The 57,671-nt window shown below is 34.7% G+C and carries 49 protein-coding genes (1 of these 49 running past the window's edge); 35 read left to right on the forward strand and 14 right to left on the reverse strand.

The features are described 5' to 3' along the window. Window positions 1–360: 360 nt before the first annotated feature. Entirely contained in the window at window positions 361–1,281 is a 921-nt protein-coding gene (locus CF599_RS11910; RefSeq protein WP_121966245.1) for a hypothetical protein, read from the forward strand. Between the two features lie 211 nt (window positions 1,282–1,492). On the opposite strand, the gene CF599_RS11915 is transcribed toward CF599_RS11910, so the two are convergent. Then, window positions 1,493–2,005, reverse strand: a complete 513-nt coding sequence (locus CF599_RS11915) for a hypothetical protein (RefSeq protein ID WP_121966246.1) — start codon at window positions 2,003–2,005, stop codon at window positions 1,493–1,495. Window positions 2,006–2,298: 293 nt separating this feature from the next. On the opposite strand from CF599_RS11915, the gene CF599_RS11920 reads away from it, so the two are divergent. The 4 genes from CF599_RS11920 to CF599_RS11935 all read left to right on the forward strand — a co-directional run bounded on the left by CF599_RS11920 (window position 2,299) and on the right by CF599_RS11935 (window position 5,017). Then, window positions 2,299–3,231, forward strand: a complete 933-nt coding sequence (locus CF599_RS11920; protein WP_121966247.1) for a hypothetical protein — start codon at window positions 2,299–2,301, stop codon at window positions 3,229–3,231. 11 nt (window positions 3,232–3,242) lie between these two features. Next, a complete protein-coding gene (locus CF599_RS11925; RefSeq protein WP_158221784.1) occupies window positions 3,243–3,575 on the forward strand; it encodes a hypothetical protein in 333 nt (110 codons plus the stop codon). Then, window positions 3,572–4,171 carry an ankyrin repeat domain-containing protein gene (locus CF599_RS11930; protein ID WP_121966249.1) on the forward strand — a complete coding sequence of 200 codons (600 nt, stop codon included), beginning with the start codon at window positions 3,572–3,574 and terminating at the stop codon, window positions 4,169–4,171. The genes CF599_RS11925 and CF599_RS11930 overlap by 4 nt, the downstream gene beginning before the upstream one ends. 369 nt (window positions 4,172–4,540) lie before the next feature. Next, on the forward strand, window positions 4,541–5,017 hold the full coding sequence (locus CF599_RS11935) for a hypothetical protein (protein WP_143824821.1): 477 nt from the start codon (window positions 4,541–4,543) through the stop codon (window positions 5,015–5,017). Window positions 5,018–5,136: 119 nt separating this feature from the next. On the opposite strand, the gene CF599_RS11940 is transcribed toward CF599_RS11935, so the two are convergent. Next, window positions 5,137–6,468 (reverse strand): amidohydrolase family protein, encoded by a 1,332-nt coding sequence (locus tag CF599_RS11940; protein WP_121966251.1) that lies wholly within the window; start codon window positions 6,466–6,468, stop codon window positions 5,137–5,139. A 246-nt stretch (window positions 6,469–6,714) separates the two neighbouring features. On the opposite strand from CF599_RS11940, the gene dtd reads away from it, so the two are divergent. The 9 genes from dtd (at window position 6,715) to CF599_RS11990 (ending at window position 16,739) form a co-directional block, all read left to right on the forward strand. Beyond that, window positions 6,715–7,167, forward strand: a complete 453-nt coding sequence (gene dtd / locus CF599_RS11945; RefSeq protein WP_121966252.1) for a D-aminoacyl-tRNA deacylase — start codon at window positions 6,715–6,717, stop codon at window positions 7,165–7,167. Further along, window positions 7,167–7,370, forward strand: coding sequence for a hypothetical protein (locus CF599_RS11950; protein WP_121966253.1), 204 nt, complete (start codon window positions 7,167–7,169; stop codon window positions 7,368–7,370). Before dtd ends, CF599_RS11950 begins: the two co-directional genes overlap by 1 nt. Before the next feature lie 4 nt (window positions 7,371–7,374). Further along, window positions 7,375–7,701 (forward strand): nucleotide pyrophosphohydrolase, encoded by a 327-nt coding sequence (locus tag CF599_RS11955; protein ID WP_121966299.1) that lies wholly within the window; start codon window positions 7,375–7,377, stop codon window positions 7,699–7,701. A 6-nt stretch (window positions 7,702–7,707) separates the two neighbouring features. Further along, entirely contained in the window at window positions 7,708–8,934 is a 1,227-nt protein-coding gene (locus CF599_RS11960; protein ID WP_121966254.1) for a 3-phosphoshikimate 1-carboxyvinyltransferase, read from the forward strand. 136 nt (window positions 8,935–9,070) lie between these two features. After that, complete coding sequence (queA, locus tag CF599_RS11965) at window positions 9,071–10,120, forward strand: tRNA preQ1(34) S-adenosylmethionine ribosyltransferase-isomerase QueA (RefSeq protein WP_121966255.1); 1,050 nt, start codon at window positions 9,071–9,073, stop codon at window positions 10,118–10,120. A 320-nt stretch (window positions 10,121–10,440) separates the two neighbouring features. Beyond that, window positions 10,441–11,718 carry a kynureninase gene (gene kynU, locus CF599_RS11970; protein WP_121966256.1) on the forward strand — a complete coding sequence of 426 codons (1,278 nt, stop codon included), beginning with the start codon at window positions 10,441–10,443 and terminating at the stop codon, window positions 11,716–11,718. 191 nt (window positions 11,719–11,909) lie between these two features. Then, complete coding sequence (locus CF599_RS11975; RefSeq protein ID WP_121966257.1) at window positions 11,910–12,995, forward strand: agmatinase family protein; 1,086 nt, start codon at window positions 11,910–11,912, stop codon at window positions 12,993–12,995. A 305-nt stretch (window positions 12,996–13,300) separates the two neighbouring features. Beyond that, window positions 13,301–14,635, forward strand: coding sequence for an NAD(P)/FAD-dependent oxidoreductase (locus CF599_RS11985; protein ID WP_121966259.1), 1,335 nt, complete (start codon window positions 13,301–13,303; stop codon window positions 14,633–14,635). Between the two features lie 988 nt (window positions 14,636–15,623). After that, the gene (locus tag CF599_RS11990) at window positions 15,624–16,739 is read left to right on the forward strand and encodes a DUF6266 family protein (RefSeq protein ID WP_121966260.1); all 1,116 of its coding nucleotides are present in this window, start codon (window positions 15,624–15,626) and stop codon (window positions 16,737–16,739) included. A 129-nt stretch (window positions 16,740–16,868) separates the two neighbouring features. On the opposite strand, the gene CF599_RS11995 is transcribed toward CF599_RS11990, so the two are convergent. Further along, entirely contained in the window at window positions 16,869–18,419 is a 1,551-nt protein-coding gene (locus tag CF599_RS11995) for a helicase HerA-like domain-containing protein (protein WP_121966300.1), read from the reverse strand. Window positions 18,420–18,754: 335 nt separating this feature from the next. Between CF599_RS11995 and CF599_RS12000 the strand changes: the two genes are divergently transcribed. From CF599_RS12000 to CF599_RS12040, 8 genes are all read left to right on the forward strand, one after another. Beyond that, complete coding sequence (locus CF599_RS12000) at window positions 18,755–19,591, forward strand: MotA/TolQ/ExbB proton channel family protein (RefSeq protein WP_121966261.1); 837 nt, start codon at window positions 18,755–18,757, stop codon at window positions 19,589–19,591. A gap of 85 nt (window positions 19,592–19,676) precedes the next feature. Continuing rightward, window positions 19,677–20,306: a biopolymer transporter ExbD gene (locus CF599_RS12005; protein ID WP_121966262.1), complete on the forward strand. Its 630-nt coding sequence runs from the start codon at window positions 19,677–19,679 to the stop codon at window positions 20,304–20,306. A gap of 18 nt (window positions 20,307–20,324) precedes the next feature. Next, entirely contained in the window at window positions 20,325–20,867 is a 543-nt protein-coding gene (locus CF599_RS12010; RefSeq protein ID WP_121966263.1) for a biopolymer transporter ExbD, read from the forward strand. A gap of 23 nt (window positions 20,868–20,890) precedes the next feature. Further along, window positions 20,891–21,745 carry an energy transducer TonB gene (locus tag CF599_RS12015; protein ID WP_121966264.1) on the forward strand — a complete coding sequence of 285 codons (855 nt, stop codon included), beginning with the start codon at window positions 20,891–20,893 and terminating at the stop codon, window positions 21,743–21,745. Window positions 21,746–22,080: 335 nt separating this feature from the next. Next, window positions 22,081–23,034, forward strand: a complete 954-nt coding sequence (locus tag CF599_RS12025) for a PstS family phosphate ABC transporter substrate-binding protein (protein ID WP_121966266.1) — start codon at window positions 22,081–22,083, stop codon at window positions 23,032–23,034. Between the two features lie 29 nt (window positions 23,035–23,063). Beyond that, window positions 23,064–24,722, forward strand: a complete 1,659-nt coding sequence (locus CF599_RS12030; protein WP_121966267.1) for a lipopolysaccharide assembly protein LapB — start codon at window positions 23,064–23,066, stop codon at window positions 24,720–24,722. A gap of 267 nt (window positions 24,723–24,989) precedes the next feature. Further along, window positions 24,990–25,622: a 7-carboxy-7-deazaguanine synthase QueE gene (locus CF599_RS12035; RefSeq protein WP_121966268.1), complete on the forward strand. Its 633-nt coding sequence runs from the start codon at window positions 24,990–24,992 to the stop codon at window positions 25,620–25,622. Between the two features lie 40 nt (window positions 25,623–25,662). Then, complete coding sequence (locus CF599_RS12040) at window positions 25,663–26,067, forward strand: DUF2059 domain-containing protein (protein WP_121966269.1); 405 nt, start codon at window positions 25,663–25,665, stop codon at window positions 26,065–26,067. 60 nt (window positions 26,068–26,127) lie between these two features. Here CF599_RS12040 and CF599_RS12045 read toward each other — a convergent pair whose 3' ends face one another. Next, the gene (locus CF599_RS12045) at window positions 26,128–26,838 is read right to left on the reverse strand and encodes a bifunctional 2-polyprenyl-6-hydroxyphenol methylase/3-demethylubiquinol 3-O-methyltransferase UbiG (protein ID WP_121966301.1); all 711 of its coding nucleotides are present in this window, start codon (window positions 26,836–26,838) and stop codon (window positions 26,128–26,130) included. Window positions 26,839–26,901: 63 nt separating this feature from the next. On the opposite strand from CF599_RS12045, the gene CF599_RS12050 reads away from it, so the two are divergent. Beyond that, window positions 26,902–27,399: a YkgJ family cysteine cluster protein gene (locus tag CF599_RS12050; protein WP_121966302.1), complete on the forward strand. Its 498-nt coding sequence runs from the start codon at window positions 26,902–26,904 to the stop codon at window positions 27,397–27,399. 52 nt (window positions 27,400–27,451) lie between these two features. Here CF599_RS12050 and CF599_RS12055 read toward each other — a convergent pair whose 3' ends face one another. From CF599_RS12055 to CF599_RS12085, 7 genes are all read right to left on the reverse strand, one after another. After that, entirely contained in the window at window positions 27,452–27,658 is a 207-nt protein-coding gene (locus tag CF599_RS12055; RefSeq protein ID WP_121966270.1) for a hypothetical protein, read from the reverse strand. A gap of 79 nt (window positions 27,659–27,737) precedes the next feature. Next, window positions 27,738–28,499, reverse strand: coding sequence for a LytTR family DNA-binding domain-containing protein (locus CF599_RS12060; protein WP_121966271.1), 762 nt, complete (start codon window positions 28,497–28,499; stop codon window positions 27,738–27,740). Window positions 28,500–28,650: 151 nt separating this feature from the next. Continuing rightward, complete coding sequence (locus tag CF599_RS12065) at window positions 28,651–29,982, reverse strand: RagB/SusD family nutrient uptake outer membrane protein (RefSeq protein ID WP_121966272.1); 1,332 nt, start codon at window positions 29,980–29,982, stop codon at window positions 28,651–28,653. Window positions 29,983–29,994: 12 nt separating this feature from the next. Then, the gene (locus CF599_RS12070; RefSeq protein WP_121966273.1) at window positions 29,995–33,357 is read right to left on the reverse strand and encodes a SusC/RagA family TonB-linked outer membrane protein; all 3,363 of its coding nucleotides are present in this window, start codon (window positions 33,355–33,357) and stop codon (window positions 29,995–29,997) included. A 33-nt stretch (window positions 33,358–33,390) separates the two neighbouring features. Beyond that, on the reverse strand, window positions 33,391–35,982 hold the full coding sequence (locus CF599_RS12075; RefSeq protein ID WP_121966274.1) for a zinc-dependent metalloprotease: 2,592 nt from the start codon (window positions 35,980–35,982) through the stop codon (window positions 33,391–33,393). A gap of 105 nt (window positions 35,983–36,087) precedes the next feature. Continuing rightward, a complete protein-coding gene (locus tag CF599_RS12080; protein WP_121966303.1) occupies window positions 36,088–37,599 on the reverse strand; it encodes a histidine kinase in 1,512 nt (503 codons plus the stop codon). A gap of 58 nt (window positions 37,600–37,657) precedes the next feature. Continuing rightward, window positions 37,658–38,875 (reverse strand): exo-beta-N-acetylmuramidase NamZ domain-containing protein, encoded by a 1,218-nt coding sequence (locus tag CF599_RS12085; protein WP_121966304.1) that lies wholly within the window; start codon window positions 38,873–38,875, stop codon window positions 37,658–37,660. Between the two features lie 7 nt (window positions 38,876–38,882). Between CF599_RS12085 and CF599_RS12090 the strand changes: the two genes are divergently transcribed. The 5 genes from CF599_RS12090 to CF599_RS12110 all read left to right on the forward strand — a co-directional run bounded on the left by CF599_RS12090 (window position 38,883) and on the right by CF599_RS12110 (window position 42,946). After that, window positions 38,883–40,118, forward strand: a complete 1,236-nt coding sequence (locus CF599_RS12090) for an FtsX-like permease family protein (RefSeq protein WP_121966275.1) — start codon at window positions 38,883–38,885, stop codon at window positions 40,116–40,118. A 915-nt stretch (window positions 40,119–41,033) separates the two neighbouring features. Continuing rightward, window positions 41,034–41,417: a DUF3592 domain-containing protein gene (locus tag CF599_RS12095; protein ID WP_143824822.1), complete on the forward strand. Its 384-nt coding sequence runs from the start codon at window positions 41,034–41,036 to the stop codon at window positions 41,415–41,417. A 12-nt stretch (window positions 41,418–41,429) separates the two neighbouring features. After that, window positions 41,430–41,921, forward strand: coding sequence for a hypothetical protein (locus CF599_RS12100; RefSeq protein WP_121966277.1), 492 nt, complete (start codon window positions 41,430–41,432; stop codon window positions 41,919–41,921). Window positions 41,922–41,929: 8 nt separating this feature from the next. Further along, window positions 41,930–42,403: a hypothetical protein gene (locus CF599_RS12105; RefSeq protein WP_121966278.1), complete on the forward strand. Its 474-nt coding sequence runs from the start codon at window positions 41,930–41,932 to the stop codon at window positions 42,401–42,403. 66 nt (window positions 42,404–42,469) lie between these two features. Further along, window positions 42,470–42,946, forward strand: a complete 477-nt coding sequence (locus tag CF599_RS12110) for a hypothetical protein (RefSeq protein WP_121966279.1) — start codon at window positions 42,470–42,472, stop codon at window positions 42,944–42,946. Between the two features lie 71 nt (window positions 42,947–43,017). Here CF599_RS12110 and CF599_RS12115 read toward each other — a convergent pair whose 3' ends face one another. After that, window positions 43,018–43,377 carry a helix-turn-helix domain-containing protein gene (locus CF599_RS12115; RefSeq protein WP_121966305.1) on the reverse strand — a complete coding sequence of 120 codons (360 nt, stop codon included), beginning with the start codon at window positions 43,375–43,377 and terminating at the stop codon, window positions 43,018–43,020. Between the two features lie 88 nt (window positions 43,378–43,465). Between CF599_RS12115 and CF599_RS12120 the strand changes: the two genes are divergently transcribed. Then, window positions 43,466–44,845 carry an MFS transporter gene (locus tag CF599_RS12120; RefSeq protein WP_121966280.1) on the forward strand — a complete coding sequence of 460 codons (1,380 nt, stop codon included), beginning with the start codon at window positions 43,466–43,468 and terminating at the stop codon, window positions 44,843–44,845. Between the two features lie 23 nt (window positions 44,846–44,868). Here the strand turns inward: CF599_RS12120 and CF599_RS12125 are convergent, their stop codons facing one another. Both CF599_RS12125 and CF599_RS12130 read right to left on the reverse strand, forming a co-directional pair. Then, complete coding sequence (locus CF599_RS12125) at window positions 44,869–45,480, reverse strand: DJ-1/PfpI family protein (RefSeq protein ID WP_121966281.1); 612 nt, start codon at window positions 45,478–45,480, stop codon at window positions 44,869–44,871. A 91-nt stretch (window positions 45,481–45,571) separates the two neighbouring features. Continuing rightward, window positions 45,572–46,576: a GlxA family transcriptional regulator gene (locus CF599_RS12130; RefSeq protein ID WP_121966282.1), complete on the reverse strand. Its 1,005-nt coding sequence runs from the start codon at window positions 46,574–46,576 to the stop codon at window positions 45,572–45,574. A 270-nt stretch (window positions 46,577–46,846) separates the two neighbouring features. Here CF599_RS12130 and CF599_RS12135 point away from each other — a divergent pair, with 270 nt between their 5' ends. The 6 genes from CF599_RS12135 to CF599_RS12160 all read left to right on the forward strand — a co-directional run. After that, window positions 46,847–49,675 (forward strand): TonB-dependent receptor plug domain-containing protein, encoded by a 2,829-nt coding sequence (locus tag CF599_RS12135; protein ID WP_121966283.1) that lies wholly within the window; start codon window positions 46,847–46,849, stop codon window positions 49,673–49,675. Window positions 49,676–49,688: 13 nt separating this feature from the next. Next, on the forward strand, window positions 49,689–50,909 hold the full coding sequence (locus CF599_RS12140; protein WP_121966284.1) for a DUF4876 domain-containing protein: 1,221 nt from the start codon (window positions 49,689–49,691) through the stop codon (window positions 50,907–50,909). A gap of 13 nt (window positions 50,910–50,922) precedes the next feature. Beyond that, window positions 50,923–52,440 carry a DUF6850 family outer membrane beta-barrel protein gene (locus CF599_RS12145; protein ID WP_121966285.1) on the forward strand — a complete coding sequence of 506 codons (1,518 nt, stop codon included), beginning with the start codon at window positions 50,923–50,925 and terminating at the stop codon, window positions 52,438–52,440. A 15-nt stretch (window positions 52,441–52,455) separates the two neighbouring features. After that, the gene (locus tag CF599_RS12150; protein ID WP_121966286.1) at window positions 52,456–53,586 is read left to right on the forward strand and encodes a cytochrome-c peroxidase; all 1,131 of its coding nucleotides are present in this window, start codon (window positions 52,456–52,458) and stop codon (window positions 53,584–53,586) included. 304 nt (window positions 53,587–53,890) lie between these two features. After that, on the forward strand, window positions 53,891–56,623 hold the full coding sequence (locus tag CF599_RS12155; protein ID WP_121966287.1) for a TonB-dependent siderophore receptor: 2,733 nt from the start codon (window positions 53,891–53,893) through the stop codon (window positions 56,621–56,623). Between the two features lie 4 nt (window positions 56,624–56,627). Next, window positions 56,628–57,671, forward strand: the 5' portion of a protein-coding gene (locus CF599_RS12160; protein ID WP_121966288.1) for a DUF4876 domain-containing protein. The gene runs 189 nt beyond the window's last position; the window shows 1,044 of its 1,233 coding nt (coding positions 1–1,044); it begins with the start codon at window positions 56,628–56,630; its stop codon lies off the right edge, out of view.

Raw genomic sequence — 57,671 nt, forward strand, 5'->3', positions numbered from 1 at the left:
TTATAAGAAAAAAACACAAGAAAAAGAACTTGTACAGTAACGACAGGATTACTAAAACAAGTGTACAGTTAGAACTAGGATTATAAACAATAACTGTACAGTTATGGTAGGACGAGACATGCTAAAATAGGGGTGGTCGGCTGGTGGTCGGCTGTTGATAGGCTGATGGTCGGCTTAAAAGTGCCAAAAACAGCCTATCACCTGCCTATCAAATGGGGAGCATATAGGGAGCAGTGCGAATAGTAGTTGTTGGTTAATAAATAGTTTTTGAGATATGTAAGTAGGTATATTTTAATTTTGTGTTCGTTTTTTATGTTAATTTGTGCTGTTTTTGTAATAATGTAAATTAGAGAAGGAGATATGAAAAAAGTGTTGTTTGTACTGGGATTAAGCACAGCATTACTTAGTTGTAAAAAAGAGAATACAACTGTAGTAGAAAGTGTAGGACAAGAGGTGTCTACTCTAACGGAGGAGCAAAAGGAGGGGATAGCGTTTATTAAGGAGTTTTATAAGTATGAATGTGGGGAACAGGAAGGGGTCAGTGAGAATTATTATCTTGATTCTCGACTGAATGCGCGTATGGATAGTTTAAATGAGGGAGGGGATTTAACGATAGATTGGGACCCGTATATTAACGGTCAGGATTATGATCCTGATACGATATTAAGTACGCTTAAAGTAGGGGCTCTAACGGGAAAAGATGAATATAGGGCTACCTTTAAGAATTTCTCGACTGTATCATCTGTTGATTATTTAGTAAAGAAGAATAAGAATGGAGATTTGAAGATAATGAGTGTGCTGAATGAACCGCTGTTAAGCTTTAGAACTGGTATCCAAAAGGAATATAATTTCTATGATTTGTCTAAAGTAGAACTAAAAGTGGGTGGTGCTACCTATAAAATAGTGGTACTTGAACGCAAAGAAAATAAGGGAAAGTCTAAACATTATAACACACCTCTAGTAGTATATAGAAATGGGGAAAGGCTAGTATCTAACATTTTTATGATAGACAATGAGGAGGATAACTGTGACGCAAATGGGTTTATATCTCTTACTGCTACTAAGGATGGGTTTATATTTAAACAATCATTTTGTAAGGATGATCTAGATGTGACTCGTTCGACTACTTTTAAGATAGATAATGCGTTACAGAAAGTGTCTGTACAAGGATATGAGGAGGAGTATGTGGATAGAAGTAATCCTGATAATGTGATACCGAAGGTCGTAAAGAAGGAAACGACTTGGTACGATTTAGGGGAGTATGAGTTTAAGAAGGAATAGGATTGTGGATGTAGACGTCACGGATTACCTGCCCTACATCTCCTGGCCCATTCATTAAAAACATCTACTAGATGTTTTCTTAACATTCTGTCCTGCGACAGCGCAAGTATTGTGGTTACTGTGTGGCATACACGTCACCTACAGTCAGTGTATAAAAGTAGTGGACGTATTACTATACGCCCACATTATATGTTATAACTTAGAAAATAGCTTATTTCTTCAGCTTCTTATATTCTCTAATTAAGTCTTTAAGTTGTCGATTAGAAGTTACATCAACGTCTTTATCAGATAAGAAATGTCTGAATGTGAAATGGCTTCTATAGTTCTTTGATACAATTTCTTGGTCAATGATAAATAGGTCGTTTCTTAATTGTTGTTTGTCTAATTCTATTTTTCCTAAGTCCTCAAACTTGTCTTTAAAATCACGTCTAAAGGTGTTTGTATTAAAAGGGATAGAATTTAGAATCTGCATTTGCTTTTTAGACTTTAAGTCTAAAGTAGAGATAATCTTAATAGCTAGTGCATCTATTTCTACCTTAGTTAAAGAGTCTATTTTCTCAGGTAAGTAAGATTTTGTTTTTAATTGTGATTTTTTAATTGGTTTAATTTTGTCTGACTGCTTTGCTACAGTTTTTTTTGAAGTTGTAGAAGGTGCATAACCACTTCCAAAGCATTTTTCACAATAAGGATCTAAACCTTCACAAGAGCAAATTTCTGTTGTCATATTTTTGAATTACATTTTAATTTAAGAGGACTATATAAATAGCCTAGTTTTTTACGTTACTGTTTTATTATACAAGGACTAACTTATATATGTCGTAAAATAACAGAGCAAAGGTAATTGAATTTTTATAGACTTGGTGAAATTTAAAGAATTAGTAGATGTGGAATAAGTGCTATGTCTTTCTCTTTTGAGGGGAGAAGTGTTGTATATAAACTGTACAGATGTGTTCAGATACCGAACAGTTAGTTGTGTAGGATAGTTGAAATAGGTTGATTTGTAAAAAAGTAAAAGAGATGAAGTATATAGTGTATGTGTTTATGGCGTTGGTGATGGTGGGGTGTAAGGAAAATAAAAGTGAGACTAAAGATGATGAAACTAAAGTTAGAAAGGACTTTTTATATGCAATTCATATGTCTGCTTTTGATTATGAGTTATATGTAAATGATATCATAGTGAGTAATAATATCAATGGTAATGGAGAGAGTGCTGTCAATTCTTTGTTGCCTTATATGTTTAAACCTGGTGTGCAGAAGATGAGAATTAAAATAAAAGCTTCCACCTCAAAGTATGGTATTAAGAAAATAAATTATAATCATATCGCAGATAAAAAGATTGAAATAGGAAAATATGACGCAGCAGTGCCTAACGAAATAGAGAGGATAGAGATGATTTATAAGTTAGAGTTTGACCCATTTGAAGGAGAAGTGTCTGAAATCGAGAAGGAATGGACATTTGAAATTAACGATGTAATGAAAGTAGATAATCTGGATAATTCTACTGATTTACGGTTAATGAAAGAGGAAGTTTTGCAGGAGGAGGTTTTAAGTAAATTTGAGGAACTTCGGTATAATTTAGATCAAGGGAAATCAAAGAAAGTACTTGAGTCTATAGAGAAAACTTTAAATATGATGATGTATTTAGAGGAGTTGAGTTCACCTGAACAAAGGGATTTTAAAAGTAATTTTAAAAAATATTTTGACTCTTCGAAAGGTAGCTTACCCAAGCTGAGTAATTATAATATGAAAATTATGGGTGATGGAAGAGCTGTTGTATTAGAATATGCTGCTGGTGAGCTTGAGGGGCTTGGGATATTATCAAGTGTTAGATTAAATGGTAAAAAAGTAAATAGTAATTATATAATTCTACATAAACCTAAAAGTACAGGTGTATTTGAAGTCTTTAGATATGATTGTAGATTTTGGAGCAATCCTAATAGAGCAAATTAAAAGAGATGGGGATGATAATGTGTTCTAAGCACGAGTTAACAGGTATATTACCCAATATAGAAGATGTGTTGATACATCGTATACACGAAGGCGATAAGATAGAATCTAGTGAGTTATTTACTATAACAGTTATTATGCATTTTGATGATTGTGATAGTTTAGAGAGAAACTATACAATATCACAAAATACGAAAGTTAGATTAGGTTTAGGCGATGTGTATAACATCTATACGGAGGCGGATCTAGAAGTTTTAAATGAGTTTTATCAATCATTAGGGGTGATTTGTGTTAAATGCTTTTTAGAGTATAAGTATAAAGAGAATTTTAGAGGAGTATTAATATGAAGTATATAATATACGCTTTTATGGCACTGGTGATGTTTAGTTGTAAAGACGTTAATTCTGAACAAACTAAGCAATTAGAAGAGACTACTGAGAGTTCTAAACTAAATGAGTTTATCTATGATATAGATGGTTATACCTATACTGCTTTAGGAAAGGCTTGTAAAAATGGAAACATTAGTGAAGTAAAGAGATTAGTAGAGCAAGGAGCAGATATTAAACAGGGATATACTGACGAGATATATGAGTTTGATGTGCTATATGTAGCTATTGTGGAGGGACATTATGATATCGTAGAGTATTTAGTAAGCAAAGGTGCTGATGTAAATCAAATATATACTGAGGATGGTTTAACGCCTTTGTCATTGAGTATTAGAGCGAATCAATTTAAGATTACAACATTGCTAGTGAGCCATAAGGCAAATGTAAATGGCGAAGGAGATTTAGGTGATGATTATGTAACTATTCCTTTGCGTGAGGGTTTAGAACAAAAGGATAAAGAGACTATAAAGCTGTTATTAAAAGCAGGTGCAAGAGCTGATGCTTTGAATGAAGAGGAGGTAGTGGGGTTAAAAGAATTAGTTGGTGATGATGTATAGTCATTAGGGGGAGCGTATAACTATACGCCCATACGCCCACGTAAAACATGTAGATGTTTTAATGTGTGGTATATTGTGGCTATTGCGTGGATATATATGTGAGATGCTTCATTCTTCAGCATGACATGGGCGGTGGATATACTTTGCGGTTACTGTGTGGATATAGATGTCACGGACTATGCCAACACACCATCTGTCTCATTCACTAAAAACATCTACAAGATGTTTTATTAACGCTCTGTCCTGTGACAGGGCAAGTATTGTGGCTACTGTGCGTAAGTATATATGTAGTATTGAGAGGAGGTTAGATAGGAAAAAGGGTGGTGATGCATTTAGTTATTATCAAATGGTTAATTAATAGAATAAAATATGATGTTAGTAATCAATACATTGATTTGTATGTTTTTTGTTTGTTATGGGTATTACTTTACTTATGTGTACCCAAGAAACAAGGAGAGAAAAAAAGTACTGAAGAGGTATTTGATGCTTTTTTTAATTCTATTTTTCCCATGTAATATACTACTGTTTTGTCTTGCTAAATTAGTTTACACAATAATTCCCTTTACATGGCAAGAATGGGAAGTTGTCGAATTATATATACGTAATTTCGCCCTAATGCCTGGTGCTATTTTCTTTTATAACTTGGGAGTTATAGGGTTATTCGAAGGATTACTAGATATGATCATTACTTTTCATCGAGTACATAATGCTGAAAATATAGATAAATATCCAATCAATTTTACGATAAAATATAAATCAGTAATTGTCAATGTTGCAAGAGCAATTTTCTGTGTATTTTATGGAGTTATTAATTATATTATGTGGATTGATGAGTTTATTAAGTAAGTAACTAGTATTAAGAGTAGAGGTCAGAATAACATAGTTTAGGTGCTGTATGTATGAAGGCTAAAACAAAAAAAGGACTGCTGAATAAGCAATCCTTTAGATATAGAAAAGTGAAGTTATTACTTCTTAGTGTTGATTGTGTTTTTATAGATTTGTCCGCCTTTCATGATAAGGATAAAGCTCTTCTCAGGGTTAGCGATAAGAGATAAATCTTTAAGAGGATTACCGTCCACTAGTAGTAAGTCAGCATAAGCCTTCTCTTCTACTACTCCTAGCTTACCAGGGTAAGGGCTACGAAGACCTGATAGTTGTAATAGTTCAGCGTTATCTTGTGTTACCATTTTAAGGATTTCAGCATTAGTAAACCATTTTTGAAGACGTAAGATATAATCGTTTTGATCTTTGTTAAGTTCTGGTTCGAATAAGAAGTCAGTACCCCAAGCTAGTTTTACTCCTAACTTTTTAGCTAGTGGCCATACTCTATCTTGCCCTTCTAATACCGGTTTACGCTTCTCTTTACGTTGCGCGTCCATATTGTCATTGTTATCCATTAGGTTTTGTAAACTTAACCAAATGTTCTTCTCTGCCATTATTTTCAATGTTTCTTCATCTAACATTTGTCCGTGTTCGATAGATTTAACACCAGCTTCTATAGCACGTTGTACAGCTCTAGGCGTATAAGCGTGTACCATCACGTATGTTCCCCAGTCTTCTGCTGCATCTACAGCTGCTTTTACTTCATCAAATGTATATTGAGTCACATCGATCGGATCATATGCTGATGAAGTTCCTCCACCTGCCATTACTTTTATCTGACTTGCTCCGAAACGCAAGTTTTCTCTTGTAGCAGTAAGTACTTCATCACGCCCATCAGCAATAAATGTAGCACCAAGTTCTTCTGCTCGAGATGGTTTGCCAAAGAAACGACGAGAGCGTTCGTTAGGTGTTCTAAAGTCACCGTGTCCTGCAGTTTGACTTATAGTAGCACCAGAAGGCCAAATACGAGGACCAGGTACTTTATTAGCATCAATAGCTGCTTTTAGAGGGAAGATAGGTCCTCCAGCATCACGCACACTAGTAAAACCACGCATAAGCATATTATTAGATCCTACAGCTACTTCTTTCATTAAGCTTTCTGGAGTAGCAGTAGGTGACATCATTTGTTCCATTGTTAAGGCACCAAATACCATATGTACGTGTACATCAATTAATCCAGGCATTAAGGTTTTGCCATTACCATTGATCTTAACTACATCTTTATCCTTAACAGATATAGCTGAAGCACTTATCTTTTCGATAGTTTGACCTGATACTAATACATTCATAGGAGCAGTAAGAGCTGCTGTTTTGTGGTCTAATATTCTAACATTCTCGATAAGAACTTGTTTTGTCTGTGCAAATGTGATTGTTGTGCTGACAAAAAATAGAGTTAATAAGTATTTAAACTTCATGATATATTGGGAGTTATGTGGTTATTCGTATAAAGATGAATGAGGCTCTAAGTTATTATAAAAGTGGCGTTTTGCCTAATATTATTTTGTTTAACGATAATATTGGGTGATTTTAGTATATATTCTATCGGATTAAGGATTGTTGAAAGGGATTAGTTGATGTGTTGTAAATAATTGTAATTATAATAAGGTAGAACTTTAGAAAGTTTTAAGTTTGTAAGTATTAGAGAGAAAATATATAAAGTAATGAGAGTAGTAATCCAACGTGTGACAAAAGCGTCTGTAACAGTTGAAGGGAATGTAATCGGAAGTATCGGTCAAGGGCTGTTAGTGTTAGTAGGAGTAGAAGATATTGATACAGTACAAGACATAGAATGGCTATCGGGTAAGATAGTGAATTTGCGTATATTTGAAGATGAAGCAGGGGTAATGAATAAGTCTATTAAAGAAGTCGGAGGTGATGTGTTATTAGTAAGCCAATTCACATTACACGCTTCTACTAAGAAAGGAAATAGACCCTCTTATATTAAAGCTTCTAAGCCAGACTTTGCTGTGCCGATGTATGAGAAGTTTATCACACAGTTAGAAAAAGATATGGAGAAGTCAATACAAACAGGAGAATTCGGAGCAGATATGAAAGTAGAGTTGCTGAATGATGGCCCTGTAACTATAGTAATCGATAGCCAAAATAAAGAATAATGAATAGTTTAGTCAAGTTTAGTTTATTCACTATCATCTATGTGATGATGACGTGGTTCTTAACAGAAGAAGTAGGATGTGCTTTCTCTGGGGATCAGCAGTGTTTAATAAGTTTCGTAGCGAAGTATATTATCTTTATGATATTGATGTTCGTTTATGACAAGTGGATTAAAGGAAGAATTTTTAAAACAAAAAATAAGTAAGAGTATGAATATTCAGGGTGCACAACTAGCTGTAGATAATTGGATAAAAGAACATGGAGTTCGTTATTTTAACGAATTAACTAATATGGCTCAGCTTACTGAGGAGGTAGGTGAGGTAGCTCGTATCATCGCGAGAAGATATGGAGAGCAATCTGAGAAAGAGAGTGATAAAAATAAAGACTTAGGTGAAGAGTTGGCAGATGTGGTATTCGTAGTGATGTGCCTAGCTAACCAGACAGGTGTGAATCTTCAAGAAGCTTTTGATAAGAAGATGGATTACAAGACAAAGAGAGATCACGACCGTCACCACAATAATGAAAAACTAAAATAAGAAGACGTGAATATTAAGCTGTTAAAAAGTAAAATGGAGAATGACAAAACACTTGTCATCTCTGGTAGTAAATCTGAGAGTAATAGATTATTGATATTACAAGAGTTGTTTTCATCATTGGTGATAGATAATGTATCTGATTCAGATGATGTACAAGCGATGCAACAAGCGTTAGCTTCAACAGGAGATGTAGTGGATATACACCACGCGGGAACTACTATGCGATTTTTGACAGCTTATTATTCGCTGTGTAGTACTCGTACACTCACTTTAACAGGAAGTAGTCGTATGCAAGAGCGCCCTATCGGGGTACTAGTAGAGGCACTTAGACAGTTAGGAGCGGATATAACCTATGATAAAATAGAGGGATATCCTCCACTTCGAATTAAAGGGAATGTGGTAACTGGAGGTAGAGTAGAATTACCTGCAGATGTGAGTAGTCAATATATCACTGCTATGTTATTAGTAGGAACAAAATTAGAGAAAGGAATAGAGCTTCATTTAATTGGTAATATTACCTCTCGTCCTTATATAGAAATGACTTTAGCATTATTAAGTCAATTAGGTGTAGAGAGTAGTTTCAAAGGGAATATTATTAAAGTAAATCCTTTAGTTAAAGCTAATACAGAGCAGTTTACTGTAGAGTCTGACTGGTCTTCGGCATCTTATTTCTATTCTTTTATAGCGTTATCTCCTATAGGTACAGTGATAAAACTAAAGAGTTATAAGAAAGATAGTTTGCAAGGGGATAGTTATGTGAGTGAGTTATATGCTACTCTAGGGGTAGAAACTACTTATTTAGAAGATTATACTTTAGAACTTAAGAAAGTAAGAGATACCGAACCTGTTTTTAAGGCAGATTTGATAGAAACTCCTGACTTAGCGCAAACTATAGCTGTGACTTGTTTTGGTTTAGGGATAAAATGCGAAATGACAGGATTGCATACTTTAAAGATAAAAGAGACAGATCGCTTAGTCGCATTACAGAATGAGTTGACTAAATTAGGGGGTCAAGTAGATATTACTAAGGATTCTATGTTTATTCATCCTTCAAGTGGGATGAGGGAAGGAGTATCTATTCATACTTACCAAGATCATAGAATGGCCATGGCTTTCGCACCATTATCTTTAATAGGCGAACTAGAGATTCTAGAGGCAGAAGTAGTAACTAAGTCATTTATAAACTACTGGGATTGTCTAGCAGAAATAGGCCTAAATATGGAGAAAAAGTAAGGTACTAAAATTAAATATGGCTAAATACTTGACAACCCCTACTCTGAGGTTGTATATTTGTACTCAATTTGGACATCTTGTGCTTTATAGATGCCTGAATAAGTTTAGTATTATTTTCTAACAAAACACATATTCAATGAAGTTATCAAACTTTAATTTTGATTTGCCTGAAGAATTATTGGCAGAGTTTCCAGCAGAGAACAGAGATGAGGCACGCTTAATGGTGGTGGATCGCAAGACTGGAACTATTGAACATAAGCAATTCAAGGATTTAATTGACTATTTTGACGAAGGAGATGTGATGGTGTTAAACAACACTAAAGTATTCCCTGCACGTTTATACGGTAACAAAGAGAAAACAGGTGCTAGAATCGAAGTATTCTTGTTACGTGAATTAAATGCTGAACAACGTTTATGGGATGTATTAGTAGATCCTGCTCGTAAAATACGTATCGGAAATAAATTATACTTCGGTGATGATGATTCATTAGTAGCTGAAGTAATCGATAATACAACTTCTAGAGGAAGAACTTTACGTTTCTTATACGATGGTTCTTACGAAGAGTTTAGATTTAAATTACAAGAGTTAGGAGAGACTCCAATACCTAAGTATATTAATCGTGAGGTAGTGCCAGAAGATGCTGAGCGTTACCAAACTATCTATGCTACTGAAGAAGGAGCTGTAGCTGCACCAACAGCTGGACTACACTTCTCTAAACATTTATTAAAGCGTTTAGAAATTAAAGGAGTAGAGTTCGCTAATGTGACGTTACACATTGGTTTAGGTACTTTTAACCCGGTAGAGGTAGAAGATTTATCTAAACACAAGATGGACTCAGAAGAGATGTTCGTGACTCAAGAAGCGTGTGATATCGTAAACGCTGCGCAAGCTAGAAAGAGCAGAATATGTGCAGTAGGTACTACAAGTATGCGTGCTTTAGAAAGTTCGGTTTCTTCTAGTCATACATTAAACCCATTTGTAGGTTGGACTAATAAGTTTATCTTCCCTCCTTATGACTTTAGTATAGCTGACTGTATGATAACTAACTTCCATATGCCTAAATCAACATTGATGATGATGATCTCTGCATTCTGTGGACATGACTTAATGATGAAAGCATATAAAGAAGCTGTAGAAGAGAAATATAAATTCTATTCTTATGGAGACGCAATGTTAATCCTATAATAGAACGATTATATAAAACTAAAAAAAGCCTTTGAGAAACTCTCAAAGGCTTTTTTTAGTTTTATATTCTTCTTTTTGAACCCAGAATCAGCGATAGACATGTAAACGAAAAGTAATTATACAAAATAGGTCTGAATTAGTGATAAAAGCATACTGTAGTATGGTTGTAGTGCTAATGAAAGAGCTATGAAGTAGAATTGATTTGTAGTATTTGGCTAATGTTGATTTTGAGTTGAAGTAAAGTTCTTTTATAAAATATTTAGGAACGTTATTATCTTAAAAGGCTTAAATTTACTTTTAACTTATAAATGCTATATAACATGACTTTTGAAAACACACTTGCTTATGCAAAGAGCTTAGATGCACAAGATCCTCTAGCACAGTACAGAGACGAGTTTAACTTTCCAAAAGTAAATGGGAAGCAAGTTATTTATTTTACAGGTAATTCTCTAGGGTTACAACCTAAGAAAGCTGTAGAATATGTAAGTGAAGTGATGACTGACTGGGGAGAGTTAGCAGTAGAAGGACACTTCTATGCAGAGAAACCTTGGTGGGATTATCACGAGAGATTAAGTGAACCCTTGAGCACTGTGGTAGGAGCATTGCCATCAGAGATAACGGTAATGAATACATTGACAGTGAATCTTCATGTGTTAATGACTACCTTTTATAGACCAACATCAAGTAAGTATAAGATTATATGTGAAGAGAAAGCATTTCCTAGTGATCAGTATTTGATTCAATCACAGGTTAAACTACATAATCTAGATCCTAAAGATGCTATTGTAGAGTTAAAGAAAAGACCAGGTGAGCACAATTTTAGATTAGAAGATATTCTGGCTAAGATAGATGAGGTAGGAGAGGAGTTAGCTTTAGTTTTGATAGGTGGATTAAATTATTATACAGGACAGGTATTTGATATAAAAACGATCACTGCTGCAGCTCATCAATATGATGCAAAGGTAGGGTGGGATTTAGCACATGCAGCGGGTAATATAGAATTAAAATTGCATGAGTGGAATGTAGATTTTGCAGCATGGTGTAGTTATAAATATATGAATGCAGGACCAGGTAGCGCTTCAGGATGCTTTATCCATGAACGTTATCACACAGATAAAGATCTAGTAAGACTAGCAGGATGGTGGGGACATAATAAAGAACGCAGGTTCTTAATGGAGAAAAAGTTTGATGCCATAGAGAGTGCGCACGGATGGCAGATTAGCAACCCCTCTATTCTAAGTTTAGCTCCTTATTTAGCTTCATTAGAAATGTTTGCTGAGGTAGGGATGGAAGCACTAATCACTAAACGTGATAAGATTACAGCCTATTTAGAATTTGTGATGGAAGATGTTGCAAGAGCTGTTCATGCCAATTATGAAATTATCACACCAGAAGGAAAAAATGAGCGAGGTTGTCAGTTATCTGTATTACTTCATGGAAAAGGGAAAGATCTTTTTTCATACTTGTTGAATGAAGGTATTATAGTAGATTGGAGAGAACCTAATGTAGTACGTATAGCTCCAGTCCCATTATATACATCATACGAAGATGTTTTTACATTTGGAGAAATTCTAAAAAAGGCGGATAGCCTATTTTAACCCAGCATCACCGTTAGCCAAATAGTATAAGTAATTTTACTTTATAGCCCTTTTATTAGCTCTATTTTGTCTAGTTACTTTTCGTTTATAGGTCTAGCACATACTCAAGGTTTAAAAGTATTTAATATAAATTTTCAATATCAATTTGGATATACTGAAACAGCGTTTAAATTTGCAAAAAATAAAATAAGATGTCAACTAAACAAAATAAGATAGATAATTTCGATCCGTCTCAACCAGGATTAGCAGATGCTACTATTTACGGATTACCTTTTACAGCAGAAGAAAGTGAAATAATCGTGGTGCCTGCACCATGGGAAGTAACTGTAAGTTATGGAGCTGGTGCTTCTGAAGGACCAGAGGCTATCTTAGAAGCTTCTTATCAAGTAGATTTGTTACATCAACAATATCCTGATTTATGGAAGTTGGGTATCTATATCGATGAAGCACCTGAACATTGGGCTGCTGATAGTGCTAAGTATAAAGAAATGGCTCAGCCGATAATCGAAGCATTAGAGAATGGAGAAAATATAGATGACTTACCTGAGTTAAAAAAAGATCTAGATACAATCAATGCTGTTTGTGAGAAATTTCACAAAGAAGTAGAAGAGAAAGTATCTTATTGGATGGCGCAAGGGAAGAAGGTAGTGTTATTAGGAGGAGATCACAGTACTCCACTAGGATACTATAATGCAATGGCAAAACATCATGATGCTTTTGGTATTTTACACTTTGATGCACATATGGACTTAAGAGATGCTTATGAAGGATTTACATATTCTCATGCTTCTATTATGTTTAATACATTAAAATTATCTCAAGTAAAAACAATTGTACAAGTTGGTATCCGCGACTTCTGTGAACAAGAAGTAGCGACTGTAATGGAATCTAATGGAAGAGTATTAGTACATACAGATGCTGATTTGAAGAAAGATGAGTTCGAAGGAATGTCTTGGAAAGATAAGTGTGACCAGATTATCGCATCATTACCTCAGAAAGTAGCTATTAGTTTTGATATTGACGCTTTATTAGCATGGTATTGTCCGAATACTGGAACACCAGTGCCAGGAGGATTAACTTATGAGCAAGCGATATATATGATCACTCGTCTGTCTGAATCTAATAAACAAATAATAGGATTAGATTTAGTAGAAGTAGCACCAGGAGAAGATGACTGGGATGGAAATGTAGGAGCTAGATTGTTATTCCACATGTGTGGAGCATTTGCAAAATCACAAGGTTTAGCAGTAGGACAAAAAATAGAGTTTAAGAAATAAACAAAAAATAAAGAGTCTTTAAGACTCTTTATTTTTTTATAGGTTTATCAATAAAGAATATATTATACAAAGAAAGTATAGAAGCAACGACTAATAATGTAGAGACTAAAATATGCTCTATATTAAATACAATGTAAAAGAGATACCACCCTGTAAGAAGCAGTATCACGAGGATCCACAGTAAATCTTTCATAGGGTTTGCTTTAGGTTTGTTGTTTAATAAAGATACTTCTAATGCTTGTTTTATAATAAATGAAATCAAAGTATTTGTTGTTTAAAATGATAAAATTCAAATAGTTAATCTTATGGTGAAAGATATATCTATAGTAGGTAGTGGATTAGTAGGTGTAGTATTAGCTATTAGTCTAAAGAAAAAAGGATATACAGTAACGGTTTATGATAGAAGTGAAGATATTCGAAATATAGATTTTCGCGGTAGATCTATTAATCTAGCGTTGTCTGATAGGGGATGGCGTATCTTGACAGAGTTAGGGATAGATGGAGAAGTAAGAGAATTAGGGATACCTATGTCAGCACGTGCTATACATACTGAAAGTGGTGAAGTAAAGTATCAACAATATAGTATAAAAAGAGACTCTATCTGGGCTATTTCTCGTGGAGGACTAAATAAGGATTTAATTTCGATTGCAGAAAGAGAAGGTGTAGTCTTTAGATTTGATACTCCTATATGGGATATTGATTTAAAAGAGGGCATTCTGTATACTGCAGAGCATGAGAGAGATCAATGGATGGCTATTAAAACGGATTTGATCTTCGGTGCTGATGGAGCATATTCTAGAGTGCGTGGGAAGATGCAAAAACAAAGTCGTTTTGAATATCAACAGTCCTATCTGCATTTAGGTTACAAAGAACTTAGAATAGAGGCTGGAGTTAATGGAGAACACAAGTTGCCTAAGAATTCTTTTCATATTTGGCCGCGCAAAGATTTTATGTTTATCGCATTGGCTAATGTCGATGGTTCATTTACTTGTACTTTGTTTATGCCTTATGAAGGAGAGATCTCTTTTAAAACAGTTGTTAGTGATGACGAGATAAATTCATTCTTTACTACATACTTTAAAAATGTAGAAAACTTAATCCCTAATTATCTAGAACAGTATAAAGAGAACCCAGTCAATTCGTTGGTGACAATGAAATGTTTTCCATGGGTGTCTGAAGGTAAAGTAGCATTAATAGGGGATGCTGCACATGCAGTAGTTCCTTTTTATGGACAAGGATTAAATGCCGGTTTAGAAGATGTATATGTTTTAAATAAGATAATCAGTGAATCTAAAGAGGATGATTGGGAAACTATTTTTGAAAAGTATCAAGATGAAAGAAAACCCAATGGAGATGCTATAGCAGAGTTATCTTATCGCAATTTTAAAGAGATGAGTGAAGATACGGCTGATGATATGTTCCTTCTTCGCAAGAAAATAGAAGGCAAATTCGCTGCTCAGTATCCTGATCTATGGTTGCCTTTATATGATAGAGTGACATTTAGTACAGAGAGCTATGTATCTGCCTTAGCAGAGGGAGATAGACAGGCGCGTATTATGGATCAAGTAATGTCAGTAGATAATATTAATGAGAAGTGGGATAGAGATGAGGTAATGGATATAATTAAGGATCTATTATAATCTAAGATAAAAGTAAAACAAGTAAAAGGCTGTGCGATTTCGTACAGCCTTTTTTGTTTCTATAACGTATTTCTAAGACAATTAAGTTTCTTACATAAAAGTGTGTTTGGTAATATTATGTCTTCTTCAAAGATTAATGTTTTAAATTTTGATGACCTTTTTTTACGTAGTTACTTCCTAATCTGACAAAAAACTACTTTTAGCTATCTCTAATTAAACACTTTTTTTATCCTACCCCTTCCACAGGGCTTCTAGCATACTCTAAGTTTCATTTTATGTACATTTTTTTAAATCCATTTTTAGGTTAATGTATTGATAAATAGATGTTTAATTTGTTTTGTGCAAAATAGACTAGTCTCTATATTGGCCTTTAATCCCAGTGGAATAGAGCGATGATAATGTATTGTAGGTCATTTAACGGATAGTAGTAGGAGAGTAGAAGGGCTGAGAGATTTTTGCCCGTGTATGCTCTTGTTGATTATCTTGAACTTATTGTTAAGTGGATGCCATGGGCTATGTGCTAGAAAATCAAAATTTGGATCAAATCAGTCGTCATTCGATGAAATGATACAGTTTTTTTGTAAATAATTTCAGTTGGATTAACAGCTGATTGATACCAAGCTAGAGTAGGAGTGGGATGAATAGGTGCTAAACTTTTTTTGATCTATATGTGTTTGGTATTCTGATTTTTATATATTACAAACGCTGCGCTTCAATTAAGAATTAGGAATTAATAATGTTTGGCTTCGCCATAAGGTGAATTTATGTGTCACACAGATTGCCGAGCGAGCGACGACGTGTATTTCCACACAGTTGCGGTGTCGCGGATTTGAAATCCGTGACTTGTATTTCCACAACGTAAACACAATGCACGTTGTCAATATATATACATAACGTAAACACAATACTACGCTGTCTCGGATTTGAAATCCGTGACGAGTATAAAACAACATCACAACATCACAACTAACCAAAAAAAACACGAATTATGGCAGAAATTAAACAAGGAATACTAGGTGTAACAAGAGGAAAAATAGGACCGGTAGTAGGATATATATGGAGAGGGAAAAATTGGCTTCGTTCTAAACCTAGTAAATCAAGAAAAAAGGCAACCGCAAAGCAGTTGCTACAGTGGGATAAGATGAGTCTAGTGTCTACTTATGCAAGTAAGTTTAGGGATTTTGTCAATGCGCATTGCCCTACGGCTAAAGTAGGTGATAAATGGTTGATAGGCAAAGAGCAACTGATCTCAAGGATGATGAAGCAGGGCATTACCATGATCAATGGACTACAGCATATCGCAGTAGAGCAAACGATTTTGTCTATCGGAAACCTTGCCCCTGCTGTGATTAGAAAGATTAATATCATGAAAACGGGCAAATTTAAAGTGCAGTGGGATAATAGCTTAGTCAATGCGATGACACTAGATACGGACTCGCTGACGATGATGCTGTATAATGAAACGTTAGACAAGTTCGTGGCTATATATAATGTCGGAAATCGCGTAGAGAAGTACGCACATTTTAGTGCTCCAACAGAGTGGAAAAGTGGAAAGGTATATTTCTGGAGTATGTGGAAGGCTGCTGACGGGAGTATGCATAGTACAAGCTGTTTCCACGGGATGATAGAGCTTATCGAGGAACAGGAAACAGGAAAAAGGGAGCAGGAAACAGGGCATGGGAAACAGGGAGCAGGGAATGGGAAACAGGAAATAGGGAAGCAGGAAATAGGGAATAGGATGGAGGTGGTAGAAAATGTCAATCAGGAAAAGGGGAATACAAAACAAGAAATAACAGAGGTATTACCTGTAGAACAAGTACAAAGAATAGCGTTAAAACAGTGCCTAGAAGAGGTGTCTTCTACTACCAATGTAGAAATAGCTACCAAATCTGTTGAACCTGCTATTAAAGAAAAAAAACTAAAGAAATGGACACCGCCTGGCTATACCCGCCGTGTAACAAAGCGAATCTTAAAAGGGAAGGCTGAGATAGGTAATAATACAGAAGTTAACAAGAAACAGAGTTCTTCTAAACCTAGTGGAATAATTGAGGGAGCGCGCTCTATCTTAGATGTACCAGATATTAGAACGGAGCAGAAAGAGTGAGAATGAGGTGAGATATAGAGAATAAGTGTATTAGGCAGATAAGTATATAATAGGCAGAAAATAGGTGTATCTATTATAATAAGGAGTAGTGTATATGAAAAAAGGAAACCTATTTAGGTTCCCTTTGATTTATTTGCGTTTTCCTTTGGTATTACTACCGCCGGAGAATATCTTATTTAGTATTCCAAAAGCTCCTCTAATAAAGGTAGCGCTAGTGACTACTTTTAATATGCTCTTCGTTACGTCACTATTTCCTTGTTGCGTTTTAGGAGGATTAGCTGTTTTAGAAGAGTTAGTGCTTTCTTTCGCTTTTTGTTCTTCTTGTTGCGCTGCTTCTAGTTTAGCAGTTAGGATTTCGTAAGCACTTTCTCTGTCAAAGTATTCATTATATTTTTTGGCAAGAGGTGACTTGGTGATTAGTTCATCGATTTCACTATTAGATAGGATATCCATTCTACTCATCGGTGCTCTCATAGTACATACTACTAAAGGAGTAGGAATTCCTTTTTCGTTTAGTACTGTGACAAGTGCGTCTCCGGTCCCCATGGAAGTGATGACTTCATCCGTTTTATAGAATTCAGTAGTAGGGAAGTTTTCTGAAGCAGTCTTGATTGCTTTTCTATCTTTCTCAGTGAATGCTCTTAGCGCATGTTGAATCTTAAGACCAAGTTGTGCAAGTACACCATTAGGTATATCAGTAGGATTCTGTGTGATAAAGTATATTCCGACTCCTTTAGAACGGATTAGTTTAACGATAGTTTCTATTTGATTGAGAAGTGTTTTGCTTGCTTCATTGAAGATTAAGTGTGCTTCATCAATAAAAATAACAAGTTCAGGTTGCCCGCTATCCCCTTGTTCAGGTAGCTGTGAATATACTTGAGCTAATAGATTTAGCATAAAAGTAGAGAACAACTTAGGTTTATCTTGTATATCTGTTAGGCGAAGAATGTTTACATATCCATATCCTTTGTCATCTACACGCATAAGATCAGCGATGTCAAATGATGGTTCTGCAAAGAATACATCAGCTCCTTGTTGTTCTAATTCGATTATTTTACGAATAATAGCACCTGTCGATGCAGCAGAAATACGACCATATTCGCTTTCTATTTCTTCTTTTCCTTCATTAGTTAAGTACTGAAGAGTCTTTTTAAAGTCTTTTAAATCAAGTAATGGAAGCTTTTTATCATCACAATACTTGAATATTAATGAGACTATTCCAGCCTGTGTATCGTTTAAGTCTAAGATTCTACTGAATAAGATAGGTCCGAATTCAGTTATTGTAGCTCTTAGTCTAACGCCATTTTGTTGCGAAATCGATAAAAGTTCAACGGGAAATTTGTCTGTATTATAAGGAAGGTTCATTTTAGTATGACGATCTCTTATGAATTCATTTTCAGTACCTTCCTTTGCAATACCACTAAAATCCCCTTTGATGTCCATCATCAGGACAGGTATGCCTTTTGCGGATAGTTGCTCAGAGAGAACTTGTATTGTTTTTGTTTTTCCAGTACCAGTTGCTCCAGCTATAAGTCCGTGTCTATTAATGGTTTTGAGTGGAATAGTAATAAAGTGGTTGGCTAGAATCTCATCTTCTAATTTGGCTGTACCGATGGTGATAAACTCTCCTTTAAATGTATAGCCATCTTTAAAGGAAGTACTGAAGTTTTCTTTATTTATAGTCATAATTATATAAAAAGTAGCATTGATTGTTAACAAAGATAAACTATTCAGAAATTAAATTATATATAAAATTGAAATGTTAAATTTGAAGGGAATGTAAAAAATGGTTTAGTTTTTTCCATTTAGACTCGTTATCTTTACCTTAGCTTAACATTTCCTTTTAATACGGGGTGTTAAATTTCCTTATTGTTAAATGACGAATTAAAGAATTGAAAAAAATCATTATAAATTTTTTTATTTGATCTAAAAACATAAATTTGCGACTCTCATAGTTCAAAAGAGAAATAAGTAATAAGTAATAATTGAAAAAAAAAGAATTAAATTTTTAAAAGATGACAAACGTATCAAACGAATCAATTGAGAAAAAAGGATCAGGCTCAAGCGCAAGCAGAGTAATTGCATCACTAGCAGTAGTATTTTGTATTGTATTTGGTTACATTATCTGGAAGTTTGTAATGGGTAACCCAGCTAACTTTGAAAATGGAAATCCAGATGCTCACCCACTACCAGGAAACTTTTTAGGAATGGTGTATAAAGGAGGAATAGTTGTAGCAGCGTTAATTGGTTTATTAACAATGACTGTTGTTTTCTCAATCGAGAGATTCTTTGTAATTTCTAAAGCTTCAGGAAAAGGAAACGTAAGTAAATTCGTTCAAGATATCCAAGTAAGCATCAATGCTGGGAAAATCAACGAAGCAATGGAAGCATGTGACGCTCAACAAGGGTCAGTAGCTAACGTAGTAAAAGCTGGTTTAGTTAAGTACGAGCAAATGAAAAAAGAAGGTTTTGATAGCGAAGAAGCTACAGAAGCTATTCAAAAAGAAATCGAAGAGGCTACTACATTAGAGATGCCAATGTTAGAAAGAAACATGATCGTATTAGCGACATTAGTATCTATCGGTACATTAGTAGGATTATTAGGTACAGTAACAGGTATGATTAAAGCGTTCTCTGCTTTAGCTACAGCAGGTACTCCTGACTCTACAGCATTATCTGCAAGTATCTCTGAAGCATTAACTTGTACTGCTACAGGTATTGGTACTTCTACATTAGCGATTGTTATGTATAACACATTTACAACTAAAATTGATAGATTAACTTATTCAATTGACGAAGCAGGTTTTGCTATTACTCAATCTTACAGAAGATTCAAAGGGTTAGCAAAATAATTAGTTAAGAATAAGTAATAATATAAATACTAGACCTATATACTTAGTATTAATGAATATGGGTTTAGTTTAAAATATACTATCAATGGCAAAAGGTAAAATGAAAAAGAGTAGTATGAGAGTAGATATGACCGCAATGTGTGACGTGTCGTTCCTACTTTTGACTTTCTTCGTATTGACTTCTACTGCTAAAATGCCAGAACCATTACCTGTTGATACTCCATCATCTACAGTACAAACTAAATTACCAGAGGTAAATTTAGCTACAGTTACTATCGGTGGTAAAGAAGGAGAAGAGAAGGTTTTCTTTGGGGTTTTAGGAAAAGTAGACCGTATCGCAACTCTTGAAAAAATGGGAGAGCGTTACCAAATAGAATTTAATGATGAAGAGAAAAGAGTTTTTTCATTTTTAGAAGGTGTTGGTACACCTATGCAAGAATTGAAAAGCTTTTTAAATCTACCGCCAGCTGTTAGAAATAAAGTTAGTTCATCTCAACCTGGAATCCCTATGGATTCAGTTAACAATCAATTAAAAGATTGGGTTCAGACTTCTCGTATTGTTGCGAAAGATTTGAATAACAAAGTTTTAGAGGTTGCTATTAAAGCAGATGCTACAATTGCTTATCCAAAAGTTAAAAAAGTTATGGATATCATGCAGGAGCAACGTCTAAACAAATTTTACTTAGTAACAGGTCTAAGAAATGAAGATTTTTAATCATTAAACAAACTCTAAATGGCTGAATTAAATACAGGTGGAGGGGACGAAAAAGGTAAAAAGGTAAGAAGTAAAAAACAAAACGCTGGAGTAGATTTAACTGCGATGGTGGATTTGGCTTTCTTATTGATTACTTTCTTTATGTTGACTACATCAATGAATAAGCCGCAATCAATGAATTTAGCGATGCCAGATAAGTCTGAGGACGCTAAAGATGTTGAGAAGACTAAAGTGGATGAGAATCGTACGATGACTGTCCTTTTAGGAGCGGATAATAAAGTAAAATGGTACATGGGTATGCCTAATGCACCATTAGAAGGGCCTACGGAAAGTGCGTATGGTCAAAATGGGATAAGAAAAGTTATCATGGAGAATTCTAAGAAAGCTTTATCTTACTCTCAAGATGCAGAAAAAGGATTAATTGTTATTATAAAAGCTAGTAAGAATGCTAATTATCGCAATCTAGTTGATATTTTGGACGAAATGGCAATCACAGGGTCTAAGACTTATGCTATCGTTGATATCTCGGATAAAGATTTAGAATTCTTAGGTGAGAAGTAGTTAACGTCTAATACAAAAAAGAAATGTCAAAATTAAATATCTTTAAAAAAGATTGGATTGATATGGTTTTCGAAGGACGTAACAAATCTTACGGAGCTTATCAATTAAGAACAGAAAATCCAAAGATGACTACTATCGCATTATTTGCTGGTATGGCTGTGTTTGGATTAGGAATAGCATCACCAATGCTAATCGATATGGCAAAGGGAACTTTTGGAGTAAAGAATGTTGATAACTTAGATCAAGTAATTGAGATTAAAGATATTAGTATTCCGCCACCGGTTGAGGAATTACCTCCACCACCAGAAGAAGTACCACCACCACCACCTCCTGTAGAAGAAGCTAAGTCGGTTAACGACCAAAAGCAATTCGTAGAGCCAGAAGTGGCTAAGAAGGAAGAGGTAAAACAAGAGATCGCTAAGCAAGATGACTTTAAGGATGCAGATCCTGGAGTGAAAGATGCTAAAGGTGACAAGGATAAAGGAGAAATCAAAACTGGTGAAAGTACAGGTAAAGCTGACAAAGGTGATCCTAAACCTGAAGCTTCAGGAGATGGAGACCCTAATAAGGTTTTCGTTGCTGTACAAGTAAAAGCTGAGTACCCTGGAGGTATGCCTGCTTTTAACAAGCAATTCATCAGCCGTTTCAGAACACCAGATATTGATTCAGGTGTGAAGAGAATCCAAGTTATCGTACAATTTATTGTTGAGATAGATGGTTCATTAACTGATATTAAAGTTGCTCGTGACCCTGGTTACGGTGCTGGTAAAGAGGCAGTACGTGTATTGAACTCTATGCCAAAATGGAAACCTGCTATTCAAAATAATAGAAGTGTTAGATCACAATTTACATTACCAATTACTATTCAAGTACAATAGGTATGTTTAAAAATAAATTTCAACAGAAATCGCTGCTACAGCGATTTCTGTTTGTTTTCGGACTATGCTTCTTTTTTCTTTATTTAGGATTAGGATGTATGTTTTTGTTTTGGGATGATATGCCTATAGCTATGGAATATACTTACAGAATGCTTTTTGGAGGTGCTCTGATAGTATACGGTGTATTTAGATTTATAAGATTATGGAATCAAGAGTGATTCTCAAAATAGATTAAGCCGCTTTTAGCGGCTTTTTTTTGTTCTAATCTTAACAATATAGTTTGTTTGTTTTGTATATCTTTATGGAATAACAAACTTTAGTGTATTAAGAATTAAATGATAAAAAGAGGTTTTAAGGTATTTAGCTATGTTTTAGCTATTGCTACTTTGTCAAGTGTTTTTGTGGAATGTAAAAAGAAAGAAGAACCTATAGTTAATCAAGAAGAAATTGATTTTACTAAGATTGAAGAGACTCCGGTATCCGGATATACTAAGATTTTAGTAGATGAATCTATTTACCCAATTGTGAATGATGTAAATACGATGTATATGTATGAATACAATCGCAGTAAGATTGACCTTCTGAAAATGTCTACAAATGAGGCATTACTATTGTTGTTTAATGATTCTGTTCGCGTTGCAGTTTTGCCAAGAGAGTTGACTGATAGTGAAGTTAAGCGCTTTGAGGGTAGGGTGACACCTAAGATGACTCATTTTGCAACTGATGCAATCGTTTTTGTGGCGAATAAAACTTATACAGATAGTATTATTGACTATGATTTGGTACTTAAAAATATGAAGAGTACTACTACTGATGGTAGTAACGGGACTATTTTAGTCTTTGATAATGCAAATTCTAATGTTGTGGAAACTTTCAAAGAGAAAACTAAGGTAACTGATCTTCCTAAAGATAAAGCTTATTATGCTGGAGATTCTGAGGCAGTGATTGAGTATGTTAGTAAAAATCCACGTGCTATAGGTGTAATTGGACAAAACTGGCTTACGCAACCAAGTGAAAAGGTTGCTAAGTATATGGGAGATATCAAGGTTCTGGGAGTTAAGAATTATGAAGACGGTAAGTATTATAAGGCATCTCAAAATAATATAGCTGAAGGAACATATCCTCTTACACGAAAACTGTATGTGGTAGATATTCAAGGTATGTCTGGACTAGGTGTTGGATATGCCTCATATATCGCTGGATATAAAGGTCAAAGAATTGTTTTGAAATCAGGTTTAGTACCTTTTAAAGTTCCTCCAAGAGAACTGAATGTGAGAGATAAAATTTAAGAATATAAATAACCAAAATATATCAAAAAATGAATAAACGTAATCTAAAATCATTACTGGCAATAGCCTTGATTAGCGCAAGTAGTTTTGCACAAGATCTAGAAACAGCTAAAAAAGCTATACAGGATGAACAATATGATAAAGCAAAGGCTATTTTAAAGTCTTTAGTAGAGAGTAAGCCAAATGATGGTATAAACTATTATTATCTTGGTGATGTTTTATTACAGGAAGAAGAAGTAGAATCGGCACGTACTTATTTTGAGAAGGGTATTGCGGTAAAAAGTAAAGGCTTTCTTAACTTTATTGGATTAGGTCAATTGGCTTTAGACGATAATAATGTTGTTCTAGCTAAAGAGAACTTTGATAAAGCATTAAAAAGTATTCGCAAGAAGGATTATAATGAGCAACTTTTAGTAGCATCGGCTTATTTGAATTCTAAGCACAATCAACCTAAAGAAGCTATTGCAATTGCTCAAGCGGTTATAGCATCAGATTACACTAATGCTAATGCGTATAATGTTCTAGGTAAGGCTTATTTAGCTGAAAATAACTTTAACGAGGCTTTTTCTGCTTTTAGGAATGCGATTTCTTATGATGAGAGTCTGTTAGATGCAAAATTGCAATTAGCTATTATAACTAAACGTGGAAGAGGATTTGCAGAGGCTATTAAAGCTTGTGAGGAGATTTTAGTAGTTAACCCTAATTATGCTCCTGCTTTAAGAGAGATTGCTGATAGTTATTACTTATGGTCTACGCGTGATAATGCTAATAAAGCAAACTACGTGAATAAGGCAGATGAGTATTACCAAAAGTATTTAGTTGCTTCTGATAATTCTGTTGAAGCAAGAGTGAAGTACGCTGATTTTCTATTAGTGACTGGTGACTATATCAAGCTAGAGAAACTAGCTTCTTCTTTGAGTAAGGAAGAGGGAGTTAATAATAAAATTAATAGATATCTAGGATATGCAGGTTATCATAATGCAAATTATGCTGTTGCAATTCAAGGTTTAGAAAAGTATTTAACGAAGGCTAAAAAAGTGATTGGAAGAGATCATTTATATTTAGGGTTAAGTTATTTGAATACAGCGAAAGATAATAACGGTTACTACGCTAAAGGGGTTGAACAATTGCAGAAAGCAGTGCAAGTAGAACCTGCTGTAGCAGAAGAGTTCCATGCGATAGGATTAGATTTGTCTAAGAAAGGTAACTTAAAAGAAGCTATTGATGTATTCTCTGTTAGTGCAGCTATTAAGACTCAACCTAATTATACGTACGATAATTATTATGCAGCTTATTGTTATTATTTGTTAGGAAGAGATGATGCAAGTGGAAATAATGAAGGGGTATTAAACCAAGCAGATAAATATTTTGCGATAGCTATACAAGCAGATCCTAAGTTAGGAGAGGCATATTTCTTTAAAGCTAGAGCGAATCGTTTATTAAAAGGAGATGAGGCTTATAAGAGAATGTTTGATGCATATAGCGGATACTTAAAAGTAATAGGTGAAGAAGGAGGTTTAAGTAAATCTGATAATAAAGATAGAGTAATAGAAGCTTATACTTCGATTGCAACATATCATGCTAATAAGAAAGAAAATAGTGAAGCTATTGCTATGTTTAATAAAGTATTAGAACTTGATCCTCAAAACGAGTTTGCTAAAAATACAATTAAAGCATTAAGCAAGTAGTTTCTTGATATATAACCTTAAATCTGCAACTACCATTTACTGCGAATGAATTTTACTTTACATAGCTTCAATTAGCTCTAAAACCATACTAATGTATGCTTTAATCACTAATCTTGCTTTGTTTTGTATAATTCATTCTCGTTTAAACGCTTTCTGCGGATTTAAGGTTTAAATTAAAAACTCATCTGTCATCAGATGAGTTTTTTTGTTTATTATTTATTAGGAAGTTATTATAACTTATCTTTGTTGCCTTAATGTAAAAGTACAATGACTAAAGATTACGATAAAGTAGCCTTAGAAGATGGTAGAATATTACCTTTAATGGAGGAGTTTTATACAATACAAGGTGAGGGATATTATTCAGGTCACGCAGCTTATTTTATTAGATTAGGTGGATGTGATGTTGGATGCCATTGGTGTGATGTAAAAGAGAGCTGGGATGCTGAACTACATCCATTGACTGATGTAAATGAAATAGTGCTACGAGCTAAGTCAGATGCTAATTTAGCTGTTATTACTGGAGGTGAGCCTTTAATGTATAATCTGGATTATATTACTTCAGAACTTAAAAAAGCAGGTCTTCAAACTAATATTGAAACATCTGGGGCTTATGATTTAACAGGAGACTTTGACTGGATATGTCTATCTCCTAAAAAGAATAAATTACCAACTCAAAGTGTATATGATGCAGCCAATGAGTTAAAAGTAGTGGTGTATAATAGACATGATTTAATCTTTGCAGAAGAACAAGCGGCAAGAGTAAATAAAGATGCGCTATTATTATTACAAGTAGAGTGGAGTAAGAGAGAAGAGATGAATCCTATTATCGTGGAGTATGTGAAGAAAAATCCGCAGTGGAAAATATCAGTACAGACACATAAATATTTGGATATTCCTTAAATAGCTTTAAATTTACAATAAGGTTTAAAAAACAGAAACTATGAAAAAAATAATACTTGCTTTTGCAATGGTATTAGTTTGTCAGTTTACTTTTGCTCAAGATGCATTTAAAGTTGACACTAAGAAATATATGGAACTAAGTGGTCAGTTAAAGACTTTTGAAATGTTAACAAAAGAATTGTCTACTAATGTTGAGGAAGGAAAACGTGCAGATTTTGAAAAAGAATTAAAAGCGAGTATGCTTGTTCTTGTAGATAAAATGGCGGATATGTATATGACAGAGTTTACTCATGATGATGTTAAGAAACTTATCGCATTCTATGAATCTCCAATAGGAATGAAATTAAGCAGTAAGAGTGAAGTTCTTTTTGACAAAGGACAGAAAGTAGGTGAAGAGTGGGCTGTAGGCTTACAAGGCTTAATGATGAAATATATGACTGAGTAATCGATTAAAATAGAAAAAGACCTTTATGTATCACATAAAGGTCTTTTTTATTGATATAATTTAAGCAAGTGTTAGTTTGGCTAAGTAATCACAGTTTTCTCCTTCAGTGATAAGGTCACAATTTAGGCCATTGGCGTGAGCTGCATTTTGAAGAGTATTATAATCTAAGTATAACCAATCAAGTGGCTCATCTACTTCTCCTTTATATCCTACTGTGAAAGTTAGTTCACCATAGTAGTCTTTGTTTTCCATTGGTATCCATTTACCACCATCTTCGTCTTCATCAAACATATAGATTAAATCAGAACTATCAATAAGAATCTGACCTCCTGGAGTTAATAAACTTTTTAGATGCTGTAGGTATTTAGTGATATGGATTAAACGTCCGAATATTCCCGTACCATTCATTAAGAGTAATATAGTGTCATATTTCTCATCTTTTATATCAAGGATATTTTCTACGTGAACATTTGTAATCCCTCTTAATTTACATGCCTCAACAGAGTTTTTAGAAATATCGATTGCTTTGATATCAAACCCCTTTTCTTGTAAGTAAATACTATGGGCACCTGCTCCACATCCGACATCAAGTATCTTTCCCTGAGCTAAATTAAGCGCTTTTTGTTCAATCTTAGGCATTTGCTTATATGATCTGAACAGATAAGTGATATCCATTTCTTCCGCTTCAGAAATGTCTGTTTCCGTGATTACGTTCTGTGGATTGTTATTGGTTTGAAAATCTAAGATAGCTTTTCCTAAAAGGTCTTTCATTATTTTATCTTTCATTTAAAATTAAAGAAGAGTTGTTGTAATTTTGTACGCAAAATGATAGAGATGGATAAAATACTTTCACAACTTCCTAAGTTGGCCAAAGATAAGCATAATGAAAACAAAAAGTATTTCGATAAATTAAAAAAGAAAGCTCCTAAGGATTTAGATTACCAAATGCAGGATATACACGATGCAGTATTTAAACGCACTGATTGTTTGAGTTGTGCTAATTGTTGCAAGACGACTGGTCCTTTGTTTACCAATGCCGATATAGAGCGTGTAGCAAAGCATTTAAAAATGAAACCCCAACAATTTATAGATAAGTATCTACATATTGATGAGGATCGTGATTATGTTTTACAAAGTCTTCCTTGTACATTTTTAGATAATGAGAATTACTGTATGATTTATGACGTTCGCCCAAAAGCTTGTCGCGAATATCCACATACAGATCGCAAGAAGTTTAATCAGATATCAAACCTCACACTTAAAAATGTAGCTATCTGCCCTGCTGCCTATGAAGTGGTAGAGGAGATGAAGAAGAGAATAGTAGTCAAGTAATAAAAGTATTTTCCTTAAATCTGTAGCAAACTATAGTTGCAGATTTAAGATTTTAGATAAAAGTATATTCTTCTTCTAATGCTTGTAAACTTTCATCTGTAATATCTTCTATTCTATCTGTGAAGTACTCTACTAGTTCAAGTATTTTATCTTTTAATCTTTCAAAGAATGCTACTGCATTATCTAAATATCCTTTTATAGCATTAAATAAGTCAAGAATTCTATCAACAAAGTTGATAAGACGATCTCCAAAGTCCATAGTATTTTGTTTTTTAATTTAGGTTATCTCAAATATAACAAAATAACACACTGAATTATCTTAAAGGAATGAGAAAGTTTTAACTTAACCATGTTTTTAAGTCTAATATTTGGTTTTTGCTAACTAATATAGGTGCATCATCTTCAGGATCAGGAGTGATTTTCAGCTCTATCTTTTGACTATTGTGTTTGATGATATCCGATACAGATTTAATGTTAATGATATATTTTCGATTAACTTTAAAGAACGTTTTATTATCTAGTTTGTTAATGATATCCTTTATTGTATCATCATAGATATAAGAGTTGTTGTCAAATGTATGTAAGAATAAGTGCTTTCCTGATGCTACGAAGTAAGCTATTTGGTCATTTTCTATTGACTTTAGTTTATGTCCATTATTTACTAAGAAGCGATCTTTAATGCTAGTATCTCCATCGTTTTCTATCTTTATTAAGCTGTCTAAAGTGGGAGTGATTTCAAACTGCTTACTGATCTCCTTAAATTTTATTAAAGCATCACCAAGCTCTTCACTTGTAAATGGCTTAAGGATGTAATCTATAGTAAATTGTTTGAACACATGAATGGCATAAGAGTCATAAGCCGTGGTAAATATGATAGGTGACTTTATCTCTATATGCTCGAATATCTCTAGGCTTTTGCCATCTCCTAAGTGAATATCCATAAATATCAAGTCAACCTTATTTGTCAAAAAGAAGGCAGTTGCTTCCTTTACAGAAGATAGTATAGTTATCTCTTCTATAGTTAGGTAATCTTGCTTTAGAAGCAATGATTTTAAGTAATTCGATGCTAAAGACTCGTCTTCAACTATGGCAACTTTCATGTGGTGGGAATTTTTACAAAAGTATAAAATATAATTGAATCTGTCTTTTTCTTTACTTCTTCAGATAGGGAAGCTTTATTGATGTTGATGAGAAATAAAAAAGCCACTCGATGTCGAGTGGCTTTTTTCAGTTATATGAGTCTGGCTAAGACTATAGATTTGGGTTGTTTTCTCTTGCATCTTTAGGGAATGGCAACGTATATCTCAAGTCATTTTCTGCTAGAGTGAACGTGTCATTACCAAATTTGTGTACTATTTGTTTTTGGTTTAGACGTCTTAAGTCAAACCATCTGTGTCCTTCGAAAGCAAATTCTTTATTTCTTTCATCTAAGATAAAAGTGATAAATCCTTTCTGATCCAAACCTGAAAGCTTCTGTAAAACTTTTGCAGCAGCTTCCGGCTTGTATCTACTAACTATCAATTTCTCAATTGTACTCTTAGCTTCAGCTAGTCTGTTTAAGTGACCTAATGCTTCCGCTTTTATCATATATAATTCAGAAGTACGGAAAGATGCTTTCATCTCACCTGTACCTGTCTTCTTACTAATATAAGATCCTTTTGCTAGTTCAAAAGAAGCATTAAAACGAAGATCATTAACTCTATCGTACGTATTATATAATTCGTCAGATAGTAATGCAGTCTCCTTTAAGTCGTTTTCTAGTGTTTCTTCTAATGCTAAGATTGACTCTACTGATTTAAAACTAGCGACTGATATATCTGTCTTCTTGTTTAGATCTTGTAATTCACTTTTATATCTTAAAGCTTGATCAACACTTACTAATGCTGCTTCGTACTCTTTTTGATATAAGTTAACTTTAGCTTCTAATGCATAGATAGCAGCCTTTGTAAAACGATAGTTCTGACCAACTTCATAAGTTGTAACTCTTAAGTGCTTTTTAGCATTATCTATATCAGAGTGTATCTGTACATAAACTTCAGCCATTGTTGATTTATGCTTTCTTTGCTCTATTTCATGTTCTATATGTAGAACAATAGCTAATTCAGTAGATGCTGTTGACTTATCATAAGGTTTAGCATATAAGTTAACTAAGTCAAAGTAAGCTAACGCTCTTAATCCGTATGCTTCTCCTAATAATTGTTCTTTTTCATCACCTACTTGCATTGTGTTGACCCCATTGTTGATCAAGTCATTTGTATAAAAAATTGACTTGTAAAATTGACCATAACCAAAGCTTTTAGTCTGTTTTGAAGGGTTTACATCTTGGTAAGAATAGATATCCTTAATAGATAGAAAAGCCATTGACTCACTAGCAGTAGTTGTGATATGCACTTCATCAGTACGGAAATTACTTCTTGACTTATGTTGTGGATAGTTAAAATATGCCGTTGTCATAAGTTTGCGGTAATCTTCTGTCGTCTTAGGAATTATTTTTCCTTTTGGTTCTATATCTAGAAAACTATCGCAACTAGTAGTGGTTAATCCTAACAATAAACCACTTAATAATAATATTATTTTTTTCATGATGATTCGGTATTAGAAAGTTACATTTAACCCTAAAGTAAATGACTTTTGGATTGGTTGTGTATAGATATTACCATACGTTTCTGGATCAAAATAACCATCATAGTTAGTTCCAAAAACAAATAAGTTACGACCTTCTACAGTAAATCTGACGTTGTCAAGATTAAGTTTTCTCAATAGCTCTTTTGGTAATGTATACCCTAAACGCATACTACTGATACGGATATAGCTAATCTCTTTAGTCCATAGATCTAAATACTTGTAAGCATTTCCATTATCTCCACCATCAAAGTATTTTGCTAACATCCAGTTATCATTAGTAGGATCCATATTTCCATTATAGTCATTACCTATGATACCTGGTAATGTTGCACTTGGATTGTCTGGAGTCCAGATATTTAACATATCTGTTGTATAATTTCTTCCTGGATCTACTTTATAAGCATTGTATGAAGGTGTTTTTTGTACAGTTTGTTTTAAATTAAAAGCTGCAGAAATTGTAAAGTCGAAGTTTTTAATTTTAATTGTATTTATTAAACCTCCAGTGAATTTAGGATCTTTATCACCTGCATAAGAGTATAAATTTCTATATTCTTCTGGTGTAAGTTCTGATTCAACCATATATCCTGGCATAAATTCAGCCATTGGATCTTTTAGTTTAAAGAACTCTTTACCTGTTACTTTTTCTCCCTCTTTCCAGAATAAGATATTTCCTTTATCATCTAAACCTGCTGTTTTGATATGGAATACTGCATTAACAGGTAGTCCTTCTCTAGAAGGTAGCGTTTCATTGTCAAATATCTGGATTTTATCTACTCTACTTTTGTTATGTGCAAAGTTGAATGTAGTTGTCCAAGAGAAGTCAGGTGTAGAAATATTCTTTGTAGTAAGTGATATTTCATAACCTTTATTTGTCACCTGAGCCCAGTTCATATTTGTCCATTCGTATCCTGTCTCTAGAGGTAATGCTCTAAGACCGATTAAGTCAGTACTTTTTCTGTTATAAGCATCGAATGCAACAGCTATTCTATTATTAAATAACCCTAGATCAAAACCAAAGTTTGTATTTGTCGTTTTTTCCCAACGTAATGTTCCATTTGGAGCAGCATCTACTTGAATAGTACTTTCTGGATATCCCGGTAAAATAGTAGAAATACTATAAACTCCAATAAGATAAGGAGATGTGTTTCTATCTATATTTCCTTGTAATCCATAAGAAGCACGTAATCTTAAATTACTTACGAAGTCTATGTTCTCCATAAACTTTTCTTTAGATACTAACCATGATCCAGACACAGCCCATAGAGGTACATATCTGTATTTAGGATCTACACCGAATAAGTTAGAACCATCTGCACGTACACTTCCAAATACTGTATATTTTCTATTGTATGTGTATGATGCAGTTGCAAAGAAAGAAGCATAAGCATTGTTATTTTCTGTTCTTTTATAGGTCTCATAGATTGCTTGTGTAGCATCTGCATTACCTTCTGGGAAGATGATTGGTTTTGTTGTTAAAGTATTTGAGTCATATCCAAAGCCTTTTGACTTAATGATTGTTTGATCAGATTTTCTAATCTCCATACCAGCCATCACGTCTACTTCATGCATATCGTTGAAGATAGCATTATAAGTAGCTTGTGTTTTCCAGTTATATTGGAACATATCGTCATTAAAGTTTTCAATAACACCTCCGTCTGGCAAGAAATACTTAAACTGTTTTGCCTTACTATCCCAATAGCGAGTTGCTTCATTTAATTTACGAGTAGAGTAAGTTTCTTTTCCTAAATATTTTTCAGTATCACTTTTGTCAAGTTGTAATCCTAATTGTGACGTTAATTTGAAATCACTGAATAGTTGATATTCTAAATCAAATACAGCTTTAAATGATTTGTTAACTAATTCGTAGCTTGTATTCGCTCTTTCTTCAGCGAAGTTAAAAGGCACATATCTACCGCTAAATCCGTCGATATCTTTATCATACATATAGCTACCATCAGCATTATATGGAGCTAAATAAGGATTGGCATTTCTAGAGTAGTTAACTGGGTTAATAGAAGAATCAGCATCTGTTACGAAGTTTTTCTTTTTAGAGTGAGTTCCGAATAAAGCTACTCCTACTTTAAGTTTATCACTTACTTGGTAGTTGTCTTTTAAAGTAATATTAAAACGCTCAAAACCTGTTCCTATCGTTGTACCATCTTCATTAAAGTACCCTAGAGAGAAGTAATAATCATTCACATCACTACCACCAGAAAGGCTTAAACCATATTGTTTATTAAATGTAGGACGGAATATCTCTTTACCCCAATCTGTATTTGTATTTCTTAAGTTGTTGATAGACGCTTGTGTTGCTGATGATAATGAGCCAAAACCACCATTTCTATACATGTCTAATTCATTTGTACCATTTAGGATACGCATTACTTCACCTTGATTAGATCTATCATTAAAAATATCAGATCTACCTGCTAACATTAATTCTAAATCAACTTTTTGATCAGAGTTAAGTAAGTTAAGTTTTTTTGAATCAGGTCTCTGGTTAACGAAGGTATTAACTGTAAAGTTTACTTTCATATCCCCTTTCTTCCCTTTCTTTGTAGTAATTAAGATTACCCCATTAGCTGCTCTAGCACCATAGATGGCAGTAGCTGAAGCATCTTTTAAAATAGTAATATCTTGGATATCGTCAGGGTTTAATCCTGCGATAGAGAAGTTCTGAAGTTGATCGATATTAGCCTTATCATTAAAGTTAGGAACATCGCTTCCTTCTAATGGCATACCATCTAGTACCCATAATGGATCTTGTGCACCTGATAGAGATGCAGTACCACGGATTCTGATTTTAGCAGGTCCACCAGGAGCACCAGTTAGGCTTGTTACAGCTACACCAGCTACCTGTCCCGCTAACATTTGATCCACACTAGCCACACCGCTTTGATTTATCTCAGCCATACTCACTTGCGCCACTGAAGACGTAAGTTTTCTTTTTTCGATAGTCTGGTATCCTGTGATTACTACTTCGTTTAATACGTCTGGATCAGCGCCTAAAGTTACTATATAGTTTCCTTTAGCACCTAATGTAATAAGTTTTGATTCATATCCGATAAAACTAATACGAATACTCTTAGTATCTTTTGGAACTTCTAAAGTAAAGTTACCATCGAAGTCAGTCATAGTACCAATACTAGTACTTTCTACGATACCGGCTTGAGTAGTAGCATTAGAGACAGTCTGTGTCTCCACTATTACTGAAGCACCTGGTAATCCTAGCTTGTCAGTGCTATCCTGAACAAGACCAGTGATCACTCTTTTCTCCTGCGCAAAGGCAAGAGAAATAGTAAGGAGTGAGAAAAGGAGAAAAAGTTTTTTCATGTTTCCTTTAAAATAATTGGGGTTAGTTTATTTCTATAGATTTAAAGCTTCATTGATTCTATTAATTAGATCTAAGTAATGTGCTCGTGTCGCTTTATCTCCACTATTTTTCTTTTTTGTCAATGTATCTTTAATATTCATTAATTCACCTTTTTTGTAAGAAGTAACTTCCGAAACTCTTTTCATTACAGTGTAATTAATATTTCTCAATTTATTCTCCTCTTCTATGTGGTTACACAGCGTTGGGAATTGTAGAGAATGTGCAGTCAGTAAACCTTTTTTGCTTGTTTTCTCAAACAACTTGTTTACGTCAATAATCAACGCATCAACATAGTTCTTTTGCGTCATACGTTCAAAAATAGATAATGCCTTACCTTTTTTTGTGGGTGCAAAAATCTCACTATTAAGCATTGAAAACAAATCATTTATGGTAAAGTTTTTCTCTTTACCTAATTGTACTTGTTGTACTTCGTTCTCTAATAGACGCAATAAGCGTTCATCCATTAAAGTGTAGTATAACGTAGAGTACTGTAGTTCTCTCGCTAATGAATATGGTGAATATTCGAATGGACCTACTGGAGAATCTTTTAAGCTGTATGTATTCTCAATAACCTCATTAAAGAACAACCACGTAGGAATTTGCAAAGCATTCTTTGCTAAATATTCCACTGCTCTTTTTTGCGTTTCGAAAGGGACAGGCTCGTATGCTTTTTTGTTGTTTCCGTATACTGCATGGTTTAAATAAACCCCTCCGATATTGTTTAATACATGTTGGTTATACATCTGCCATTGACCAATAGCTCCCATATATAACTTCCCAGCTTCGTAGTAATCTTCTCCTTCATCGTAAGTCCAAGGAATAATATTTTCTACAACTATCTTTAAATTTTTAAGACCGTATTCACTTGCTTTCATCGCATCGTCACCTAAATCCTCTGACTGAGAACGTGGGTCTACGATATTTAATGAACTTTGTTGCTCTCCGTAGAAGTACATAGGATCATCTTGATGATCTTCTATCATAGTACGCAGTGCTTTCTTTTCTTCTTCTTGAGTAGCGTACCAACGGTATCCCCATTCGATAGCATACTTGTCATATAGACCGATCTGAGGAGTTATCGCTGTTACTCCATCACCAGGCTGTGCTACATAGTTATAACGAGCATAATCCATAATAGAAGGAGCGGTACCACCCATTTTATCTGTAAACTCTTTTGAACGCAATGACTCAACAGGGAATGCAAATGACGATCCCATATTGTGTTTTAGTCCGAAAGTATGTCCTACTTCATGAGATGATACAAAGCGAATAGCTTCTCCCATATGCTCATCTGTAAACTTGTTGGCTCTAGCTCTAGGATCTATAGGCCCTGTCTGTATGCGCATCCAGCTGTGAACTGATGTCATTACGTTATGCCACCAAATAATATCTGATTCTATTATCTCACCACTACGAGGATCTATAACCGCAGGTCCCATCGCATTAGATTTAGGTGATGCAGCATAAGTAATCACTGAGTAGCGTACATCATCTATATCAAAGTCTTTATCTTCTTCAGAAGGTTCTTTAGCGATAATAGCATTCTTAAAACCAGCTTTCTCAAATGCTACTTGCCAATCGTGTACCCCTGCCATGATCTTAGATCTCCATTGGGGTGGTGTAGCAGGGTCTACATAGTAAACGATTGGTTTTTTAGGCTCAACTAATTCGCCTCTTAAGTATTTCTCTATATCTTCTTCTTTTGGTTCCATGCGCCACTTCGTGATGAATTCTTCTTCTTTCATCTTGTGTTGTGCATCGCTAAAGAACCAATGTTTTTCTGTAAAGTATCCTACTCTCTTATCAGCTATACGCGGCTGCATTGGCTTCTCAGATAATAAGACGATATTACTCGTGATTCCTAAAGAAACAGGTAATTCACCTGAACCTTCATTCACACTTGTAGTTAGTAAAGATTTTACAACTAGGTTCTCAGGAAACGTTTTAACTCCTTCTATATAAGATAGGTTAGTCTTAACAGATGTAGGTAAGCCTAATCCATTTAAGACATCGTTAAAGCTCTTTTGATTTCCATCAAATACTTTGTTTACTTTGATTACAGTAGCAGTAGAGTCTGGATTTTGAGCTTCGATATCGAATACCTCTAATACAGATTCTATAAAGTTTGTTTTTACTGATTTTGTGATTGCATCATTAGCAGGAGAAGAAACTCTTGGGGTGATTGTTTTAACCCATACTTTTTTTGCAATTGTATCTTTGTGAAATGTGATCAGTTTATTCTCATAGTTCATACCAGTATTAGCACCAGCATCATTAACTTCTAATGGAACTTGAGATAGTTTATTAACAATTAAGAATTGACGGTTTAGTAGACTGTCAGGGATCTCAAAGTAGATATCAGTCTTAGCTTGGATTGTATTAAACATTCCTTTACTATACACACCTTTTTTGATTAAGTCTGCATAGTTGTTTTTCTTGCTATCTGTAGAGTCTTTCTCTGTGGTTACTGTTTTTTCAGTTTTTGGGGTAGTTTTTTTCTTAGCTGCATAGGCAGGTGGTACCTGTGTCAGACAGTAAGAAAATATTAAAGCACTGATACTTAGTTTAACCGTGTTTTTATCCATTGTTATGTTAAGTTATTATTAAGTCAGTATAAAACTAGTTGACTTAATCGTATGCTTAAAATTTTTGGGAGTGAATGGATTGAATAGGGGAGTGAGTGGATAATTTTAACATTTGATCAAAGGCAATATGCAAACAAATTCTCTTTCTTCGCAAACTGTCTTAAGCCCTGACACATTATAATAGTTATATATTGATGCTAAGTATTTTATACCGAAATGTTCACTTCCTATTTCAGACTTTTTAGGTTGATAGTTATTCGTGATAACAGCTTTCTCATCATCGATAATTATCTCTATAGTGAGTGGTTGTTCTATCGTTGCAATATTGTGCTTTAACGCGTTTTCTACACAGATTTGCAGCCCTAAGAAAGGGATTTTTTTAACTATTTTTTCTGAACGATTATCAATTAATTTAAAGTTTAGTTCTTTTGTGAATCGCGTTTTTTGTAACGTTATGTATTTATCAATAAAGTCTATCTCACTGTTAATATCTACAATGTTCTCTTCAGGAGGAGTTATTAAGTAACGGTAAGTTTTACTTAAATTCAATGTAAACTTTTGGGCAATTTCAGGTTCTAAGTCGATTAACATATATAACGAGTTAAGCGAATTAAATAGGAAGTGTGGGTTGATCTGATTCTTTAATTGTTGTAATTGAATCAATGCTTTTTCCTTTACAATCTTTTCATTCTCTACAGCCAACAACTCTTTCTCTAAATATGCTTTTTTATTCGCCATACTAAAGATGTAGAATAGCAATAAGAGTATAGTTACAGTAGTAATAAAAATTAATATCGTATTGGTTCTAATAGGTTTAATGTTATCATCTACATTAAACTTAGGGAAGTTTATCGTGATATAACCTGAGAAGTTTTCTGATTTAAAAGGACTAATAAATCTGAATACCTCTAAATTAAGGTACTCCGAATTAACCACTGGTGGATTAGCAGCATCAGTAGTCTTAATAGTATCCTGTACAGAGAAATTACTTAGCTCAAAAACATTTTTCCCCATTAGACTATCCTCAGGGTGATATACGCATAGTCCATCTCTAGTGAATATATAGGCGTAGTTAGGCGTAGTCACATCTATATTAGTAAGGTATTTATGGAACAGTGACATATCGACTACAATACCATAGATAATACGTTCGTTATTAGCCGTAGGCATACTGTGATACATTAGCCAATATTGATATCCATTCTTTTCTATGAAAGTATTCTTCTTAGAGTGACTTGGATGAGCTAAGATAGTTTGCCCGAATATATTATCCTTTTCGTGTTTTTGACCTTCGCCGACATAGGCATCAATGACTTCATTGTTCGTATTAACTCTAAAATACCAATTAAGAGATACCACACCGTCTAAATTGTACATCTGATTTAGTACCTCATACTTTAAAGGTAATTGATCTATGGGGGTGCTTTTAGTGATGTAATCTAGAGAGTTTAGATGAGAGTCTATTTTCTTAAACTCTAAATCTAGTGAACGTAGTTTTTGATAAAAATTCTTAGAGGTGATATATTTATAAGTAGACTCATTACTCTTGTTAATCGAAGAACTTAATACATATATCGCCCCTATGGTAATAAGAAGTATTGCTATTCCTATTGCCATAAAAGCTTTACGTGATATTAATTTAGTATTCTTCTTAGCCACTTGTCAGTGTAAAGTATTAATTAGTATAAAGTAAGTAAGGTTTACGAGTTTGTTTAAACTTGTCTAAACCACCTTGCCAAGTCTTGCGTATTTCATCCTCTGATTTACCCGCTATTATCTGTGCTTTTAAGCTATCTGTACCCGCTAGTTTAACAAAGAAGTTAATGAAGAACTTGTCTTTATTAGTCGAGTTTTTATACGCTTTAAGTAACCACTTTAATTCTATCTTCGTCAGTTTCTTTTCTTTTGACAAGTTCTCACCATAGCACAGTTTTCCTTTGTTCATCGGATCTTTTGCACCTGCATTAGATTGAGGAGTGAATTGGTAAGGCATATTTGTTAAGAAGGGAGAACCATATATTTGGAACTGTAAGTCAGTCCCTCTACCTGAGCTCACATTTGTTCCTTCAAAGAAACATAGACTAGCATATAAGTTGATAGATTGATCATTCGGTAGGTTAGGAGAAGGAGATACAGGTAGAGAATAACTCATCTCTCTAGTATAATTCTCACATGGGATAACAGTAAGGTCACATTGTACCCCATTAGCTAACCACTTTTCGCCATTGATCATTTTAGCATATTCACCTATTGTCATTCCGTGCATAGCAGGGATAGGATGCATCCCAACGAAACTCTTATTCTTCATCTCTAACGTTGGCCCATCTATAATACTAATATTCGGATTAGGTCTGTCTAATACGATAACTGGTATGTTCTGTTCTGCACAGGCTTCCATCAGGTAGTGAAGTGAAGAGATATAGGTATAGAATCTAGCCCCCACATCTTGCAAGTCAAAAACCATTACATCTATTCCTTTTAACTGATCTACAGAAGGCTTTTTATTATTTCCATATAGTGATATAATAGGTAATCCTGTCTTTGTATCCTTTCCATCTTTGACTAATTCACCCGCATCAGCAGTTCCTCTAAATCCGTGTTCAGGAGCATAGATCTTCTTTACATTCACCTTATTTTCTAATAAGAAGTCAACAGTTGATGTATAAGTACCTTGTGCGTTATTTACTACACCTGTCTGATTAGTGAGTACACCTACGTTTTTATTCTTAAGCAGGCTAGCATATTCTGAGATACGCTCAGCACCAACCTTAATAGTCTGCTCATTTTTTTGTTTTAAAGTTGCAGTTTTAGCATAAGTTTTTAAATTAACACCGAATGCTAATAGACATACTAAGAATAAAAATGTATTTTTGAACATTGAATTTGATATCATATTTACTTTGAAATTAGAATATTTTATAACCAAACGATTAGTCACTACTAAGAACTATAAAAGTAGTGTATCTGCACCAATTATTAAAATTGCCATAACTGCTATTGCGTTAGGGATGATAATGATGTTGATAGCTGTAGCAACAGGACTCGGTTTAAAATACAAAATTAGAGATAAAATCTCAGCTTTTAGCGGTCACGTCATAATTACTAACTATGATAGTAATATTACTGACATCACCCTGAAGCCAATAGATGCTCAGATAATGAATTCTCCTGATATCAAGAATATCACAGGAGTTAAGAATATACAGAAGTACGCTTCTAAAGCAGGGATTATACGTACAGAGACTTCCTTTGAAGGAATTATCTATAAAGGAGTAGACTCGCTATATGATCTTAATGAACTAAAAGATTATGTGATAGAGGGAAGACTACCTAAGCCCTCTGCAGGGATGAGTAATGAAGTATTACTGTCTCAGTATATGGCAGATCGTATGCACTTTAAGGTAGGCGATAAGGTCACTACATACTTTATGAAAGAGTGGGGGAATAAAGTTCCTAACGTACGCCAATTCGAGATAGTTGGTATCTATAACTCAGCTTTACAGCAATTCGACGCAAATATTGTAATAGGAGATATAAGACACGTGCAACGTCTAAATAGATGGCAACCCAATGAAGTAGGTGGCTTCGAAGTAGTCCTAAACGACTTTGATCAGATACAACAAAAGGGACAAGAGTTTTATACCAATCTTCCTTCAACAGTAGACAGTAAAACGATAGTAGATAAATACAGTAATATCTTTAGTTGGATAGATATGTTTGACTTTAATATTATGGTGATCATTATTATTATGGTAGCGGTCGCTTCTATTAATATGATTGTCGCACTACTAGTATTGATATTAGAACGCACACAGATGATCGGTATCCTTAAAGCGATGGGAGCTAATAACTGGACTATCCGCAAGATATTCTTATATAACGCCACATACCTTATCGTGAAAGGACTCCTTTATGGAAACATCATCGGATTAGGATTATTATATACACAGCAGTACTTCGGATTTATCAAACTTGATTCAACGTCTTATTACGTAAGAGAAGCCCCTGTGTTAATCCGTTTTACAGACGTATTCCTATTAAATGCAGGAGTTATCTTAATCGCATTCTTAGTGCTGTTAATCCCATCATATCTAATTTCTAAGATCAGCCCTGTAAAGGCTATCCGATACGACTAATTTAATTAAGAATTAGGAATTCAAAATTAAGAATTTTTTGCCTTCGGCAGAGGGGTATTCTCATACCATGTCATGTCCTATCGCTACCCAAACCATGTCAAGGTACAGACGCAATATTTTGCGTGTCACCCAAACCACATCTCCAACGTAACCACAATCCTTGCGCTGGCGCGGATTTGAAATCAGTGCCGTGTATATCCCCAAACCATATCACGCCCTATCTACACCCAATTGTACGGGCGTATCACTATACGCCCCGCCGCCACAATCTTTTTATAGGTAGAAGAATCCGTGCCGTGTATTTCCGCAATCAAAACTTCTCCACCTTCCATTCTCCCCTTATTTAATCTCGATACTCAGCGAGTCGTAGATTACCTATCAATAAGTGAAGTATTGCTCGACTAATATTTCTCAGAGCGACTATTTACGGCTAATACTCGAGCAACTGTCGAGCAACTTTGCATGAGTACTGATTCCCATTGGGATTGAGAGATGTACTTGAAAAGTCTAAAAAAACTAAAAAACGGTTATAGTATTTAAAAACAGTGTGTTATGTTTTTAGGATATATAAAAAAAGTATTAGCCTTTTTTTGAGTATTTGGCTATTAAGCCTAAAATGAGGGGTTTTTAGAAAAAAAGTGAATTGAAAAGGGTGTTTTAAGCCTCAAATAGGGAGATAAATATACTAAAATAAAAAAAGAGGTTTGCGTTTTTTTACATACTCTATATTGACTTAAAATTTTAACGGATAACTTATTATAAATATCAGGTGATAGAATTGATTAGTACCACATTGTTTGGTAAAAGTATGATGAGTATGTTAAAATATTATGCTAAATTTGTGTGAAAATATATTTAATGAATTGATATTGAGTGTGTAGGGATAGTGTGGAAAATGAGAAGCAATATTTAGTTATGAATGTAGAAACAGGCATTAGAAGTAATACAACGAAGAAAGCGTTCATTACTGTAGTTATTATCGTCGCTCTATGTGTGTATAAGTTTATTTATCTTGATTATATAGGAGGGGATGATGTAAAAAGAAGGATTTATAAGGATTATGTAAAGACGGAAGCAAGGATAGTAGATACCCATACTTCTGGTAGAAGAGGGACGCTAGGACGTAGTGCAATGTGGTATTTAGAGTACCAAAATAGTAATGGCAGAATTTATCGCAATAGACAATTTAGTGAGGGGCTCAAGACTAGAAAAGTAGGGGAGTCTATCTATATTTATTACAATCCTAATAATCCTAATGAATACGTTACTGAGAAAGAATATAATAAAGTAAATAATTAAAAGATAGAATATATGGGAAGTATTATTGATATGATTAAAGGATTATTCGTTGCATCAAATGAGGAAGTAACTAGAACTAAGGAAACAATGAAGTCATTTCTTAAGCAGATTCTTAATCGAGATTCAATAGATGAGTATATGATTATTTACGGTAAAGCTATAGAACAGACATCATATGTAGTGGCAAGTCGTACTACATATTATAATTATATGATAGCGTTTAATAAGAATACAGGGGATATTATTATCACTGATATTGATTCTAAGTTAACAGGATATGGTACTTCAATTATCATAACAAATGACAATCTGAAACAAGCTAAGTTAAAATCATTTGGAGTAGTTTATAAATTTGAGTTTAAAGACAAAACTAGTATAGAGTTCCAAGTACCAGAGATAAACTCTAAGATAGCTGATCTAACAGGTGGTTATGAATTAGCTATCTCACAGAAAGAAGAAGCTAAGGTATTCAAGCAATTCTTTAAAAATAGGTTCAATTGTTAGACTAGAGAATGAAGAAGTGGATATTAGGTTTTTTAGTAATGATGAGCTTGTACTCGTGTCAGGATAATTTAGGGGATTATAAGACGGTGATTTATGCTTATAATAGAATAGAGTTTTGGAGATTAGATAATACGATAAAGGTTGATAATCTAAATGTCCAATTACAGGTTGTACAAGATTATGAGAGAACTTTATCTAATGCGATTGAAGAGATTAAGACAGTGAAGCCTGATCGTAAATCATCTGAATTTACTAAATCAGCATTAGAGTTATGTGAGTTTACTAAGGACGAATATATTCCTATGAGGGTGGAGTGGATTAATATGTATATGAGTAAACGGACTAATAGTTATACTCCTGCTGAACGACAATTGTCAGAGAAGTTAGAGAAGATGGATAAAAAGTACGAGCAGTTAAAAGCAGAGGCAGATAGACAGTATAATGCATTTGTAGCAGAGATTAACATCAAGGTGTTAGATTAAAGTTGAGGAACAACGTTGTTCTGATAAGTAAGTAATTTGTTTTGAAAAATTAAATAAAAATTAGATATGAAAAAAATGATTTTAGGTGCTGTAATAGCATTAACAATGTTCTCTTGTGGGGGAAATATGGATATGAACCAACAGATAGTAGGTGTTTATAATAAGTATGTAGTGGAGTCTGAAAAGTTGGTAGACAATGTAGATAAAGGTACTTTAGAGGAAAGAGAAAAAACACTAGCTAAGTTAGCATCATTAGTGGATAGCTGTACTACTGTGGTTAAAGAGATCAAACCCACTAAAGAGGCTGAGGCATTTCACACTAGTACTTTAGAAGTGTATAAAGTAGTAGCTGAAGAACAAGTACCTGTTTTGAAAGAGTTTATTGCAATAGATGAGAAGGATGAATCAAATGCTAATATAGATAAGTATAATAAGGCAATTGATAAAGTAAATACAGTAGGAGAAAAAGTAAGTAAACTAGAGGAGAAAGTATTAAAAGTACAAGAAGATTTTGCAAAAGCAATCGGAGCTAAACTATACTAGTTTATCACTCTTTAATTATATAATAAAGGCGATTCTAATCAGTTTAGAATCGCCTTTGTTATTTTATATAACTATTTAGATTGATACCACTGTTCTAGGTCTTCGAGTATAGGCAGTAGTCGCTTGCCTTTATCAGTGAGCATATACTCTACGCGAGGGGGAACTTCTGCGTATACTTCTCTGTGTAGTAACCCATCATTCTCAAGCTCACGGAGTACAGTAGTCAGTGTTCCTTGCGCGATATTATCTAGCTCTTTCTTTAGTATTCCAAATCTCTTAGGACATTGAGACGCTATTGTTTTGATGATAGAGGTCTTCCATTTGCCTGTGATGACTTTAAGAGCAGACTGCACTTGACAGTTGTTTTCAAAATATTCTATCTTTTTTTCTGCTGTACTCAGTTCATTGTCAGCATTAGTACTGTTTTTCATACTTAGTCTGTATTTTACACCTACTTGACTGCAAGTGATATATAAAGCAATTTTGTACTGGTAAATATAAAAAACAACAGACAACATAATGCAAAATATATCTATAAATAAGAAGAAGTTCACCCTACTGCTAATCTCGATGTCAGTGTTCTTATCTGTACTCGATTTGTTTATTGTCAATGTTGCCATACCTAAGATTAGGGAGTCTATGGAGGCGAGTGTGGCAGAAGTGCAGTTTATCATTGTGTATTATGTGATAGGGTATGGGGCATTTTTGATTACTTCAAGTAAGGTGGGGATGAAGTATGGGCATAAGCGAGTATTCGTGTTATCGATGTTTAGTTTTGCGATATTCTCTCTGCTGTGTGGGATAGCACCTAATATCGCCTATCTGAATGCCTTTAGATTGTTTCAGGGAATTAGTGGTGCGTTTATGATACCGCAGGGAGTGGTACTATTGTCTTATGTGTTTACAGAGGAGCACGAGAGACGTAAGGCGTACTCTATCTATGGAGCTATAGCAGGGATATCTTCGGTATTGGGACAAATATTAGGAGGATTACTCCCGGATTTAAACATCAGTTTTGGAGCGTGGAGACTGATATTTTTGATTAATGTACCGATTGCTTTAGTGGTAGGGATTATTTCGATATACGCATTGGTAGAGATAGAACGCAAGAAGGACTTGAAGATACAGCCTTTGGCTCAGTTCGCATTAGTGGGTTTATTAGTAGCCTTAATGTATAGTCTGATAACGGGGGCAGAACACGGTTGGTCGAGTAGTTTATTGGTCTTGTTAGTTGTCGCTATTATAGGGGGAATGTTATTTGTGTGGATGCAGTGGAGAGGGTATAAAAGGAAAGTAAGTACACTACTTGACTTTAAACCCTTTAGATATGTAGCTTTCAGCGTTGCTTTAATTGCCTTGGTATTTTACTCTTTAGTTCAAGATTCCTATTTCTTTATCTACGCAAATCACTTCCAATTAAAACTAAATTACACTGCTACAGAGACAGGACTCTTATTTGCCTTTCAGGGTATAGGGTATGTATTGGCTTCTTTTTTATCCTTAAAGTTTCTGGCTAAGTATCAAGAGAAGTTTCTACTTTTCGGGTTAGGGCTGATGGTTGTTGGGTTGGGGATGCACTATTGGTTATTACGTGGAGATCAAGTACAGTTTTATCAAGTAGGGGTATTGCTGTTTGAGTATGGAGTAGGATGTGGTATTATACTGCCATCGATGTTTACATATGCGATGAGCCAGTTGCCGACTGAGATCACTTCTACTGCATCTGGATTATACCTTACTGTACAGCAACTGAGCATTGCACTTGGGGTAAGTATAGTCGGTCAATCTTATTTTGGCAGTGTAGACGGACATTTTAATTCGACTGTTTTGATGATTGTATTATTAGTATTGACAGCTTTAGTTTTTGTTATTAGCTATAAAAGGCGACTTAGTGTGTAAGTCGCCAGTGTAGTTAATGGTTGTTATCCTCTGTATTCAAATAACTGTTTGATAGTATTACCTATTTCTTCACCTAATTGTTTACTAACTAAATAAAGGGCTCCGTCTATTCCTGCAGTGATACCAGCCGTGGTTAATACTTTTTCTTGGTCTATGTATCGCACTCCTGAGATTACTTTTGCTTTTGGAGTAGCTTGAGTGAATGCCTCAATTGCCATAAAGTGTGTTGTTACTTCTAAATGGTCAAATACTGCAGTGTTGCTTAACAATAAACTCCCTGTACATACAGTGAATAACATTGCACCTTGTTGATGTTGTGCTACTATCCAATTAGTATATGTGTTTTGGAAGTTTTGATCCTGTAGATAGTTCATCACGATATCAGGATTAGCTCCTGGTAGTACGATTATATCAGGAGTAGGACAATCGTCAAAGCTGTATTGAGGCAAGATATGAGTCGTATTACTCTCTGTTTTTACCACTTCCTTAGTAGCAGATACTAGGTAGTGATTATACGCATTCGGGTGAAGTACATTAGCTTTAACGAATACATCTAATGGACCATTAAGGTCAAGAACTTCTACTTGGTCAAAGATGACAAAGGCTACATTTAGGGGTTGATTTGTTTGTTTCATTGTTTTATTATTTTGGGTTTATGCTATAGTATGGCTGTCGAAATAGTCTTCGATAGTGGTTATTTACGGGTTATATGATGTTGTTTATAGACTACTTGTTGATATCAGTAGATTGAAAAGCTGTTCTATAGTGCATAGGAGTGACCTTGACTAACTTAGTAAAGGCTTTTCGAAATACATTATCTGTGGTATAACCTACCAGATGAGCTATCTCCATAACGGGGATATCTGAGGATTCTAATAGTCGTTTAGCGTTCTCTATTCTCACACAGTCGTTAAAAGCACCTGGTGTCATACCCGATTCTTTCTTGAATACTCGTGAGAAGTTTCGCTCACTCATATTGACTAACTCTGCAAGTTCTATTATAGTAACAGACTGCTGTGCTAGACGCTCAGTGATATACAGTTTTACCTTCTTGACTAGAGGTGTAAGTTCTATATCAGCAGGAATGAGAGAGCTGTATAACTCTTGTGTATGTTGTCTTTTGAGATTAACGACCAAGTAGCGTGATACATCAGAAGCTAACGTGTGTCCACTATCTTCTTCTATAATGGCAAGTGCTAAGTCTATGCCTGAAGTTATCCCTCCTGAAGTATAGATATTCTCATCTTTAATATAAAAATGATCATAAGCTAATCGTACTGATGGGTATGTATCTTTAAAAGTTTGTGCAAATTGCCAGTGGGTAGTTGCCTTTTTATTGTTTAGTAACCCTGTCTTTCCCAATAAGAATGCCCCTATACAGATAGAACCTATACGCTGTAGTGATGGATAGATTCCCCTAATCCAGTGTAGTACTGCGGTGTCGTATTCATTGGTTAAGTCAGCTTTAGAGCCTGCTATTAGTAGTGTGTCTAAGGGGATCTCTCTGTCATAGATGGTATAGTCACAGAGTACAGATATACCTGAGCTAGTGGCTACAGTCTTTGCTGTTGTACCAGATATTAAATGTAGTTGATACGTTATAGCAGTCTTTGCAGATGAGAATGTAATTAATTGATTTGCTGTGTTAAATACATCACTCGGCCCTGCAAAGTCTAATAATTGCGTTTGGGGTAATAATAGAAAGCCGATGTGATGTATAGAGGTAGTCATTTTGTTTCCTTGTTTGTTGTAGTACAAAGATATAACGCATTGTTGTGTCTTTAATGACATATAAAGTGCTTTTTCTGCCAATGTTTAGAATAGGAAGTAATGTGTTGTGTCTTATTTATTTAGATTGATTAATTGGATTATGAAGTTTTTTGTCAGTTAAAGCGTTGTTTGACTGTTTGTTATAGTTAACTATTTAAAATACTTCTAAATAATATTGTTTAGAATGGTTTTAGATTATACATTTGCCCCATTAAACATAATCTCGTTGTGATGCTAAAACACTTTACTATTATCACACAACCAACCCAACTAACTATTATTATCTTATCGTTATTCATTCACTGCTTTAGCTATGCACAGAAGACTTCTTCTTCTATATCTATCAAAGTAGAGAATGAGTATGGACAGGCTATACCTACTGCTGTGGTAACACTAAAGAGTGATAGGGATGCCGTCTTAGAGCTAACTAATGATGCTGGGGTGGCTACCTTCAGGGTTACTCCTGATAACTATCTACTAGAGGTACAACATATCAGTTATACACTTTATACACAGAAGATAAATACACTAACGCAAAGTACATTCACTATTAGAATGAAGGCGGAGACTAATCAGTTAGAGGAAGTCATCATCTCAGCTAAGGAGGGAACTGGGCTAACGAGTAGTTCTGTGATTAATAGAAGAGCGATGCAACATCTACAGCCTTCTAGCTTCGCTGACTTGATGGAGTTAGTTCCAGGAGGTCGTTCTAAAGATCCGTACCTAAGTGGTGTAAATAAGATACAACTAAGAGAAGTAGGTCATCCTGGACTGAGTAGCTCAGGAGTAGGAAGTCGTCAATATGACACTTCTTCTCTAGGAACGCTATTCGTAGTAGATGGAGCGCAACTGAACTCTGGTGCTAACTTACAATATACTTATAACTATATCGATAATGTAGGAACTGGTCTTAACAAGAGCATTAATGTTAGTTCTGGTGTAGATATGCGTACAATCTCAACTGACCAAATAGAAAAAGTGGAAATCATCAGAGGAATACCGTCCGTAGAGTACGGTAACCTGACTTCGGGTGTAGTCAAAATCACTAAGAAGAGTGGGTATTCTAAATGGAATGCGCGCTTTAAGGCTGATGGATATAGTAAGTTATTTGCTGTAAATAAAGGTTTTGAGTCTAAGGACAGTAGCTTTAAGGTAAATGTAGGGTTAGATTATCTAAATGCTAAGCCTGAACCTCGTAATGACCTGGAGAGTTATAAGCGTATAACAGGAGCTCTTCGCTTGAGTAAAGATAAGAATCTTGACAATGGAGGATTGTTCTCTTGGGTGTCTAATCTAAGTTATACAGCGTCTATAGATGATGCAAAGTCAGATCCAGACATAGATTTGACAGGTGTGAATAAGTATAAGGTAGATAATCAGTTCTACAGCCTGAGTAATATATTTACGTATGAGAGTCGCAATGAGTCTTTCTTTAGAAGTATAGAATTACAGACGACCTTTAATCAGCGCTTCGATAAGATTAGCCAGACGAAGTTCGTACAGCTAGAAGGAGCTACAGCTCTGCCTATCTCTACTGTAGGTGGTGAATACGACGGATTCTTTCCGTCTGCAAACTACATAGGGGAGAGTACTGTAGACGGTAAGCCGTTAGATATATTTGCGAAGTTAATCAGTTCGTTTCACTATAAAGTGGCTACTGTATCTACAGATATAAAAGCGGGTATCGACTGGCAATACAGTAAGAATAACGGTAACGGACAAGTCTATGATATCTATAAACCATTAGATCCTAAGTCTAGTTATAGAAACAGAGCGTATAAAGATATACCTGCTTATGTGACTACAGCTTTATTTGCAGAGCATATATCATCTACGAAGTTTGGACAACACGGGCTGACATTAACTTTAGGGCTTAGAGGGTCTGTGATGCAAAACGTGTCAAATGAGTTCACGATGAACGGTAAGATGTATATCGATCCACGTGTGAATCTACAGTGGAGTTTGCCTTCGTTTACAGTAGCGGATAAAGAAGCAAGAGTTGATTTGACATTAGGATGGGGACAGCAGAGGTTATTCCCTGACTTAAACTTGCTTTATCCTGAGCCTTATTATAAAGATATCCAACAACTAAATTACTTCCATAGCAACCCTGAGTATCGCATAGTGAACTATAAAACAACTGTTTTTGATGCACAGAATAAAGCGTTGACACCTGCCTTAAACAATAAGTTAGAAGCAAGGTTAGATTTGAATTGGGGCTTTCATCAGCTGACTTTAACAGTTTTTAAAGAGAAGATGAGTAATGGGTTTAGGACAATGAATGACTTCGGGCTATATAACTATAAACGATATGATACTTCGGGTATAAAGCACGATGAGGTAACAAGTGTGCCGGATAGAGAGGACTTGCCTTATCAGGAGTATAACGAGAACTTCTTATATAATGTATCTCGCAACGGGAGTAGAACGGATAAGGAAGGGATAGAGTTTCAATATAGTTCAAATAGAATACCTGTGATAAATACACGTATTACGGTTAATGGAGCGTGGTTTAGAACGATGTATGATAATAGTATGCCTTCATATAAACGAGGGAAGTCTGATGCCAACGTGAACGGTAAACCTTATCCTTATTTAGGACTGTATGATACGATGGAACCAAAGAGCAAATATGAGGAGCTGAATAGCAACCTAATGTTAGATACATATATCCCTAAGTTAGATTTGCAGTTCTCTACTTCGTTTCAGTTTAACTGGTATTACTTGAGAAAAAACGAACCGCTAAACGGTATGCCTAGTCATTATGTAGACTTAGATGGTCAACTGCTTCCTTATGATGCAGAGCAGGCTAAGGGTACGTTATTAGAACAACTAGTCATTCCTCAGAATGGAAACGCTAGTAAAGCAACTAGAAAACCGATGCTTATGGATGTCAACTTAAAACTGTCAAAAAGCTTTAGAAACAAACAAATCACAGTATCTATGTTCGCTAATAAACTATTTACTTATTATGCGCCTTATGTCGTTAATGGGACTAAGGTAAACAGAAAGGGACTACAAGATCCTTACTTTGGAATGGAAATAAATTTTAATCTATAAATACTATATAAAAATGATAAAACGAATACTACAATCACTGTGTTTACTGCTAGTGGTACTTGGATTTAACGCTTGTTCATCTGATGATAATAACAATCTAAATGGCGATGAGCAGACCTTCGTGACCTTCTGGATTAACGATCCTCAAGATACTAAAATAGAAGAGATAAAGGAAATGACTATTAAGTTAGTAGAGCTAAACGCTAATACAAAGACGGAGTTAGTGTATCAAGGAGACAGAAAGATACAAAAAGCACTACCTACTGGTACATACGATATCAGTGTAGAAGGAGTGATCACACATAAAGTGAATGGTGTATTAGAAGAGAGTAAAGTGAGTAACTTTATTAAGGGTGTAGTCATATCAGGTAGAGAGATGACGAAGACTATTGACTTAGTATTTAAAGGAGCAAGTACAGGATTTGTAATCGAAGAGATATTCTTCGCAGGAACTAAAACACCTGAAGGATATCAGTATACAAGTGATCAGTACTTCAAAATAACTAATAATTCTGATGAGGTATTATATCTAGATGGGATGCTGTTCATACAGTCTAAGTTTATGACAAATGACAAACAGGATTATAAACCGAACATTATGGCAGAGGCTTTCTCAGCTGGTGTGGTATTACAGTTCCCTGGTAAAGGAAAAGAGCACGCTGTAGAACCTGGTAAGTCAGTAATCTTCGCTGAGAATGCGATAAACCACAAGGAGTTTAACAGTAATTCTATTGATTTGACTAAGGCAGACTTTCAGAATTATAGAGAAGATGTACACGATGTAGTAGGTCTTAACGCTGCTAAGATGGTGAATATCTATGATGAGTTAGTGATTAACATACAAGGGAACTATGCGTATGCATTAGTAAAATTACCTGAAGGGATGACTACTGCTAAGTTAGTAGTGGATAATCTATACGATTATGAGTACGATATGATCTTCGGAGGTGAGTCTTATCCGAATGCTGATTCTGCGATAAAAATACCTAACTCGTGGATAGTAGATGCTGTTAACTTAGGGGTAGCAGAAGAATACCAATGGATGGTAACTTCACCTTCAGTAGATATGGGATATACTTCTATCACACAGCATAAAGGGGATGAAGGACGTTATGGTAAGGGTGTGAGAAGACGTGTACTAGGTAAAAATAGCACAGGTAACAATATCTTAAAAGATACCAATAACTCGACAGTTGACTTCGAAGCAGGAGTAAGACCGTCATTATTTAAATAATAATTAGTGTAGTATGAAGCACTTTCGTTTAGTATTATGTCAATTGTTGTTGTTAAGTGGTGTATGGACTTATGGACAGCAGTCAGATTCATTAGCTATTAAGATAAAAGATAGACAGGATGTTCACTATCAGTTCACCGAGTCTATCTATGCTAATCCATCTCACTATCTGGACTATAGAAAATACAACCTTACTTCGTTTAGTATCACTAAACAATCAAGTAAGAACAAAACAACTTTAGCACAAGAAGGAAAAAATAGGGAGAACTTATACTTCAGTGCAGATGCTTATCATAGGTTAGATGAGAATAGCGCAGTGTGGGGCAGTGCATCTTATCAACAAGGTAAGCGAAAAGAGGTAAAATGGAATGAAAGTGCGGATTACGATCTTATATTTCCTTATGTGGTAGCAGATAGTATCGGTGGAGATATTAAGTATGAGAATTATTATGTGTCTGGCGGATATGTACAGCGATTAGGTAACTATAATATAGGTGTCTCTGGATATTATGACGCGAAGATGGAGTACCGCAATATAGATCCTCGCCCTAAGAATTTATCTACACGTGTAGGGGGTACACTAGGGGTAAGTAGAGACTTTAATGAGAAGGTGACTATCGGTGTGAATACAAGTATAGAGAAGTACACACAGAAGCATAAGATGAGCTTTTATAGCCCTACAGGGTTCCCTGTTATCTATGAGATGAATGGAATGGGGAACTTTAATAACTTGCTCAAAGGAAAACGCACAGAGGCATATTATGACGGATGGATGTATGGAGTGAATGTACAAGTGTATGATAGTAAAGCAAAGGATTGGTTTGTGACAGTAGGGACTAATGTATTTAGTTTTGAGAAGTTACTTCCTGATTTTTATGACTTGCAAGCTTCTAAGGCAAAAGATGTGATGTATAATTTCTCTAGTGGAAAGTTGTTTCACATTAAGGATATGCAATTAGGGGTACGTGTAGAGGGAATGATGAAGAAAAGATTAGGTACGGAGAATTTGTTTATTAATGAAAGTACAAACAACTACTTAAAGATAGGAGAGGACGAACGCTATAAGTATGAAGAGCATAAGCTACGTCTAAGTGGGGTATGGAAGTATGAGACTGCGTATAATACATATAGTGTACAGCCTTATGTGGGGATATCACAAGAGATAGAGCGCTATAAAAAGCCTTATTCGAAGACAGATATTCAGTATACTCATTTAGGAGCTGACTTACAGTGGTTACACTCATTTATGAACAAGAGCATATTATCTGTACAGTCTAGTGTATCGATGAGACAGATGAACACAGAGAAAGCAGTATTCGCTTATGGTAATAGCAATGCGATTAATCAGATGTTAGTAGATAATTATGCCCTACAGATAGCAGATTATTGGACAGGAGGAGTGAGGGTTCGTTATGATTTTAGTCTTCCGAGTGTGATAGATGTGTTTATAGGAGGAGAGTATAACTACCAACACTTTCAGAAGTACGCTAGTAATAATAGTGTAGTAATGAGTGTTGGGATTACGTTTTAAAAAGAATAGAATAAAATGAAAAGAAATATAGGTGTTATCACAGGGGCAATATTACTCTTCGTTGGGTATACTAATTTTGAGGTGAAGACTGTATCTGAGTATACAGACATTACGGATAAGTATAAACGACCTATCGAATATTGGCCAAGTCCTGAGGTTGATAAAAGTGTACAGTGGAAGGAATTTGAAGCATTATCAGTAGATACATTATATTATGAGACGCAGGACCTACCTGAGGTGGCATTAGGTAGAGCCTTGTTCTTTGATCCTAAGTTGTCAAAGTCTAATCAGATATCGTGTAGTTCTTGTCACGATCCTGAGATGGGATGGACAGATCATAGACAGGTATCATTAGGAAATGACCATCTGTTAGGAGCACGTAATACTCCTTCGTTATATAATATCGCTGAGGTAAAGTCATTCTTTTGGGATGGACGAGCTAGTAGTTTAGAAGAGCAGGCTACTGGTCCGTTATCCGCACACCACGAGATGGATACCAATGTCAAAACACTACCTGCCAAGCTGAATAAAATAAAGGACTATAAACCCTTGTTTAAAGAGGCTTTTGGGGATGAGAAGATTACGTATGAACGTATCGTAGGTGCTATAGCTACTTTTCAAAAGACTATCAGAAGTCAACCAAGTCGCTTTGATAAGTTTATACAAGGAGAATATCAGTATCTAACAGAACAAGAGATATATGGAATGCACTTGTTTAGAACTAAGGCGGGATGCATGAATTGTCACAACGGAAAGAATCTAACTGATGAATCGTTTCACAATATAGGATTGACGTATTATAAGAGAGAGTATGAGGATTTGGGTAGATATCAATATACTAAGAAGGCTGAAGATGTAGGAAAGTTTAGAACTCCTTCTCTTAGAGATTTATTAGTAACGAAACCCTGGATGCATAATGGGCTGATGGATGATCTAGAAGGTATAGTCAATCTGTATAACAGTGGTATGCATATGATAGATCCTAGCACAGAAGAGAAAGCGCTAGATTCCTTGTTTCCTGTTACTGATCCATTAATGAAACCATTAAAACTAAATGAGAAAGAGATAAAAGCAATTGTAGCTTTTTTAGAATCTATGTCAGGGAGCTATTATAAAATGGAACGTCCTGTGTTTCCAACAAAATAACGCTTATTTACTTTAAATAAATACAAAACATCTTCTTTTGATACTATTCAGAAGAAGATGTTTTTGTTTCATAGAAGTTTATGGTATATGCTTTGTGTTGTAGTGTGTTCCTTATTGATGATAATAGTGATGTTGAATTGTGTTTTTTGTGATTAAAATACAATGTATTTGTTTAAAAGCTATTTATTAGTTTATTTATATTCGTTCTTAAATGTATATATAGTATTAATTTGAATCAAATCTAAATAACTTGTGTTATTTCAGAGATGTTGACTACTTTTGTCAATTGTTAATACAGTTCTAAATGACACGCTTATCTCAAGTTCTTCTTGTTGCTTTACTATTACTATGTAGTACTCTTACATTTGCACAATCTTCTACGTTGCAGTTAAAAGTATTATTGTTAGATTCTCAAAATAAAAGCATTCAAGATGCTAGTATACAAATTACTAGTTCTAAGACTTCTCAGTTAAAAATCAGTGATGAAAAAGGTATTGTAGTTTTTGATTTAAAAGCTGATAGCTATACTGTTGAGGTATTTCACATTGGTTACGGGAATTCTAAGACAGTAGTAAATCTATTGCAAAATCAGACATTGCCAATCTACTTATCTGCTAATACGAATATTTTAGAGGAGATGATAATTACAGCAACGGAGAGCAAGGGGCTTACGTCAACTTCTGTGATAAGCCGTCAAGCGATGGAGCACTTGCAACCATCAAGTTTTGCTGATTTAATGGAATTATTGCCTGGAGGACAGGCTAAAGATCCTAAACTAACTACAGCTAATCCTGCACTAATTAGAGAGAATAATCCTGGGGAGAAATATGCAACAGGGGCATTAGGAGTACAGTTTATGGTAGATAATAATATCATAAACACGAATGCCGATATGCAAGTATCTGCCAAAGGTTTTAAAACATCACATATAGGTGTAGATATGCGTAGTCTATCTACTAATGATATAGAGAGTGTAGAGGTTATCCGTGGTATACCTACTGCTGCATATGGAGACTTGAGTTCGGGATTGATTAAGATTAATAGAAAGATAGGATACACACCACTACAGGCGAGATTTAAAGTGGATGGTTTTAGTAAACTGTACTATGTCGGAAAAGGGATAGATACGAAGACAGGGTGGAAGCTTAATGCCAGTGTTGATTTCTTAGATGCTAAAAATGACCCTACAGATATACTGCAAAATTATAAGAGGATATCTTCTTCGTTGCGTTCTGAAAAGACTTTTGTAGTAGGAGGATATGATTTGCAATGGAAAGCCAATTTTGATTATAGTGGTACGATAGATAATGATAAGTTTGATCCTGATACAGGGTATGATAGAACAGATAGTTATAAGAATAGTAGGCAGAACTTCGCTTTAGGAAATAATCTAAAACTTGACTTTAGTAAAGATGGCTTGTTTAAAAATATAACATTGAATACTTATGTGTCACAAGGAATAGAAGATATTAAAGAAACGATCTTTATACAGCAGAATGGACGTGTAGCTATTCCTGTTGGTAATGAAACAGGAGAGAATGAAGGTGTCTTTTTACCTAGTTCTTATGTAGCTACTTCTAAGACTGAAGGGCGACCTTTAAATATTAATACAAAGTTACAGTCAGACCTAGGTTTTTCTACAGGAGGAATTAAACATAATGGTGAAATAGGGATTGACTTTAGATATGCTAAGAATAATGGTAGAGGAGAGTTATTCGATCCATTATTACCCCCTACTACAGGAACGATGAGACGCCCTCGCCCTTTTAATGAAGTACCAGCTTCTCAGATATTAGCCGCTTATGTAGGTGATCGTATGGAGTATGAGTTAGGTAATCACCATCTGCAGTTATATGCTGGTTTGCGTATGTCTAAGTTACTAGGAGTAGGTAAGGCATTTAGTATTAGTGATAGAGTATTTACAGAACCTCGTATTAACTTTCAATGGGGACTCCCTAACCTAAAAATAGGGAATGAGTACTTAAAAACTGATATTACAGTAGGGTATGGAGAGCTGTATAAACAACCTACTTTAGCTGTATTATATCCACAGGACCGTTATTTTGATATGGTTCAGGTGAGTTATTTAGATCCTAAAACTGATAATGCTTATGCACAGTTCTATACCCATAGAATGTCTTTAGAGAATCACAGTCTTATAGGGGCTAAAAACACAAAGAAAGAGATTCGTCTAGACTTAGAGTATAGTAAACACAAGTTTTACATCACTTATTTTGACGAGAAAATGACTACTGGTTTTAGAGATATGACTCAGTTTATGGGATTTGAATATAAGCGTTATGAGTCTAAAGATATCGTATGGAATGATGAGTTAGGAAAACCAGATTTAGAAAACTCTCGTTGGTCAAATAGACAAGATATGATGCAGTACTCACATACAGAGAATGGAAGTAGCACACTTAAGGAAGGAATAGAGTTTGGATATTCTTCACCGCGTTTTGAGGTTATCAATACGCGTATTACGCTAAACGGAGCTTGGTTTAAAACAACGTATTCTAATAGCGCAGATATTATCTGGCGACCTGGAACTACTGTTAATGGACAACAGTTTTTGTATGCAGGTATTTATGCTGATGATAGTGGTAATAGAAGATCTTCTTTAGTTTATAATTTAGTAGTAGATACTTATCTACCAAGTTTAGATATGAACATCTCTGCTTCTTTGCAAGGGGATATTTTTAGAAGAGATTTAAATCTGAATAGGGTAGCAGCACCATACGCTTATATGGGATTAGATAATGTGGTTCATCCCTTCACAGACGAAAGTGCCAATGATCCGATATTACAGCATTTAGTAAGACCTGTTTCTAAAACAGATGGTATGGAAGATAGAAGACCATTCACCTTTAATGCAAACTTTAAAATATCTAAGAGAATTTATAAATCAGTGAAAGCGTCAATGTTCGTTAATCGTTTATTCTCACATTATTCGTCATATACATTTAATGGTGTGAAAGTTAACAGAAAGGATGCTAATGGACCATATTTCGGAATGGAGATAAACTTTAATATTTAAGACAATGAAATTAAGACATATATTTTTATACGCATTGATGGTGACAATGAGCTTATCTGTTAGTTCTTGTCTTACAGATGATAATGCTATTAACATAAACCAAAACTCTACTGTGTCAATGGCATTTAAAGTAGAGGGGATAAAGGAAATAAAAGAATTAGAAGTAGAGTTCGTTGAAGTAAATACTGGGCTAAAAATAATAGAGAAGGCTCAAGGAACTCCTTACTTTTCTGTTGCTCTTCCTATCGGTTCTTATAGAATGTCTGCTGAAGGGATAGGACTTTTAGCGGAAGGAGAAGAAGTAAGTTTAAGTAGTAAAAGCGAAATGTTAGATGTGACAGATCAAGTTGTTAATCTAAACATTACACTTTTTGTTAAACAATTAAATGAAGACTTTGTATTCGAAGAGATTTTCTTTGCAGGATTGCAAACACTTGAGCTAAAAGCATATCAAACAGGAAAGTACTTTAAATTAGTGAATAATACGGATAAAGTGCTTTATGCAGATGGTCTACTTATAGCTCAATCTGATTTCTTGACAACCAAAGACAATAAGGAAACTCCAGACGTTTTAAATGAGGCATTCGTATTGCAGTCTGTTATGATGTTGCCAGGTAGTGGTAAAGAATACCCTGTAGAGCCAGGTGACTTTATCGTGATAGCTGATAATGCACAGAATCATAACTTACCTAATGTACCTGGCGCTGATTTATCTAATGCGAACTTTGAATTCCCTATTACAGAGAACCCAAAAAACGTGCAACCAGATAATCCTAATGTACCTAACGTTAAAATGATATATAGTAAGTTGAATTTTAGTATGTTCGCTATGCACGATCGTGGACAAACAGGATATATAGTAGCTCGTTTTCCTGAAGGAGAAAATGAAGAGACTTGGTTAGCTAATTATAAGTTTGATTATAGTTATTTAACGGCAGCAGGTAAAGAACAAAAATTCGATAGATATAAGATTCCTAATAGTTGGATTATTGATGGTGTGAACGGAAGTATCCCTGACAAATTTGAACGATTAGTAACTTCTCCTTCT

Source organism: Myroides sp. N17-2, from assembly GCF_002286775.1.
In the GTDB taxonomy this organism is placed as follows: domain Bacteria; phylum Bacteroidota; class Bacteroidia; order Flavobacteriales; family Flavobacteriaceae; genus Flavobacterium.

Bases quoted from the DNA above. Each gene is read 5' to 3' on its own strand.
- CF599_RS12040 (WP_121966269.1), top strand. From the start codon at position 25,663: ATGAAAAAAATAATACTTGCTTTTGCAATGGTATTAGTTTGTCAGTTT.
- CF599_RS11935 (WP_143824821.1), top strand. From the start codon at position 4,541: ATGATGTTAGTAATCAATACATTGATTTGTATGTTTTTTGTTTGTTAT.
- CF599_RS12050 (WP_121966302.1), top strand. From the start codon at position 26,902: ATGGATAAAATACTTTCACAACTTCCTAAGTTGGCCAAAGATAAGCAT.
- CF599_RS11915 (WP_121966246.1), bottom strand. From the start codon at position 2,005: ATGACAACAGAAATTTGCTCTTGTGAAGGTTTAGATCCTTATTGTGAA.
- CF599_RS12135 (WP_121966283.1), top strand. From the start codon at position 46,847: ATGCTAAAACACTTTACTATTATCACACAACCAACCCAACTAACTATT.
- CF599_RS11930 (WP_121966249.1), top strand. From the start codon at position 3,572: ATGAAGTATATAATATACGCTTTTATGGCACTGGTGATGTTTAGTTGT.
- CF599_RS12060 (WP_121966271.1), bottom strand. From the start codon at position 28,499: ATGAAAGTTGCCATAGTTGAAGACGAGTCTTTAGCATCGAATTACTTA.
- CF599_RS12035 (WP_121966268.1), top strand. From the start codon at position 24,990: ATGACTAAAGATTACGATAAAGTAGCCTTAGAAGATGGTAGAATATTA.
- CF599_RS12065 (WP_121966272.1), bottom strand. From the start codon at position 29,982: ATGAAAAAAATAATATTATTATTAAGTGGTTTATTGTTAGGATTAACC.
- CF599_RS11950 (WP_121966253.1), top strand. From the start codon at position 7,167: ATGAATAGTTTAGTCAAGTTTAGTTTATTCACTATCATCTATGTGATG.
- CF599_RS12095 (WP_143824822.1), top strand. From the start codon at position 41,034: ATGAATGTAGAAACAGGCATTAGAAGTAATACAACGAAGAAAGCGTTC.
- CF599_RS12130 (WP_121966282.1), bottom strand. From the start codon at position 46,576: ATGACTACCTCTATACATCACATCGGCTTTCTATTATTACCCCAAACG.
- CF599_RS12080 (WP_121966303.1), bottom strand. From the start codon at position 37,599: ATGGCAATAGGAATAGCAATACTTCTTATTACCATAGGGGCGATATAT.
- CF599_RS11910 (WP_121966245.1), top strand. From the start codon at position 361: ATGAAAAAAGTGTTGTTTGTACTGGGATTAAGCACAGCATTACTTAGT.
- CF599_RS12025 (WP_121966266.1), top strand. From the start codon at position 22,081: ATGATAAAAAGAGGTTTTAAGGTATTTAGCTATGTTTTAGCTATTGCT.
- CF599_RS12075 (WP_121966274.1), bottom strand. From the start codon at position 35,982: ATGGATAAAAACACGGTTAAACTAAGTATCAGTGCTTTAATATTTTCT.
- queA (WP_121966255.1), top strand. From the start codon at position 9,071: ATGAAGTTATCAAACTTTAATTTTGATTTGCCTGAAGAATTATTGGCA.
- CF599_RS12070 (WP_121966273.1), bottom strand. From the start codon at position 33,357: ATGAAAAAACTTTTTCTCCTTTTCTCACTCCTTACTATTTCTCTTGCC.
- CF599_RS11975 (WP_121966257.1), top strand. From the start codon at position 11,910: ATGTCAACTAAACAAAATAAGATAGATAATTTCGATCCGTCTCAACCA.
- kynU (WP_121966256.1), top strand. From the start codon at position 10,441: ATGACTTTTGAAAACACACTTGCTTATGCAAAGAGCTTAGATGCACAA.
- CF599_RS11920 (WP_121966247.1), top strand. From the start codon at position 2,299: ATGAAGTATATAGTGTATGTGTTTATGGCGTTGGTGATGGTGGGGTGT.
- CF599_RS12120 (WP_121966280.1), top strand. From the start codon at position 43,466: ATGCAAAATATATCTATAAATAAGAAGAAGTTCACCCTACTGCTAATC.
- CF599_RS11925 (WP_158221784.1), top strand. From the start codon at position 3,243: ATGATAATGTGTTCTAAGCACGAGTTAACAGGTATATTACCCAATATA.
- CF599_RS12110 (WP_121966279.1), top strand. From the start codon at position 42,470: ATGAAAAAAATGATTTTAGGTGCTGTAATAGCATTAACAATGTTCTCT.
- CF599_RS12005 (WP_121966262.1), top strand. From the start codon at position 19,677: ATGGCAAAAGGTAAAATGAAAAAGAGTAGTATGAGAGTAGATATGACC.
- CF599_RS12100 (WP_121966277.1), top strand. From the start codon at position 41,430: ATGGGAAGTATTATTGATATGATTAAAGGATTATTCGTTGCATCAAAT.
- CF599_RS12085 (WP_121966304.1), bottom strand. From the start codon at position 38,875: ATGATATCAAATTCAATGTTCAAAAATACATTTTTATTCTTAGTATGT.
- CF599_RS12140 (WP_121966284.1), top strand. From the start codon at position 49,689: ATGATAAAACGAATACTACAATCACTGTGTTTACTGCTAGTGGTACTT.
- CF599_RS12010 (WP_121966263.1), top strand. From the start codon at position 20,325: ATGGCTGAATTAAATACAGGTGGAGGGGACGAAAAAGGTAAAAAGGTA.
- CF599_RS12015 (WP_121966264.1), top strand. From the start codon at position 20,891: ATGTCAAAATTAAATATCTTTAAAAAAGATTGGATTGATATGGTTTTC.
- CF599_RS12030 (WP_121966267.1), top strand. From the start codon at position 23,064: ATGAATAAACGTAATCTAAAATCATTACTGGCAATAGCCTTGATTAGC.
- CF599_RS12000 (WP_121966261.1), top strand. From the start codon at position 18,755: ATGACAAACGTATCAAACGAATCAATTGAGAAAAAAGGATCAGGCTCA.
- CF599_RS12125 (WP_121966281.1), bottom strand. From the start codon at position 45,480: ATGAAACAAACAAATCAACCCCTAAATGTAGCCTTTGTCATCTTTGAC.
- CF599_RS12055 (WP_121966270.1), bottom strand. From the start codon at position 27,658: ATGGACTTTGGAGATCGTCTTATCAACTTTGTTGATAGAATTCTTGAC.
- CF599_RS11985 (WP_121966259.1), top strand. From the start codon at position 13,301: ATGGTGAAAGATATATCTATAGTAGGTAGTGGATTAGTAGGTGTAGTA.
- CF599_RS12150 (WP_121966286.1), top strand. From the start codon at position 52,456: ATGAAAAGAAATATAGGTGTTATCACAGGGGCAATATTACTCTTCGTT.
- CF599_RS12145 (WP_121966285.1), top strand. From the start codon at position 50,923: ATGAAGCACTTTCGTTTAGTATTATGTCAATTGTTGTTGTTAAGTGGT.
- CF599_RS11990 (WP_121966260.1), top strand. From the start codon at position 15,624: ATGGCAGAAATTAAACAAGGAATACTAGGTGTAACAAGAGGAAAAATA.
- CF599_RS12105 (WP_121966278.1), top strand. From the start codon at position 41,930: ATGAAGAAGTGGATATTAGGTTTTTTAGTAATGATGAGCTTGTACTCG.
- CF599_RS11955 (WP_121966299.1), top strand. From the start codon at position 7,375: ATGAATATTCAGGGTGCACAACTAGCTGTAGATAATTGGATAAAAGAA.
- CF599_RS11940 (WP_121966251.1), bottom strand. From the start codon at position 6,468: ATGAAGTTTAAATACTTATTAACTCTATTTTTTGTCAGCACAACAATC.
- CF599_RS12045 (WP_121966301.1), bottom strand. From the start codon at position 26,838: ATGAAAGACCTTTTAGGAAAAGCTATCTTAGATTTTCAAACCAATAAC.
- dtd (WP_121966252.1), top strand. From the start codon at position 6,715: ATGAGAGTAGTAATCCAACGTGTGACAAAAGCGTCTGTAACAGTTGAA.
- CF599_RS12115 (WP_121966305.1), bottom strand. From the start codon at position 43,377: ATGAAAAACAGTACTAATGCTGACAATGAACTGAGTACAGCAGAAAAA.
- CF599_RS12155 (WP_121966287.1), top strand. From the start codon at position 53,891: ATGACACGCTTATCTCAAGTTCTTCTTGTTGCTTTACTATTACTATGT.